At 63.2% G+C, this 54,050-nt stretch carries 61 protein-coding genes and 1 pseudogene; 24 read left to right on the plus strand and 38 right to left on the minus strand.

The features are described 5' to 3' along the window. The 14 genes and pseudogenes from AC0L2X_RS22535 to AC0L2X_RS22600 form a co-directional block, all read right to left on the minus strand. Nucleotides 1–527, minus strand: a 527-nt coding sequence (locus AC0L2X_RS22535) for an IS66 family transposase (protein WP_473600391.1), incomplete at its 3' end; no start/stop codon positions are given. 65 nt (nt 528–592) lie between these two features. Further along, nucleotides 593–940 (minus strand): IS66 family insertion sequence element accessory protein TnpB, encoded by a 348-nt coding sequence (gene tnpB / locus AC0L2X_RS22540; protein ID WP_127258640.1) that lies wholly within the window; start codon nt 938–940, stop codon nt 593–595. Beyond that, nucleotides 937–1,290 (minus strand): IS66-like element accessory protein TnpA, encoded by a 354-nt coding sequence (tnpA, locus tag AC0L2X_RS22545; RefSeq protein WP_473561979.1) that lies wholly within the window; start codon nt 1,288–1,290, stop codon nt 937–939. The genes tnpB and tnpA overlap by 4 nt, the downstream gene beginning before the upstream one ends. Before the next feature lie 403 nt (nt 1,291–1,693). Then, the gene (locus AC0L2X_RS22550) at nt 1,694–3,328 is read right to left on the minus strand and encodes an AAA family ATPase (protein ID WP_473560261.1); all 1,635 of its coding nucleotides are present in this window, start codon (nt 3,326–3,328) and stop codon (nt 1,694–1,696) included. Between the two features lie 593 nt (nt 3,329–3,921). Next, nucleotides 3,922–4,038: pseudogene (locus AC0L2X_RS22555) on the minus strand (BA14K family protein); the annotation flags it as partial. Between the two features lie 271 nt (nt 4,039–4,309). Then, complete coding sequence (locus tag AC0L2X_RS22560) at nt 4,310–4,459, minus strand: hypothetical protein (protein WP_023677295.1); 150 nt, start codon at nt 4,457–4,459, stop codon at nt 4,310–4,312. 3 nt (nt 4,460–4,462) lie between these two features. Continuing rightward, the gene (locus AC0L2X_RS22565; RefSeq protein WP_352489970.1) at nt 4,463–4,792 is read right to left on the minus strand and encodes a DUF2934 domain-containing protein; all 330 of its coding nucleotides are present in this window, start codon (nt 4,790–4,792) and stop codon (nt 4,463–4,465) included. A gap of 115 nt (nt 4,793–4,907) precedes the next feature. Then, a complete protein-coding gene (locus tag AC0L2X_RS22570) occupies nt 4,908–5,537 on the minus strand; it encodes a BA14K family protein (RefSeq protein WP_473560263.1) in 630 nt (209 codons plus the stop codon). A gap of 159 nt (nt 5,538–5,696) precedes the next feature. Further along, nucleotides 5,697–6,458 (minus strand): ABC transporter ATP-binding protein, encoded by a 762-nt coding sequence (locus tag AC0L2X_RS22575; protein WP_473560265.1) that lies wholly within the window; start codon nt 6,456–6,458, stop codon nt 5,697–5,699. A 32-nt stretch (nt 6,459–6,490) separates the two neighbouring features. After that, on the minus strand, nt 6,491–7,489 hold the full coding sequence (locus AC0L2X_RS22580; RefSeq protein WP_473560266.1) for an ABC transporter substrate-binding protein: 999 nt from the start codon (nt 7,487–7,489) through the stop codon (nt 6,491–6,493). Between the two features lie 59 nt (nt 7,490–7,548). Continuing rightward, the gene (locus AC0L2X_RS22585; protein WP_473560268.1) at nt 7,549–8,397 is read right to left on the minus strand and encodes an ABC transporter permease; all 849 of its coding nucleotides are present in this window, start codon (nt 8,395–8,397) and stop codon (nt 7,549–7,551) included. A 40-nt stretch (nt 8,398–8,437) separates the two neighbouring features. Next, the gene (locus tag AC0L2X_RS22590) at nt 8,438–9,820 is read right to left on the minus strand and encodes an LLM class flavin-dependent oxidoreductase (RefSeq protein WP_473560270.1); all 1,383 of its coding nucleotides are present in this window, start codon (nt 9,818–9,820) and stop codon (nt 8,438–8,440) included. A 52-nt stretch (nt 9,821–9,872) separates the two neighbouring features. Then, a complete protein-coding gene (gene msuE, locus AC0L2X_RS22595; RefSeq protein WP_473560271.1) occupies nt 9,873–10,430 on the minus strand; it encodes an FMN reductase in 558 nt (185 codons plus the stop codon). Between the two features lie 576 nt (nt 10,431–11,006). Continuing rightward, nucleotides 11,007–12,299 carry an Nramp family divalent metal transporter gene (locus AC0L2X_RS22600; RefSeq protein ID WP_473600392.1) on the minus strand — a complete coding sequence of 431 codons (1,293 nt, stop codon included), beginning with the start codon at nt 12,297–12,299 and terminating at the stop codon, nt 11,007–11,009. A gap of 236 nt (nt 12,300–12,535) precedes the next feature. Between AC0L2X_RS22600 and AC0L2X_RS22605 the strand changes: the two genes are divergently transcribed. Continuing rightward, complete coding sequence (locus AC0L2X_RS22605) at nt 12,536–12,841, plus strand: hypothetical protein (protein ID WP_023677305.1); 306 nt, start codon at nt 12,536–12,538, stop codon at nt 12,839–12,841. A gap of 233 nt (nt 12,842–13,074) precedes the next feature. Here AC0L2X_RS22605 and AC0L2X_RS22610 read toward each other — a convergent pair whose 3' ends face one another. After that, nucleotides 13,075–13,929, minus strand: coding sequence for an aldo/keto reductase (locus AC0L2X_RS22610; RefSeq protein WP_473560275.1), 855 nt, complete (start codon nt 13,927–13,929; stop codon nt 13,075–13,077). A 229-nt stretch (nt 13,930–14,158) separates the two neighbouring features. On the opposite strand from AC0L2X_RS22610, the gene AC0L2X_RS22615 reads away from it, so the two are divergent. From AC0L2X_RS22615 to AC0L2X_RS22630, 4 genes are all read left to right on the plus strand, one after another. Then, nucleotides 14,159–14,794, plus strand: a complete 636-nt coding sequence (locus AC0L2X_RS22615; RefSeq protein WP_473560277.1) for an ankyrin repeat domain-containing protein — start codon at nt 14,159–14,161, stop codon at nt 14,792–14,794. 144 nt (nt 14,795–14,938) lie between these two features. Beyond that, a complete protein-coding gene (locus tag AC0L2X_RS22620) occupies nt 14,939–15,328 on the plus strand; it encodes an ArsR/SmtB family transcription factor (RefSeq protein ID WP_473560279.1) in 390 nt (129 codons plus the stop codon). Beyond that, nucleotides 15,325–15,858 (plus strand): SRPBCC family protein, encoded by a 534-nt coding sequence (locus AC0L2X_RS22625; RefSeq protein WP_473560281.1) that lies wholly within the window; start codon nt 15,325–15,327, stop codon nt 15,856–15,858. The genes AC0L2X_RS22620 and AC0L2X_RS22625 overlap by 4 nt, the downstream gene beginning before the upstream one ends. 99 nt (nt 15,859–15,957) lie before the next feature. Next, nucleotides 15,958–16,533, plus strand: a complete 576-nt coding sequence (locus AC0L2X_RS22630; protein WP_473600393.1) for a dihydrofolate reductase family protein — start codon at nt 15,958–15,960, stop codon at nt 16,531–16,533. A gap of 110 nt (nt 16,534–16,643) precedes the next feature. Here AC0L2X_RS22630 and AC0L2X_RS22635 read toward each other — a convergent pair whose 3' ends face one another. The 6 genes from AC0L2X_RS22635 to AC0L2X_RS22660 all read right to left on the minus strand — a co-directional run bounded on the left by AC0L2X_RS22635 (nt 16,644) and on the right by AC0L2X_RS22660 (nt 22,402). Next, the gene (locus AC0L2X_RS22635) at nt 16,644–17,444 is read right to left on the minus strand and encodes a class I SAM-dependent methyltransferase (protein ID WP_473560285.1); all 801 of its coding nucleotides are present in this window, start codon (nt 17,442–17,444) and stop codon (nt 16,644–16,646) included. Nucleotides 17,445–17,595: 151 nt separating this feature from the next. After that, nucleotides 17,596–18,633, minus strand: coding sequence for a DUF930 domain-containing protein (locus AC0L2X_RS22640; RefSeq protein WP_473560287.1), 1,038 nt, complete (start codon nt 18,631–18,633; stop codon nt 17,596–17,598). Between the two features lie 58 nt (nt 18,634–18,691). Beyond that, complete coding sequence (locus AC0L2X_RS22645; protein ID WP_473560289.1) at nt 18,692–19,441, minus strand: glucose 1-dehydrogenase; 750 nt, start codon at nt 19,439–19,441, stop codon at nt 18,692–18,694. 47 nt (nt 19,442–19,488) lie between these two features. Then, nucleotides 19,489–20,493 carry a sugar-binding protein gene (locus tag AC0L2X_RS22650; RefSeq protein ID WP_352564173.1) on the minus strand — a complete coding sequence of 335 codons (1,005 nt, stop codon included), beginning with the start codon at nt 20,491–20,493 and terminating at the stop codon, nt 19,489–19,491. A 51-nt stretch (nt 20,494–20,544) separates the two neighbouring features. Further along, a complete protein-coding gene (locus AC0L2X_RS22655) occupies nt 20,545–21,606 on the minus strand; it encodes an ABC transporter permease (protein WP_023677317.1) in 1,062 nt (353 codons plus the stop codon). 55 nt (nt 21,607–21,661) lie between these two features. Further along, nucleotides 21,662–22,402, minus strand: coding sequence for an ATP-binding cassette domain-containing protein (locus AC0L2X_RS22660; protein WP_473560291.1), 741 nt, complete (start codon nt 22,400–22,402; stop codon nt 21,662–21,664). Between the two features lie 443 nt (nt 22,403–22,845). On the opposite strand from AC0L2X_RS22660, the gene AC0L2X_RS22665 reads away from it, so the two are divergent. Together AC0L2X_RS22665 and AC0L2X_RS22670 are read left to right on the plus strand one after the other, a co-directional pair. Next, the gene (locus AC0L2X_RS22665; RefSeq protein ID WP_352564177.1) at nt 22,846–24,279 is read left to right on the plus strand and encodes a coiled-coil domain-containing protein; all 1,434 of its coding nucleotides are present in this window, start codon (nt 22,846–22,848) and stop codon (nt 24,277–24,279) included. Nucleotides 24,280–24,410: 131 nt separating this feature from the next. Then, nucleotides 24,411–25,973 (plus strand): serine hydrolase, encoded by a 1,563-nt coding sequence (locus tag AC0L2X_RS22670; protein ID WP_473560293.1) that lies wholly within the window; start codon nt 24,411–24,413, stop codon nt 25,971–25,973. 30 nt (nt 25,974–26,003) lie between these two features. Here the strand turns inward: AC0L2X_RS22670 and AC0L2X_RS22675 are convergent, their stop codons facing one another. Then, the gene (locus AC0L2X_RS22675) at nt 26,004–26,939 is read right to left on the minus strand and encodes a hypothetical protein (protein WP_473560295.1); all 936 of its coding nucleotides are present in this window, start codon (nt 26,937–26,939) and stop codon (nt 26,004–26,006) included. Nucleotides 26,940–27,227: 288 nt separating this feature from the next. Here AC0L2X_RS22675 and AC0L2X_RS22680 point away from each other — a divergent pair, with 288 nt between their 5' ends. Continuing rightward, nucleotides 27,228–27,668 (plus strand): hypothetical protein, encoded by a 441-nt coding sequence (locus AC0L2X_RS22680; protein ID WP_473560297.1) that lies wholly within the window; start codon nt 27,228–27,230, stop codon nt 27,666–27,668. Between the two features lie 18 nt (nt 27,669–27,686). Here the strand turns inward: AC0L2X_RS22680 and AC0L2X_RS22685 are convergent, their stop codons facing one another. Further along, complete coding sequence (locus AC0L2X_RS22685) at nt 27,687–28,319, minus strand: TetR/AcrR family transcriptional regulator (RefSeq protein WP_473560298.1); 633 nt, start codon at nt 28,317–28,319, stop codon at nt 27,687–27,689. 704 nt (nt 28,320–29,023) lie between these two features. On the opposite strand from AC0L2X_RS22685, the gene AC0L2X_RS22690 reads away from it, so the two are divergent. Genes AC0L2X_RS22690 through AC0L2X_RS22700 form a run of 3 tightly spaced genes read left to right on the plus strand, consistent with a single transcriptional unit; the run spans nt 29,024 to nt 32,807 of the window. Continuing rightward, nucleotides 29,024–29,509, plus strand: a complete 486-nt coding sequence (locus tag AC0L2X_RS22690) for a (2Fe-2S)-binding protein (protein WP_473560300.1) — start codon at nt 29,024–29,026, stop codon at nt 29,507–29,509. Beyond that, the gene (locus AC0L2X_RS22695) at nt 29,506–30,489 is read left to right on the plus strand and encodes an FAD binding domain-containing protein (RefSeq protein WP_473560302.1); all 984 of its coding nucleotides are present in this window, start codon (nt 29,506–29,508) and stop codon (nt 30,487–30,489) included. Before AC0L2X_RS22690 ends, AC0L2X_RS22695 begins: the two co-directional genes overlap by 4 nt. Then, a complete protein-coding gene (locus AC0L2X_RS22700) occupies nt 30,486–32,807 on the plus strand; it encodes a xanthine dehydrogenase family protein molybdopterin-binding subunit (RefSeq protein WP_473560303.1) in 2,322 nt (773 codons plus the stop codon). The genes AC0L2X_RS22695 and AC0L2X_RS22700 overlap by 4 nt, the downstream gene beginning before the upstream one ends. A 237-nt stretch (nt 32,808–33,044) precedes the next feature. Here the strand turns inward: AC0L2X_RS22700 and AC0L2X_RS22705 are convergent, their stop codons facing one another. Next, nucleotides 33,045–34,055 (minus strand): zinc-dependent alcohol dehydrogenase family protein, encoded by a 1,011-nt coding sequence (locus tag AC0L2X_RS22705; RefSeq protein WP_473560304.1) that lies wholly within the window; start codon nt 34,053–34,055, stop codon nt 33,045–33,047. Nucleotides 34,056–34,166: 111 nt separating this feature from the next. On the opposite strand from AC0L2X_RS22705, the gene AC0L2X_RS22710 reads away from it, so the two are divergent. Continuing rightward, complete coding sequence (locus tag AC0L2X_RS22710) at nt 34,167–35,096, plus strand: LysR family transcriptional regulator (protein ID WP_473600394.1); 930 nt, start codon at nt 34,167–34,169, stop codon at nt 35,094–35,096. 172 nt (nt 35,097–35,268) lie between these two features. Here the strand turns inward: AC0L2X_RS22710 and AC0L2X_RS22715 are convergent, their stop codons facing one another. The 5 genes from AC0L2X_RS22715 to AC0L2X_RS22735 form a co-directional block, all read right to left on the minus strand. Then, a complete protein-coding gene (locus AC0L2X_RS22715) occupies nt 35,269–36,039 on the minus strand; it encodes a slipin family protein (protein WP_473560306.1) in 771 nt (256 codons plus the stop codon). Beyond that, complete coding sequence (locus AC0L2X_RS22720; RefSeq protein WP_473600395.1) at nt 36,036–37,430, minus strand: NfeD family protein; 1,395 nt, start codon at nt 37,428–37,430, stop codon at nt 36,036–36,038. The genes AC0L2X_RS22715 and AC0L2X_RS22720 overlap by 4 nt, the downstream gene beginning before the upstream one ends. Before the next feature lie 194 nt (nt 37,431–37,624). Then, the gene (locus AC0L2X_RS22725) at nt 37,625–38,179 is read right to left on the minus strand and encodes an RES family NAD+ phosphorylase (RefSeq protein WP_473560309.1); all 555 of its coding nucleotides are present in this window, start codon (nt 38,177–38,179) and stop codon (nt 37,625–37,627) included. Next, entirely contained in the window at nt 38,180–38,527 is a 348-nt protein-coding gene (locus AC0L2X_RS22730) for an antitoxin Xre/MbcA/ParS toxin-binding domain-containing protein (protein ID WP_254819704.1), read from the minus strand. It lies immediately after the preceding gene. A gap of 156 nt (nt 38,528–38,683) precedes the next feature. Then, entirely contained in the window at nt 38,684–38,821 is a 138-nt protein-coding gene (locus AC0L2X_RS22735) for a hypothetical protein (RefSeq protein WP_473560310.1), read from the minus strand. Nucleotides 38,822–38,899: 78 nt separating this feature from the next. Between AC0L2X_RS22735 and AC0L2X_RS22740 the strand changes: the two genes are divergently transcribed. Continuing rightward, nucleotides 38,900–39,397, plus strand: coding sequence for a hypothetical protein (locus AC0L2X_RS22740; RefSeq protein ID WP_473560311.1), 498 nt, complete (start codon nt 38,900–38,902; stop codon nt 39,395–39,397). Nucleotides 39,398–39,659: 262 nt separating this feature from the next. Next, nucleotides 39,660–40,379, plus strand: a complete 720-nt coding sequence (locus AC0L2X_RS22745) for a hypothetical protein (protein WP_473560312.1) — start codon at nt 39,660–39,662, stop codon at nt 40,377–40,379. A gap of 157 nt (nt 40,380–40,536) precedes the next feature. Here the strand turns inward: AC0L2X_RS22745 and AC0L2X_RS22750 are convergent, their stop codons facing one another. Continuing rightward, nucleotides 40,537–41,301, minus strand: a complete 765-nt coding sequence (locus tag AC0L2X_RS22750) for a pseudouridine synthase (protein ID WP_473560313.1) — start codon at nt 41,299–41,301, stop codon at nt 40,537–40,539. A 115-nt stretch (nt 41,302–41,416) separates the two neighbouring features. On the opposite strand from AC0L2X_RS22750, the gene AC0L2X_RS22755 reads away from it, so the two are divergent. Continuing rightward, nucleotides 41,417–42,007 carry a DUF922 domain-containing Zn-dependent protease gene (locus tag AC0L2X_RS22755; RefSeq protein WP_473560315.1) on the plus strand — a complete coding sequence of 197 codons (591 nt, stop codon included), beginning with the start codon at nt 41,417–41,419 and terminating at the stop codon, nt 42,005–42,007. 90 nt (nt 42,008–42,097) lie between these two features. Here the strand turns inward: AC0L2X_RS22755 and AC0L2X_RS22760 are convergent, their stop codons facing one another. Further along, on the minus strand, nt 42,098–42,841 hold the full coding sequence (locus tag AC0L2X_RS22760) for an SDR family oxidoreductase (protein ID WP_473560317.1): 744 nt from the start codon (nt 42,839–42,841) through the stop codon (nt 42,098–42,100). A gap of 344 nt (nt 42,842–43,185) precedes the next feature. Here AC0L2X_RS22760 and AC0L2X_RS22765 point away from each other — a divergent pair, with 344 nt between their 5' ends. The 7 genes from AC0L2X_RS22765 to AC0L2X_RS22795 all read left to right on the plus strand — a co-directional run bounded on the left by AC0L2X_RS22765 (nt 43,186) and on the right by AC0L2X_RS22795 (nt 48,669). Further along, entirely contained in the window at nt 43,186–43,812 is a 627-nt protein-coding gene (locus AC0L2X_RS22765; RefSeq protein WP_473560318.1) for an NAD(P)H-dependent oxidoreductase, read from the plus strand. Nucleotides 43,813–44,171: 359 nt separating this feature from the next. Next, on the plus strand, nt 44,172–44,504 hold the full coding sequence (locus AC0L2X_RS22770) for an ArsR/SmtB family transcription factor (protein WP_352640967.1): 333 nt from the start codon (nt 44,172–44,174) through the stop codon (nt 44,502–44,504). Nucleotides 44,505–44,520: 16 nt separating this feature from the next. Further along, nucleotides 44,521–45,207, plus strand: a complete 687-nt coding sequence (locus AC0L2X_RS22775) for an aquaporin (RefSeq protein WP_473560320.1) — start codon at nt 44,521–44,523, stop codon at nt 45,205–45,207. Next, the gene (arsC, locus tag AC0L2X_RS22780) at nt 45,204–45,620 is read left to right on the plus strand and encodes an arsenate reductase (glutaredoxin) (protein WP_473560321.1); all 417 of its coding nucleotides are present in this window, start codon (nt 45,204–45,206) and stop codon (nt 45,618–45,620) included. Before AC0L2X_RS22775 ends, arsC begins: the two co-directional genes overlap by 4 nt. Before the next feature lie 69 nt (nt 45,621–45,689). Continuing rightward, nucleotides 45,690–46,022, plus strand: coding sequence for an ArsR/SmtB family transcription factor (locus AC0L2X_RS22785; protein ID WP_352490030.1), 333 nt, complete (start codon nt 45,690–45,692; stop codon nt 46,020–46,022). Between the two features lie 44 nt (nt 46,023–46,066). Beyond that, on the plus strand, nt 46,067–47,449 hold the full coding sequence (locus tag AC0L2X_RS22790) for an FAD-dependent oxidoreductase (RefSeq protein ID WP_473560323.1): 1,383 nt from the start codon (nt 46,067–46,069) through the stop codon (nt 47,447–47,449). Further along, nucleotides 47,446–48,669 carry an MFS transporter gene (locus AC0L2X_RS22795; RefSeq protein WP_473600396.1) on the plus strand — a complete coding sequence of 408 codons (1,224 nt, stop codon included), beginning with the start codon at nt 47,446–47,448 and terminating at the stop codon, nt 48,667–48,669. Before AC0L2X_RS22790 ends, AC0L2X_RS22795 begins: the two co-directional genes overlap by 4 nt. 45 nt (nt 48,670–48,714) lie before the next feature. Here AC0L2X_RS22795 and AC0L2X_RS22800 read toward each other — a convergent pair whose 3' ends face one another. Both AC0L2X_RS22800 and AC0L2X_RS22805 read right to left on the minus strand, forming a co-directional pair. After that, nucleotides 48,715–48,939 (minus strand): hypothetical protein, encoded by a 225-nt coding sequence (locus AC0L2X_RS22800; protein ID WP_473560406.1) that lies wholly within the window; start codon nt 48,937–48,939, stop codon nt 48,715–48,717. Nucleotides 48,940–49,169: 230 nt separating this feature from the next. Next, the gene (locus AC0L2X_RS22805; RefSeq protein ID WP_473560324.1) at nt 49,170–49,535 is read right to left on the minus strand and encodes a VOC family protein; all 366 of its coding nucleotides are present in this window, start codon (nt 49,533–49,535) and stop codon (nt 49,170–49,172) included. A 144-nt stretch (nt 49,536–49,679) separates the two neighbouring features. Here AC0L2X_RS22805 and AC0L2X_RS22810 point away from each other — a divergent pair, with 144 nt between their 5' ends. Then, a complete protein-coding gene (locus AC0L2X_RS22810; protein WP_473560326.1) occupies nt 49,680–49,991 on the plus strand; it encodes a hypothetical protein in 312 nt (103 codons plus the stop codon). A gap of 43 nt (nt 49,992–50,034) precedes the next feature. After that, nucleotides 50,035–50,910 (plus strand): sigma-70 family RNA polymerase sigma factor, encoded by an 876-nt coding sequence (locus AC0L2X_RS22815; RefSeq protein WP_473560328.1) that lies wholly within the window; start codon nt 50,035–50,037, stop codon nt 50,908–50,910. Nucleotides 50,911–50,923: 13 nt separating this feature from the next. Here AC0L2X_RS22815 and dinB read toward each other — a convergent pair whose 3' ends face one another. From dinB to AC0L2X_RS22840, 5 genes are all read right to left on the minus strand, one after another. Continuing rightward, nucleotides 50,924–52,165, minus strand: a complete 1,242-nt coding sequence (dinB, locus tag AC0L2X_RS22820; protein ID WP_352490043.1) for a DNA polymerase IV — start codon at nt 52,163–52,165, stop codon at nt 50,924–50,926. 70 nt (nt 52,166–52,235) lie between these two features. Next, nucleotides 52,236–52,622 carry an NADAR family protein gene (locus AC0L2X_RS22825; RefSeq protein ID WP_473560329.1) on the minus strand — a complete coding sequence of 129 codons (387 nt, stop codon included), beginning with the start codon at nt 52,620–52,622 and terminating at the stop codon, nt 52,236–52,238. Continuing rightward, nucleotides 52,507–52,833, minus strand: a complete 327-nt coding sequence (locus tag AC0L2X_RS22830) for an NADAR domain-containing protein (protein ID WP_473560331.1) — start codon at nt 52,831–52,833, stop codon at nt 52,507–52,509. Before AC0L2X_RS22830 ends, AC0L2X_RS22825 begins: the two co-directional genes overlap by 116 nt. Before the next feature lie 118 nt (nt 52,834–52,951). Beyond that, a complete protein-coding gene (locus AC0L2X_RS22835; RefSeq protein ID WP_473560333.1) occupies nt 52,952–53,452 on the minus strand; it encodes a hypothetical protein in 501 nt (166 codons plus the stop codon). Nucleotides 53,453–53,575: 123 nt separating this feature from the next. Further along, a complete protein-coding gene (locus AC0L2X_RS22840; protein ID WP_352490049.1) occupies nt 53,576–54,034 on the minus strand; it encodes a GNAT family N-acetyltransferase in 459 nt (152 codons plus the stop codon). Nucleotides 54,035–54,050: the final 16 nt, after the last annotated feature.

The raw sequence follows: 54,050 nt of genomic DNA on the forward strand, positions 1-54,050 counted from the left end.
TCCCGCACGTGCTGGATCACCTTCCATTGCCGCGGCACCACCTCCAGCGTCTCGGTGATATCCTCACCCAGCTTGCGCAGCCGATGACCGCCGCAGCAATGGCAAGCGGCCGGCGCCGGCTCGACCACGCGTTCGCGCGGCAGGTGCTCGGGAAATGGCTGGCGCGCCGGTCGTTTGCGCATGTAAGGCGCCACCTCGGTGGTCCGGGCAGCGGCCTGTTCGGCGGCGATCTCATCTTCCGTCGCGGTGCTCTCGAGCTCCTCGAAGGTGAGTTCCATCTGGTCGTGCAGGCGGGCTGAGCGTTCAGAACTCTGACCATGCAGCGCCCGCTGCAGCTTGCGGATCGTCAGATGCTGATGTGCGATCAGCGCCGCATCATCCGATGCCTTGGCCCTGGCGACCGCCAGTTCGGCCTCGACCAGCGCAGCGCGGGCGGCCTCGTCTTCGGCTCTGGCCAACGCCGCGGTCAGCGCTGCTCTCAGCGCGCCGATATCGTCCGGAACAGCATCCTGGGCGGTGGCAACCATGCCCTGGAGTGAATCATAAAACGCGTCCGCTGACTCGCGGAAAATGGCGCAAACTCAAAGAAAACTCAGCCCGCGCGCTGCGGGCGGAACGTGTGAACCGGGTTGCGCCAATCGATCCCGTCGAGCATGTAGGCGAGCTGCGCCGGTGATATGGAAACCGTGCCGTCCGCCGGCGATGGCCAGAGAAACCGGCCCTTCTCGAGCCGTTTTGCATACAGCGACATGCCGAGCCCATCATGCCAGATAATCTTGATCAGATTGCCGCTGCGGCCGCGGAAGACATAAATATCGCCGGCATGCGGGTCCCGGCCCAGCGTCTCCTGAACCTGCAGAGCGAGGCCTTGCATCCCGCGACGCATATCGGTCCGGCCGACCGCCAACCAGATCCGCACCTGGCTCGGGACCGGGATCATGAAACGCCCAGCGCCTTCACCATCGCCGCCGCCAGTGTTGGCGGCGTGGTCAGCGGAATCCGCAGCCGTACCTTGCCGGCGACCTCCAGCTCGATCACCGCTGGGGATGCCGCCGGCACCGAAACGGCGACAGGCTCATCGGGAGCCACGACAACCTCGGCAAAGCCCGTCTCGCGGACTCTCACCGTGCGGCGCCACTTGTAGATCAGGCTGGTCGCGACATCGTACTGACGCGCCACCGCCGCCACCGTGGCCCCGGGCGCGAATGCCGCGGCCAGTATCCGGCACTGATCCGCTTCACTCCAACGGCGCCGCCGCTCCGGCCCGGTCAATAACGTCACATGGCTCATGCTGTGCTGCTAACTTCGCTCGTAAGGACGACCTTAAGAGCGCAGCCTCGCTACCGTGCCATCTTCTCGCAAGGCGGCCTTCGCCGGAGGCGTACGATGATTGTGCTGAATGGGCATTTGCAGGAACGGCTTGATGCGGTGGAGGGCCGGCGCCGGGCGACGCGGTAAGCGCTCAGAGATGACGGTAGCAGGACGCGTGTTCAATCGTGCCGTTCGAGGGTCGGCTTAGCGCCAAGAGCCTACCTCTCCGAGCAAATGCATATATCGCATTTTGGTTGAAGCGGATCGGCAGCTCTCAGGAGAGATTGGACAGCCGCCGCTCCTCGGCCGATCAAAAAGTGCGAGGGCATCGACCTTCACCCTATCTTGCCCGAGCCGATCCTCAAGAAGACTCGCCGACTAGTTACGTCATAGCAGCGGGAAGCCCACCGAAATGCTCGGCCAACATGCTCCTTATCACAACATCGTCTATAACCAGCTTGCGAACAGCCGCCTCATATTGGCTACGGCTTTTGAACTGCAGAGCACTCACGATCACAGTTAAGGCAGGCGTCTCTCGGATTGGATAGCGAGCGATAATCTTGTCAACGTCCTTAGAAATGATCCAGCCCTGCAAACGCGCCTTCTCTGCTTGGTAATGGGCCTGCGAATCCACAGCGATACTGACGTTCTGTCCTGCCTGAATTTTCTTCCAGTCGGGCATCTCAAGACTAATTTGGTCCTTGACGGCTTGCTCTGTCATGCGAGCAGCAAGCCGATCCGCGTTGGACGCTATCGCGGCAAGAAGATCGGTCCACGCCTTGACGATCATCTGACTAGGATCGCCTTCTATGACCGCGCACTGTCGCTTCGCGATCAACTCCACGATAGTCGGGTTGTAGTAGAGAGCTTCAACTGAATAGACGGCAAGTGCGAAGACGCCCTTTGCCTCAAGGGCTATTTTCTTATCTGAAGTGAGCTGGTCCTGATCGACTATTCCGTAAGCTTGAATCCACGCAATTGCACTGGTGTCACGAACACTGGTAACGGCGTGCTCAACGTCGCTGCAAGTCGCTCTTGGAAAGATCGACACACCGGGAAACAGGATTTCGTAAAGCGGTTTGTCTAAGCTGTCCGCGCTTCCTTCAATGAAGAGCATCTTGCGGCGTGAGCCAATGATAGCCTCTTTGGTCGGATCATCGATCCCAATGCCCGGCTCAAGAACATCCAAGTCCCAATTTCCAACGTCGTCATTGACGGTCTTGGAGTCGCGCACCAACACGGTTCTGGCGGTGCGGCAACTGACGGGCAAACTCAACTCATGAGTAGACACTACAAACGTACAATCCGGACGCTTTGCGAAGAGCTGTAGAAGCAATGGTGTGACGATTGATGCGTGCAAGTGCCTCTCGGGCTCGTCGACAAGGATCAGCGAGCCTTTCTTGGCCGTTAGTACCACGCCCGCGATCAGCAGCGCGGCCCGTTCGCCATCAGATAGGGCCGCGATGCTATAAGGCGGGCCCTCACGTTTTCTGGCGACGATCGTGCTATTCGGTTCGATCGTCATGGCGATTGGAATGCCCGATCCGACCAAAAGCTCGTTGATTGTCTCAAGTGGAGGTAACTCGTCCGCCAACTGAGCTGCTTCGGCGCTCTTACCAGATTTGACGGCCGCTCGGATGTTCCGAGAGAGGTTGTTATCCGCATCGATAAGGTCAGCGATAATCAAGCCGCTCCGTGAGGCCGGATCGTATTCGCGCCAGCGAGCTTGAGGCTGAGCATCCTGATTTTTCGTGTTAGTCTCGGTCTGGATCTTGCTTTGCGGTGAAAACGGCACCGAGTTGGTTTCCATCCAAGTCTGCCGATGTGCGGCGACGCGGACAGCTCTCGCAAAATTCTTCCGATAGAGCGAAAGCATTAAACCAGACTTACCGGCGCCATTGGGGCCGACGACGAAAAGCGGTGCAGCAGTTGAAACCGGGAGCTGCAATGAAGACCCGTTGGTCAGCGGCACCGCAGTTTCAAATGGCGGCTCGGCAGCTTCAGAGTTTGTGGCCATATCTTCCCCCAATAAGTGCCCCGAACCATTATCTCGCGCGGCGAGATCATGACCTTGCCAACTTATCAGCGTCGAGGGAAGTCACTCGCGGCGATCAAATAGCAACTATCCGATTTGAAGCGATTGTACTGCGATGATCCGCTTTCAGGATCAGGCACTGCTGCACCATACGACAATCATTCTGAGCGCAAGCTGGCATTCGTGACCCAATTGGAGAACGTTTCCTTGGGGGTCAAAACAGGCCGTTCACTGATATCCCATTTCTCTGCATGCCGTGGCTTGAATAAAGACAGTCCTTAACCGAGGCACTTCTTCTCGATCTCGTCCGGAAAAGCCAACGCCGGCTATTTCAGGGTCGAAAGTCCGACAGCCGTAGCCCTGAGCCGGCATTGGCAGGTTCAGCGTCGGCCGTCCTCCCCACAACCTCCGCATACCCCCACCGCGCCATCCTGCCCGCGTATCCGCCACGTCTCCCCCTCCCGCGCCTCGACATAGCACGGCCCCAGCGGCACCTTGCCGCTGTCGCCCCGCAGTCCAGCACGGGATTGTAGATGCCCAACAGGCGCTGGCGCGAGGCACTGACCAGCGCCTGCCTATTGGCACTGCCTGCGCGGGCCACCGGAATAGGGCTGGTAGCTGTTGTCTTCCGGCCGATAGGAGCGATAGCGGCTGAGGCAATATTGCACGTGGTCGGGCGGAAGCCAGGCGGCGCCGGCTTCCTGCGACGGAACGTAGCCATCCATTGGCAACCTGTCGCTCACCTCGACATAGCTGGCGCCATCGTCGGGAGGCTGTGCGGTGCGGTCGGCCGCGCTGCATCGAGATAGGGAGAGATGCAGGGGCGCTGCGCTCCGCTGTGGGACGTGTGGTGTCGTCCCTTGGCCTGTAGCAGCGATAGTGGCTTCGCGACGGCTTGTTGCGGGCTGGATTCAGATTCCGCCAGGCATGCCGCGCGACTGGCTGGCGGCCACCAACGCCGCCTCAATGCCTCTTGAAATACTGCACCTCACGTTCGTGCTTCTCGGCGGCCTCGCGGGTATCGAAGGTGCCGAGATTGCGGCGCTTGCCGGTCTTTTCGTCCTTCTTGCGCGAATAGAGGCGGTATTTTCCGTCTTTGAGTTTTCTGATCATCTGTCACTCCCCGAGCCGCTGCTTCCCCTTGAGGTTGCGCGCGGCTTGTTCGATAGCCGCCCGGTCGTTGCCCAGCCTGTCGATCAGTTCCTGCGCCTGTTCGCCCGATATGCCGGTGCGCACCGCCAGGGCCTCCACCGTCAAGATGTCTGAGCTCGCGACCTCGCGGGTTTCCGGCAGGGCATCGCCTGCCGTCAGCGGCAGGGCTGCCTCCCTGTCGATCTCGGCCTCGGCCCGGTGCCAGTGCCGCTCGGGATCGCCATGGATCCCGCCTTCACGTTCCCAGATCTGGTATGCGCGCTCACGAATCTTGTCTTCCCGGTCGTCGCCCATGCTATTTCCTCCTTTGGGTATCGGATGAACGCCGCGCCAACCCGAACGATCCAAGAAATCTGCGTGATCGTTGGTCGCATAAGGCGCCACGCACTGCGGCCGCCAGCCGGCCTGCCTACTCGCACTGCCGGCGCGGCCCGCCGGAATAGGGCTGATAGCTGTTGTCCTCCGGTCGGTACGACCGGTAGCGGCTGAAGCAATATTGCATGTGGTCGGATGAGAACTCGGCGGCGCCGGGTTCATCCGATGGCGGGTAGCCCTCCACTGGCGACGTATCGCTCGCCTCGACGTAGCTGCCGTCATCGGTGATGTCGAGATAGGGCGAGATGCAGGGGCGCTGTTGGCCGCTGTAGGAGGTGTAGCGGTTGTCGTCCGGCCGGTAGGAGCGGTAGCGGCTGGCGCACCATTCGACATGGGCGGCGGGCAGCGCCTGCTGCTCTTCCATCGCCGGTTTGATAGAGCCGGTGGTGTCGGGTGTCGAAGCTGCGGCGGTGTCGGCGGGTTTGGAGGTGCGATCAACTTCCGAGGCGCGAACGGGAACCGGGCGGGCCGGGAGGCGCTCGAGGCGCTGCGAGGCCGGGTTCACCGGGCGCGGGTCCTTGGCCCACAGTTCGGCGACGCTGGAGACCGGGGCGGCTGGCTGCACCGGCTTGGCAATCAATAGCCAGGTGGCGAATGCGAGACCGCTGGCGAACACCGCGAGCGTCAGGGCGAAGCCGCCAAAGATTGCGAACAAAGCTTTCATGCCGCGCTCCTTCGCCTCCCGATTAAGGAAATGCGGCGGCGGGGAATCCGGTTCCAGGAAAGAGCGCGGGGCAGGGGCTTTCAAAAAGGAAGGCCCCTCTCCGTCTCGGCTTCGCCGAGCCTCCCCGCTTTGCGGGGCGAGAAACCCAAGGCCTCTTCTTCAGTGCAGGCCGAATTCGCGCAGCAGTTCTTCGCGGTAGCGCACGAAGCGGCTTTCGCTGCGCTCGCGCGGGCGGGACAGGTCGATTTCGATCAGCCGCGCCGCGCCGCCTTTCTCCTTGGGCAGGATCAGCACCCTGTCGGCGAGGTAGATCGCTTCCTCGAGGTCGTGCGTCACCATCACCATGGTGACGTTCTCCTCGCTCCAGATGCGCGCCAGTTCCTCCTGCATGCCGATCTTGGTCATGGCGTCGAGCGCGCCCAGCGGCTCGTCGAGCAGCAGGATTTCGGGCTGCACGGTCAGCGCGCGGGCGATGCCGACGCGCTGCGCCATGCCGCCCGACAGCTGCCTTGGGAAAGCATCGCTGAATTCGGCGAGGCCGACGAGCGCGATATAGAAGCGCGCCCGTTCCTCGGCCTCAGCCTTCGGCACGCCGCGCACTTCGAGGCCGAAGGCGACATTGCCGAGCACGGTCAGCCAGGGCAGCAGGCGCGGCTCCTGGAAAATCACCGCGCGCTCGGCACCGACGCCGTGCACCGGCTTGCCGTCGATGGCGACACCGCCGCTGTCCGCGGCCTCCAGCCCGGCAAGAATGCGCAGCAGCGTGGTCTTGCCCGATCCGCTGGCGCCGACGATGACCAGGCATTCGCCCGAGCGGATGTCGAGGTTGAGAGTCCTCAGCACGGCAAGCGAACGCCCGCCGATGCTGAACGATTTGGACAGGTCGCGGATGCTGACCTCACCGCCGCTTGTTCTGCTCATCGCGCTCGTCTCCCAGCTGCCGGTTGGCCTTGTCAGTTGGTTTTGGTTTCGCCGGGCCGGTAGAGGATGTCTGTTGCCTTCAGCTTACCCTTTGGCAGGCGGCCGTCGCGCTCGAGCACGCTGACCCAGAAGTCGATGTCGCGGTCCGTCGCCTTGGCCCCCTGGCGGAGCCCAAAGCCGGTCCAGTAGCGCGCCAGCTCGCCGTTTTCGCCGCGCTTGTCGAGGATGTTTGCCAGCACCTTGCGCGCTTCGTCCGGGTTCTGCAGCGACCAGTCGGAGGCGCGCGCCGACTGCTCGACGAAAATGCGGGCGGCGTCCGGATGCGCGGCGATGAAGTCGCGCCTGAGCACGACGAAGCCGCCGGCCAGTTCGCCCAGCACGTCGGTGTCGTTGAACACGCCGCGCACGCCGCCATTGTCGACCAGCGCGCCGGCAAACGTCGCCTGCCAGTAGCCCAGCGCCGCGATGTCGACCTGGTGGGAGCGCAAGGTCTGTTCGAGCTGCGGTCCGGGCACGACGACAAGATTGGCGGCGTCCGGCGACAGGCCGACGCTGTGCAGCGCCTCGCGCACGGTGTAGTCGAGATGGGCGCCGAGCGTGTTGACGGCGATGGTCTTGCCGGCGATGTCGGCGATCGATTTGATCGGGCTGTCGTCGAGCACGTAGAAGACGCTTCGCACCTTGCTGTTGATGCCATTGCTCGGATAGACGGCGACGAAGTCGTTGCCGCCGGAGATCGAGTTGATCACGGCGGCGGTTGCAGCCGAGCCGATATCGACGCTGCCGGAGGCGAGCGCAAACAACGATTCCGGGCCGCCGCCGGAATAGCCGACATTCTCGATCTCGATACCGAGGCCTTTGAAATAGCCGAGCTCGCCGGCAAGTTCATGCGGAGAGATGCTGCCGCGGCTGGCGAGGGAGCGGAACTTCACTGGTGCGGCTTCGGCAAGGGCGAAGCGCGGCAGGCCGGCGGCGAGAAGGCCGGCGGCGAAGGGCGCGCCGGCAAGCAGGGAACGGCGGGTGATTTTCATGGTCCGGGTCTTTCCTGATTTTGAGTTCTGGCCTGGTTGAGATTGGCAAAGGCGGGAGGTCAGTCGACGGCATTGCTCCAGCGGCAGAGCCGCCGCTGCAGGCTGACCAGCGCCTGGTTGGCGATCAGGCCGAGGCCGGCGAGGATGACGATTGCCGCAAACATCAGCGGGATCTGGAAGTTGTACTGCGCGTTCATCACCTGAAAGCCGATGCCCTTGTTGGCGCCGATCATTTCGGAGGCGATCAACAGCAGCAGCGCCGTGGTGGCGCTGAGCCTCAGCCCAACGAAGATCGACGGCACGGCGCCGGGCAGCACGACACGGCGGAAGACGGTGAGCTGCCTGGCGCCATAGACGCGCGCCATCTCCAGCAGTTTCGGATCAACTTGCTTGACGCCGCCGATGGTGTTGAGCAGCAGCGGAAACAGCGTCGCCCAGAAGATGACGAACACCTTGGAGGCTTCGCCGAGCCCAAGCAGCAGGATGAACACCGGATAGAGCGCCAGCGCCGAGGTCTGGCGGAAGACCTGCAGGATCGGATCGAGAGCGGTTTCGACCGCCCGCACCTGGCCCATGAACAGGCCAAGCGGGATGGCGACCAGCACGGCGGCCGCGAAGGCGAGACCGGCGCGCTGCAGGCTGATGGCGATGTCGCCGAGCAAGGTGCCGCCGGCCAGCCCCTTCCAAAGTGCTGCGACAATCATGTCGATCGGCGGCAGCACGGCCGCGTTGACCCAGCCGGCGCTGCTCGACACTTGCCAGATTGCGAGGAAAGCGATGAGGACGCCGTACCGCGACAGAAAGCCAATTCCTGCCCGGCCGCCGAGGCGCAGGAAGTCCGAGCCGAGGCTTGTCGTGCTGTCACGCGTGCCGAGGCTGGCGGCCTGTTCGATGTGCTGCAAGGTCATCGTTGTGCCTCTCGCTTCGAGGGTAGTGGGCTTCTCGGAATTATTCGGCGGCCAACACGGCCGAGCGGGCGGTGGTCCATGGGTTTTCCGGCCGCCTGAGGCCGAGGTTCTCGCGCAGCGTCCTGCCCTCATAGGCGGTGCGGAACAGCCCGCGGCGCTGCAGCTCGGGGATAACCAACTCAACGAAGTCGTCGAGCCCGCCGGGTAGCCAGGGCGGCAGGATGTTGAAGCCGTCGGCGGCTTCGTTGCCGAACCATTCCTCCAGCTGGTCGGCGACCTGCGTGGCGCTGCCGATGACGGTGTAATGGCCGCGGGCCGTTGCCACCCATTGGTAGAGCTGTCGGATGGTGAAGTTGTGCTCGTCGGCGATCTGGCGGATCAGCGCCTGGCGGCTCTTCATGCCTTCGGTTTCCTTGCTCGGCGGCAAGGGACCGTCGAGCGGATAGCCCCTGATGTCGAGCGTCTGGCCGGCCAGCCCGTTGAGCAGGGCGACGCCATCCTCGGGCAAGATGAGATCGTTCAGCTGCTGGTATTTGGCGCGCGCTTCTTCTTCGGTGCGGCCGACGAAGGGTGCTACGCCCGGCATGATCAGCACCTGTTCGGGATCACGGCCGACGGCCGTCACGCGTGCCTTGATGTCGCGGTAGAATTCCTGCGCCGACGCGAGGTTCTGATGGGCGGTGAAGATGACTTCCGCCGAGTGGGCGGCGAGCTTGCGGCCGTCTTCCGATTGCCCCGCCTGCACCACCACCGGGTGTCCCTGCACGGGGCGCGGCACGTTGAGCGGCCCTTTGACGCTGAAATGCGGGCCCTTGTGCTCGATGTCGTGAAGCTTGTCCTTGTCGTAGAAGCGCCCCGATTTCTTGTCGCGGATGAAGGCATCGTCCTCCCAGCTGTCCCACAGCGCCTTGACCGTCTCGACATGCTCATGCGCGCGGGCATAGCGCTCGGCGTGGGCAGGCTGCGTCTCACGATTGAAATTGCGCGCGGTTTCGTCGCCGGCCGAGGTGACGACGTTCCAGCCGGCGCGGCCATTCGACAGATGATCGAGCGAGGCGAACTTGCGGGCGAGCGTGTAGGGCTCCTCATAGGTGGTCGAGGCGGTGGCGATGAAGCCGAGATGCGTGGTGAGCGGCGCCAGCGCGGCGAACAGCGTCACCGGCTCGAAGCCGGCGATCTTGGCGTTGCCGCCTTCGCGGGCGCCGAGGCCGACCGTCAGATTGTCGGCGAGGAAATAAGCGTCGAACAGGCCGCGCTCGGCGGTCAGGGCGAGCTGCTTGTAGAACTCGAAATTGGTGGCGCCGTCGGCCGGTGCATCGGGGTGACGCCAGGCGGCGATATGCTGTCCGCCGCCGGGCAGGAAGGCGCCCAGTTTGATTTGCCTGGATTGTTTGATTTGCCTGGATTTGGTGGATCTGGTCATCGCGGCGTGCTCCTGGATGGATCGGAAAGGGGATCTCGGGTCGGTGGTGCGTTCAGGCGGCGAGGCCGACGCGATGGGGCACTCCGGTTACCCGGCATGCCTCGGCGACCGCCTGCCGGGCGCGGGCGTGGATGGCTTCCGACACCAGCACGCCATTGGCAAAGTCCTTGTCGGAGGCGTAGATCGCGGTCGGCACGGTCAGCGCCTCGAAGAAGCCGAACAACGGCCGCAACTGGTGCTCGACGATCAGCGAATGGCGCTCGCCGCCGCCGGTCGCGGCCAGGATGACCGGCTTGCCCCTCAGCGATGACGGATCGAGCAGGTCGAAGAAGTGCTTGAAAAGCCCGGTATAGCTGCCTTTGAAAGTCGGCGAGCCGGCCACCAGGACGTCGGCGCCCAGCAGCCGTTCGACGATGTTGCGCGCCGCCGGGTCGAGGTCGCCGAGGCGCCTTGCCTGCGGCAGGGACGCGCCGAGATCCTCGATGTCGAAGACGGCCGAGGCCGCGCCGATGCTTTCGGCGGCCTGCCCGACAATGTGGCTGACGAACGCCTTGGTCTTCGATGGCCGGGTCAAATTGCCCGACAGCCCCACAACGAGCTTCTTCGACATTCCTGGCTCCCTCTCAAGCGCTCAATTTTTTAGGATCTAAGGTCTAGCGATCTATTTAAGTCTAGAGAATTTGTAGAATTAAAAGAGCGAGAAAATTTCAAAAACAGGGCGGTGAGGGGACTGAGTTTGCGGCACATCGCCCGCAATTGGTTCATTCAACGCGGCTAGTGCGCCGGCGCAGCGCATCGACCAGCGATGCAAAGGCCTGCCAGCACCTTGTTCCGCGGGCTGCAGTGAGTCAGGCCAATTTGATTCAAATCCGGCTGTGGATATTCGCTTTTGGGTAAATCGAGGCGGTCATCTTGCCGGCCGGCGGGCAACAGGGAGAAGCCTATGACAAGCGACTTTGCCGCCGCACACCTCCACCTCGAACGAGCCTGCCATTATTTGAGCGGCGAGGACGAGACGAGCCGCACGGCTCGTGCGGCTCTGGATCTCCTGATCGATGCAATTGTCGCGGCGCAATACAAGCGGCCCACGGGCGACGTTGTGGAATTTCCAAGACCGGCAAAGCCGGGACAATCCGCAAGCGGGAACGGGTAATCCAACCGGCGGCGTCCCTTTGCTTCCGCCTGATCACATGAACCAGGTTGCCACCAGGCCGATCGTCGCCGAGAAGATGGCGACGGTCGTTGCCCAACCGAGTATATTGGTGCTGCGGCTGTTCACCTGGTCGCCCATGATCCTGCGGCTGTTCGTCATCAGCATGATGAGCAGCAGCAAGGGCGGCGTCGAGAAGCCTTGAACGATGCCGGACCAGACCAGCGCCTTCATCGGATTGAAGCCGAGAAAGTTCAGGCCGGCGGCGATCGCCGTAAAAAAGCCGATGGCGAGATAAAATTTGGGCGCCTCCCGAGCCCGGGCGTGCAGGCTGTTTTTCCAGCCGATGGCTTGTGCCACGTCATAGGCAGCGCCGGTGGTCATGACAGGAACCGCGAGGAAACCGACGCCGATCACGCCTGCTGCGAACAGGACGCTTGCGGCCTGGCCGGCGAGCGGGCGCAGCGCCTCCGCGGCTTGCGCGGCCGTGTCGATATCGTGATGGCCCGCCTTGTAGAGCGTAGCACCCGTCGACAGGATGATGAAATACATGATGAGATTTGAAAACATCATGCCGATGAGGATGTCCCGGCGAGAGCGACGGAGTTCGCTGTCGGTGGCGCCCTTCCTTTGGCTGAGCGTTGTCCGCCCCTGGGCAATCTCCTCCTCGACCTCCTCATTGGACTGCCACGTGTAGAGATAGGCGGACAGTGTCGTGCCGATGATGGCGACCAGGATCGACAGGAACTCGCGGTTGAATTCGATCCTCGGAAGCAGCGTCCCGCGCAGCACGGCCGCGGCGTCCGGCTTGGCCAGAATGGCGGCACCGACATAGGCGAGCAGCGCCAGCGCCAGCCAGCGAAAGATGTTGCGTATCAAAGTATAGGAGCCAAAAACCTGGAGGGCGAAGATGAGGGCGGCGACGAACACCACGATCAGCGGGATGGGAAGCGGCACGAATATGTTGATCGCGGCCGCCATTCCACCAAGATCCGCCGCTGCCTCAATGGTGTTTCCCACGAGCACACCCAAGAGCACCGACCAGAGCAGCCACCGCGGGTAGAAGTCCTTGATGACATGGAACAGTCCGCGCCCCGACACCTGGCCGAGCTTCGACGACAGGTAGACGACCGCGTACATCATCGGCAACGTCACCGGAGCCGTCCAGAGCAGGTCGGGTCCGAAACGGGCGCCGGCACTGGCGTAGGTGCCTATCGCGGAACAATCGTCGTCGGCCGCCCCGGTTATCAATCCGAGGCCGAGCGCTCGGCCTATGCCGCCTTTGCCCTCCTTCGGTGGGGTGGAATGGTCACAACCGGCCTGCCTCATTGCGACCGGACCGGGTTGCGAACGAAAGACGCGGCCTGCCATGCAACAATGCCAAGGATCGGTCGCGGCGCTGGTCTCATTTTGCTTCCTTCAACAACGTGCCCAAACCCCGCGTGCCGTGACTTGTTCCGCGACGACAGGTCAGGGGTTTTGTCTCAGGCAAAAAAGTTCGGGTTGACCGCTTCCGAACGCGAAGCGACTATCGGTGCGAGGCGAAGATCGCAGGAGGAAGTGCAATGGACGAGCCCGGTCAGTGGCGCCACATGTCGAGCGCGCCAAGGGACGGCAGCAGAATCCTTGTCACGGTTCGGCCGTCCGAACAGGGTCCGGCCGAGGTTGACATGGCTTACTGGGCCCGCGCCGATCAGTTCGGCAGCGAAGGCTGGCGCGCTTCCGATTCTTCTCCAGGACGCATCGTCGAGTATGCCGAACCGGAACTGAAGTGCTGGATGCCGCTGCCGTCGGCCAATCTCAGCAAGGGATCGATGCCGAGCCCCTGGGAAGGGGAAGATGTGCCCTTGGTGGATGGCTCGGGGATATGAGGCTGGGCGGGAAGGGTGGTTTTGATCGCTGGCGGGACAGCACCCCCCTCTGGCCTGCCGGCCATCTCCCCCTCAAGGCGGGAGAGATTGGCCCTCGTCGCGGCCTTCGCTAATCTCCGACGCTGCAAGAAGGGCGGGGCTGTTGAAGCTGCCGATCTCCCCCCTTGAGGGGGAGATGTCCGCAGGACAGAGGGGGTGTGAAGGAACGCCAACGTCCCGGTTGGCCCTCCTCGTCAGAACAGGAATGCGGCCGTAGCGGGGTTCGGGCCGGTGCGGCCGTCGGTCGAGTCCATGCCTCGGATGAGCTCAAGGTCTTTCGCTTCCAGTTCGAAGTCGAAGACATCGAAATTGGCGGCGATGCGGTCCTGGTGGATCGACTTTGGAATGACGATCAGTCCTTCCTGAAGGTGCCACCTGACGATCGTCTGCGCCACCGACTTGCCGTGTTTCCTGGCGATGCTTTCAAGCGTCGGATCGCTCAACAGTCGGCCGCTGCCCAGCGGGCTCCAGCTCTCGATGCGGATGTTGAGCTTGTCATGGAATTCGCGTTTGTCACGCTGCTGGAAGCGGGGGTGGAGCTCGATCTGGTTGACGGTCGGCGTGACGCCGGTCTCGCCGATGATCCGTTCGAGATGGTCCTGGTTGAAGTTCGAAACGCCGATCGACTTGATCCGGCCTGATTGCCTGAGTTCGATCAGCGTCTTCCAGGCCTCGACATATCTGTCCCGGCTGGGCACCGGCCAATGGATCAGGAAGAGGTCGATCTGTTCGATGCCGAGCTTGCTCATCGTCTCGTCGAAGGCGCGCAAGGCGGCGTCGCGCTGATGCGCGCCGTTGCGCAGTTTCGAGGTGATGAACAACTCGCTTCTCGGCACGCCGGCCGAGCGGATTGCCTGCCCGACACCTTCCTCGTTCTGATAGCCTTCGGCGGTGTCGATCAGTCTGTAGCCGGCCTCGATTCCCCAGCGCACCACCTTGGCGGTGATGGCTGGATCGACCTGCCACACGCCGAGGCCGATTTGCGGAATGGCGGAGCCGTCGTTCAATCTGATTTGTTCAGGTCTATTCAGGGTAATCTGTTCAGGCATGTTCAGGTCCTTCTGCATCGTTCCGCCCGGCGCACGCTCTATCTAGTCTGGATGGCCGCGAAAGCCAGTCGATATCAGGAGAATGTGAGGAGACGGACGTGAAGCGCTGATCCTCCGCTTCGGGCCGACAGCTCTCTGTGACCCACGGACTCCAGGGAACTCTATACAGGACGACCCCGCTGTCGCAGATTCTGTGGTATTCTGTGGACTATCCGAGGAGGCGACTGCGTTGACCAACAGCTTGGAAGCCGAAGGGGCAAGAGACTGGTCGCCCCTGCTGATCGCGGCAGAAAAAGGCGATGCGGAGGCGGTTCGATCGGAATTGGCGGCTGGCGCCGAGATCAATCAGTCGGCCGACGGCGGCTGGTCTGCACTTCACCTTTCAGCCCTCAATGACCGCACAGCGGTGGTGGAGGCGCTGATCGAAGACCCGGAAATCGACGTGAATTCCAGAAACAAGTGGAAGAGCACGCCCTTGAGCCTTGCGTCGGCCAAGGGACATTACGCGTGTATCTCAGTCCTCGTGAGACACCCCCGAATAGAGATCAACGCGCGAGCCGACTACTACGGCAGAACGGCTCTTATCGAGGCGGCGAAGAACGGGCATCTCGAAGCCGTCAGGTTGCTCGTGGAGAATGGCGCGGAAGTAAATCTGACCGACAAGACGGGGAGAAACAACGCGCTCATCGAGGCTATCAAGGGGCGGCACTACGAGATCGCGGAATACCTGCTGGATTCTGGGAAAGTGAGCTTTATCAACAAAGAGATGAGGCTAAACGCCCTGATCTGGGCTGGCAGCTGCCACAACCCTCAGCTTATCGAAAAGCTGGAAACCGCGATCCACAGTTTCTTCGACGGCAAATAAGGGCGTCGCCCTTACTGTCGCGGGCGCGTCCGTATCTCCCGTCAGGTCGACGCGCTCGATGGCGCAAACGGCCCCGCAGCGCTTCATATAAATTATTCAACCAAACGGTTGACTATCTCAAAGCCTGCATCTATATTCAACTATATGGTTGAATTACAAACACCTCAGATGGATGCGGTTTTTCACGCCCTTGGCGACGCCACCCGGCGGCACATGCTTCGCGATCTCGCCGATGGCGAGAAAACGGTAAGCCAGCTGGCGGAACCCTTCGCGATGTCGCTTGCGGCCGCCTCCAAGCACATCAAGACGCTGGAGAACGCAGGGCTTATTCGTCGAGAGGTGCGGGGCCGCACGCATCTGTGCCGACTAGCTCCCGGACCGCTGGCCAGCGCCCATCAGTGGCTCAGCTTCTACGAGCGCTTCTGGACGGGGCGTCTCGATGTTCTCGAACGCCTACTTCGCGAGGAAGACGCACGCAAAGCCCAGGAAGAGCCCAGGAAATCGCCCAACTCAGAAGAAGGAGACGAGCAATGAACCAGATGACAAGCATCGAAGCCTATGGCGAGCTGAGCGAGCCCGCCACGTTCACCATCCAGCGCCTTTTGCCCGGACCCATCGAGCGCGTCTGGGCCTATCTCACCGAGAGTGACCTGCGCCGGCAATGGATGGCAGCGGGCCAGATGGAAATGAAGGCGGGCAGCTCGTTCGAATTGGTCTGGCGTAACGACGAGCTGACCGACCCGCCTGGCCAGCGCCCCGCGGGCTTTCCCGAAGAGCATCGGATGGAGGGCCGGATCACCGAACTCGATCCACCGCGCAAGCTTTCCATCACCTGGGGAAACACCGGCGGCGTCTCCTTCCTACTGGAGCCGAAGGGTAGCGATGTGCTGCTCACCGTCGTCCATCGGCGCCTGCCGGAACGTCCAATCCAGCTCAACATCACCGCCGGCTGGCACATGCACCTCGACCTGCTGGCCGCCCGCCTGGCGGGCAAGACGCCGACCTCGTTCTGGGACGGCTGGAGCCGCCTGCGGGAAGAATACGACCGCCGCCTGCCGGCCTGATGACTTGCGGCGGCCATCCCTGAGGTCGCCGCCAACAACACGAAGCAACGATGAGCCGATGAAACGTGCTTGCATCCCGCAAGCCTGATGGAGGAAGTCATGCGTAAATTGATCGCTGGAATGAAAATTTCCGTCGACGGCAAGATGGAGGGGCCCGAGGGTTATGCCGATTGGGTCGACGCATGGTCGGACGAATACGGTCTGACGCCGCAAATCGACGCCTGCCTGCTTGGCAGCGTCATGTACGCCGGCTACGAGCGCTACTGGAGCGCCATCCAGAACGAGCCCGACAAGCCGCTGCCGATGACCGGCAAATTGCCGAAGCCGGCCGAGCTCGAATGGGCCCGCTTCGCCGCGCAGACCCCACATTATGTGCTGTCGAACACAATGACTTCGGCGGCTTGGCCAAAGACGCGTTTCGTGCGGAATTTCGAGGATATCGCTGCACTGAAACAGCAGCCCGGCAAGGACATCTACCTTATGGGCGGTGCCCAAATTATCGCGAGTCTTATCGATACCGGGCTGGTGGACGAGCTCAGGCTGATCGTCTATCCGCTGCTCGCCGGCGAAGGAAAGCCGCTGTTTGGGACGGCGAAAAATCATCGTGGGCTCGAACTGCGCAAGGTCGAACAGCTGTCGGACGGCCGCGTCGGGCTGGTCTACGGGATCGGCTAAAGCGACGCGCCTTAGGTTCTTCTTTATGCACGTCGTTATCGCAAAACCGCCGCACATCCTCGGGTCAAGCCCGAGGGCATGCCTTTGCGCGACATCCATTAGCGCTAACGTCAGGCAACGATACCGCGGCAGGCCCAGGCGACATTGCCAAAGGACCTCGGGCCGTCGGGCCGTCCGGCCTCATAGGCGTCGCGCATGGCGGCGTCGGTGCGCGCCCGCTCTTCCGGGTTAAGTGTGACCACATACTTGCCGAGTGGCCCTTCGCCGGCGGCAATCGGCGCCCAGTAATCGTCGAAGTTTTGATAGTCCATGCGGATCATCAGCTCGGTCTCCGTAACGTCGCGGAGACCCTGCTCGACAAAGGTCCGTTTCATTTCACCCGGCTGCATCATCGGCTGCGTGCAATAGCGGGCGCGCAGCTGGCGCCCGCCTTCACTGAGCACCGCCACAGTGTCGATCATCATGCGCATCCCCGGCATGCCGCCGAGATGGTCCCATACCGTCGCCGCGACCACGCCGCCCGGCCGCACGACGCGGCGCATCTCAGCGACTGCCTTGCCGGCTTGGGGCACGAAATGGAGCACGAGCAGCGCCAGGGCACGGTCGAACGCGCCGTCCTCGAAGGGCAGGGCGCAGGCATCCGCCTGACGGATTTTTATCCGCGGATCGGAGTTGCGCCGGATTGCCTCCTCGACAAAAACGGCCGAAAAGTCGATCGCAGCGACCTCACGGAGGTCAGCGGCCTTGACGAGCGCGAAGGTCAGGCTGCCGGTACCGCAGCCGACGTCGAGGATCTTTTCGCCGTCCTTGAGGCCCGCGAAGCCGATGAACAGCGGCGCGAGCCTTTGGCTCCAGCGGCCCATGAGCTGCTCATAGCCGGCAGCATGGTGAACGTTGAAACTTGAAGTCATCGAAGGCTCCTCCCAAGGCCGTATGCTAGACTTCGGCGGCCGCTGACGAAAGCCACTTTTGGCGCGTGTTGGTTCGGTCACCCGGGGCGCGCGAAGACATCGCCGGCCGGATTTGACAGCGCCGGCCAGCCAGTCTCCGTGCCTCGACCACCTATTCGGCGGGCAACCCGCGGCGTTTCAATTCGCTGCGCGGCACCGGATTTCCGACACGGAAGGCGAAGGAAATGACTTTCGTCGCGTCCGGATCGACCTCGCAACGAAAGCTCAGGTCGTACCACTGCCCGTTTGCAGGGAACGGCGCACTGGCGACGTTCATGACCGTGCCGGCCTTCAGCCGATACTCAAGCAAGCTGTCTGGGAAATAGGGGGGCGACGCGTGCACCAATTGCTGCGCGAGTTCCGTGTTGCAGAGCTGACCGATCCGCACGGCGCGCGGCACATTTTTCATGGCGGTTGTCGCTACCGGATCACCAGTTGCTGTTTGCGAGAACAATCTTTTCGCTTTTTCAAGCTTCAACGGTTTTTGCACTTTGGCGACGTCCGCAGACTTGGGCTTCGGCGGCTGTGATGCGCCAGGCGGCGGAGCCTGGTCTTTTCCCTCGACCGCTGGCACGGCAGCTGGCTGCGCAAGATCTTGTTTATTGGGATCTTGCGGCGCCGGCGGTTGTTCCGAACCATCCTCCGCACTGTTGCCGTCCAGAGACTTGCGAGGACCGTCGTCCTTCTCACCGAATTGGAAGACAGGTCTCTGCGCGGCGACCTCACGGCTCGCCGGGGTCTCGACCTTTGCTTCCGGCGGCTTTTCGGGCTTGGCCGGTTTCGCCGGAGGCGGAGGTTTGGCTTTCTCCGATGGTTTGGGCGGCGGCACCAGATCCACCCCGATGGCCTGCTCCTTCTGCGGTTGCGGGGGCGACACCGGCAGTGCGGACAAAAGAAGCGCGGCGGCGAGCAAATGCACGACCGCGGAGGCAGGCAAGGCACACCTGAATACCCGGCGCTGATCCCGTATCTCGTCCCTCATCGTGACCGGTGTGTGGAATGAAATATTGGCGGCATCAAGCATCGATGCCGCCAGACGTCGAAATAACCCGTTGCGAAATCGAAAGTCGGCGGCTGCAATACGGCGCGTCATCCAATCGTCTGGCGTCGGCGTCCGCGCAGGGGACCGGGCCAGCAGCAGATGCAGCAAGTCGTCATTTCAGGCGGCTAGCAGGCAGGCCCTGCCGTCACTGTGTCGCCGGTTGAAATCACAGGGAAACCGATAGCCCGCCGTCAACCGCCAGCACGTGCCCGTTGACGTACGCGGCAGCGTCGGAGGCGAGAAACACCACGGCTCCGCCGAGCTCCTCAGGCTGGGCCCAGCGGCCCGCGGGGGTTCGTGCCTCGACCCATTTGGTGAATGCCTCGTCGCGCATAAGTGCGGTGTTGAGCTCGGTGGCGAAATAGCCGGGGGCGATGGCGTTGACGGTGATGCCGTAGCGGCCCAGCTCAGCGGCAGTGGAGCGTGTAAGCCCGTGCAGGCCCGCCTTTGCCGCCACATAGGCGTGAATGGTGGGACGGCCAAGGATCGCTGCGACCGATCCGGTGTTTATTATGCGCCCGAACTTGTTTGGCAGCATCAGGCGCACCGCGTCGCGCATCATGCGGAAGCAAGCCGACAGATTGACGGCAACCACATGGTTGAAATCGTCGTCCTGCCATTCGACCAGCGGTTTACGATGCTGGATGCCGGCGTTGTTGACCAGAATATCGAGGCGGCCGTGGCGTTCGACGATTCCTTCGAGCGACGCCCTTGAGATCGCTGCGTCGGTGACATCGAACGGCAAGGCTTCTGCACCGATCCTTTCGGCCGCCGCGGAAAGGGCGGCCATGTCGCGGGCATTGACGATCACCGTCGCGCCGTTTTCCGCAAGTGCCTTGGCCATGGCAAAACCGAGACCACGCGAGGCACCCGTGACCAATGCGACACGGCCTTTGAGCGAGAACAATTCCGGCATTGAGATCCCCTATGAAAAGGGCGGGAGTTTCCTCCCGCCCAAAAGCACTATTTGGCGACGCAGGTGTCGGCTGTCTCCGGAGTGCAGACATCGAGGCCCGTGTAGGTCGGGTCGGCCGGCGGAGCCTTACCCTCCTTCATATCCTTCAGCGCCATCATCGTCTTGTAGCCCATCTCGAATGGCCGCTGGCCGACCTGGCCAAGGGAGAAACCTTCCTTCATCTGGTCGATCTGTACCGGAAGCGTATCGGCAACGACAAGGGCCAGGGCCTTCGAGGCGATCTTGTCCTTGTACGGTGCGACGGCGGCGCGGTTGGCATCAGGGATGAACTGCGGGAAGCCGCCGGTTGGGACGAACGCGTCGAGGTTCGGATTTTTCGCCATGATATCCTCGAACTGTTGCACCGAAAGCGGGAAATCATCGTTGGTGTAGAGTGGACAGCCTTCGATTTCGGTCCAGCCGTTCTGGCCCGTCAGCCGGTCCCCGGGCGAGGCTGCCGATTTGGTGCCCGAAAGCGTATCGCGAATGCCTTGCATGCGCTCGTTGTGGTTGGCCGCCGCGGCGCCGCCGGACTGGATGCAGATCGTGCCGCCTTTTGGCTTGATCTGCATGACAAGCTTGGCAAGGTTCACGCCGATTTCGTAATTATGCGTGCCGATATAGGCAACGCGCAGATCCTTGTTTTCGGGCAGGAGATCGGAGTCCCAGGTGAGGACCGGGATGCCGGCATCCTTGGCGGCCTGCAGCGCAACCGCCATCGCGGCGGCGTTCGACGGCGACACGGCGATGCCGTCCACCTTCTTGGCCACCAGATCCTGGACGATCTGCACCTGCTCGTCGCCGCCGCCATGTTCGCCGGGGCCGATATACATGCACTCCACTGCGCCTTTGGATTCGGCTTCGGCCTTCTTGCAGCCGTCGCGTGCCTGGTCGAAGAAAGGATTGTTCATGTTCTTCGGCACGAGGGCAAAAGTGTATTTCGCCTGGGCGCCGGAAACGGCGAGCACCATTGCGCCAAGCGCGACGGCGGCCGTCAGCAGATGTTTTTTCATGTGACGTTCTCCTCCTTGGTGTGATCCCGCAAGCCTCCCGCCGGCGGGTTTCTAGCGGCGTTTTTTGGGCATCAAGACTGCCAGCGACGCGGCGAGAATCGATTTGCCGCCGGTTTGCATGCCCAAGAGAACCGCAAGAACGATGAAGGCGCCGACGAAGGCACCCTGCCAGTTTGAATCGATGCCGGCCATCAGCAGCGCATTTCTGATCACCTCGAGGAAGGCCGAACCGATGATTGCACCGAACGCCGTGCCGGCGCCGCCCATGAGGCTGGCGCCGCCAATGACCGTCGCGGCGATCACGCGCAGCTCATAGCCCTGGCCCATGGCATTGATGGCCGAGCCGTTATAGCCGAGGAGCAGGAGCGAGGCGAGAGCGGCGGTGAAAGCCGAGAAGACATAGGCCTGGAATTTGATCCAGTTGACCGGAACGCCGGTGAGCCGTGCCGCCTCTTCATTGCCGCCGATGGCGAAGAGATGCCGGGCCCAGGCTGTGAAGTTGAATACGAAGCCGACAATCAGGGCCAGGATCACCATGGTCCAGAATTGCGACGACAGTTCTGGTATCCAATGCGGTGCCCAGTCGTTCGGACCGTGCCGCGGCCATTTCCACTGACCGATCGCCTTCACGATCGGAGCATCGGGCCCGAACTGGTAGAGCATCTGGTTGGCCGAGAATACGACCGCCAGCGAGCGCGCGACGGACAGCATGCCGAGGGTGACCACAAAGGACGGCATCCCGACATACGCGACAAAGAATCCGTTGACCGCGCCACAGGCCAGACCGGAGAAAAGGCCCATGGCGAAGGCGACGTACCAGGGATAATGCCAGGTGAGGAACAGGCCGGCGACGATGACCACGAGACCCATGACGGAGCCGACCGACAGATCGATACCGCCGGTGATGATGACGATCGTCATGCCGAGCGCCATGATGCCGAAAGGTGCGAAGTTGCGCGTCACATTGGCGACGTTTTCAGACGTGCCGAAGCTCGGCTCCATCGCAGTCATCAACATGACGAGCGCGATGAGCGCGATCGTCACCCAGAAGGGCTGACTTGAAATCACGCGTTGGAGAACTGTTTTTTCCTTGGTCGGGACGAAATCCGACATGGCCGGCCGGCCATGTTCTTCGACTGAGCCCTGAACACCAACTGACTCCTGAACACTATTCGCCACGGATGGCCCCCGTTATCAGTCCAGTGATTTCCTCGGGCGATGTTCTGTCGGCTGGCTTGTCGGCAACTTTCGAGCCCCGCCTGAGGACGATAATACGATCTGCCACGGCGAACACGTCAGGCATTCGGTGACTGATCAGCATGACGCCGACTCCTTGTGCTTTGAGGCGTCGGATCAGTTCGAGTACTTCCGCCACCTGGCGCACGGAGATAGCGGCCGTTGGTTCGTCCATCAGCACCAGCTTGGCATTTGAAAGTCGGGTCCGCGCGATGGCGACCGCCTGGCGCTGCCCACCCGACATCTTCCTGACGAGGTCGCGCGGCCGGGTTTCCGATTTGAGTTCCTTGAACAGCGCTGCCGAGCGATCGATCATCGCCTGCTTGTCAAGAATCCTGATCGGCCAGAAGCCCTTCTTGATCTCGCGCCCCAGAAAGACGTTCTGCGCGGCCGTCAGATTATCGGCGAGCGCCAGGTCCTGATAAACAACTTCGATTCCTTTGGCGCGGGCCTGCACGGGCTGGTGGAAGTGGCACACCTCGCCCTCGACTACAATTTCGCCGTCGCTCGGCGGGAAATTCCCGGCCACGGTCTTGACTATCGTCGACTTGCCGGCGCCGTTGTCCCCCATCAGACCAACGACTTCGCCTCGCTCCACCTGGAAGCTAACGTCGGTCAGGGCCTGGATAGCCCCGAAATTCTTGGAGACGTGGCGAACCTCAAGCACCGGCATCGCGGTCCTCCCGGGACAACATTTATCGGTCTTGTCCCTGGTCAATGCACAGCAGCTAATCAGCGAAACGTATTCAACACAATCATTTATTAGGTCAGGCCTCCCGGCCGTAACGCGCCTCGTCCGAGTGTGACTTGTGGCTGCTGCAGAGCACCGAGGCGCTCGGCCGATCCTTACAACAGTCACCAGGCGATCCTCAGGCTTGCGCCGCTTCATATCCGTTTCGGGTGAAATGAGTGGGCCTTTTGCGAGCGGTGCCAACGCCTCGGGTATGCAGCGCGGCAGAACACGTCATTCAAACACACGAGGACAGTGGCCAAGCCTGTCCCTAGCGTGCGTCGGCCAGAGCGCATGTCAGGAGATGAACCCGCATCCGGGGGAGGCGAGGGTCAAGTGTTGAAAGTCCGCTCCTCAACGGCGCTGCACGAGAGGGATATTCGGTCATGAATTTCAAAGGTTTGATCAAGCGTGCCGAGACTGTGGAGAAAGCGTTCAAGGAGCTCGAAACCGATTTGGCGGATGCATTCAGCGAATGTCTCAATGTGGATGATCAGTCGCCGCTGGACGACGTCACTGTGCCAGAGGAGACTGTGTCGGATGAGAATCTCGCGGCAATGGATGACAGCTCGCAACTAGAGGCCAATGCGGATGCCTTCGAGACTGCGCGGCGGCTGACCCCCCATACGCAAACCCGGCTGGCTGCCTTGAGTGCGGTCGATGGGCTCTTTCACGACGCGCAGGAGTATCTGGGGGAGATCAACGCGAAACTGTCGGAGATCGCGACCTCGCATCATCTGACAGGCGAATTCCTAAAACTCCTCCACGGCGACATTCTTCGCGCCAACGAATTGGAGCTGGCAAATACCGGCCTGACCGCGCAGCAAAGAGTGCTGTCCGAACAGCTCCACGATGCGACCAGAAAGCAGCGCGAGCGCGACAGCGCTATCGAGGCGCTGCAGCAGCACGAGGCGAGCCTGGTCGAGGACAAGGAGGCACTTCGCGGCGCGCTGGCGGCGGCAAGGCTGGAACTCGTCGTGGCAGGCAATGCGAGCGCAAAACGCGAAGCCGAGTTCGGCGAGCTTGTCAAAACGCTCTCGGCCAGAGCCGTCGAGGCCAACAGGCGCTCGCGCGAGAACGAGATGCTGCGGGAGAAGCATGTCAGCCTGTCGATCGACCTCGACAAGGCGCTGAAACGGGAGGCCGAGGCCCGGCACAGGCTGGATGAACTCTCGACTGTCCATGCCAATGATGCCGCGCAGGTTTCGGAACTGCTGGCTGCGCTTGGCAAGAGCGAGAAAGAGGAGATGCGGCTGCAGAAATCGCTCGATATGGCGCAGGCAAAGCTATCGGAAATAACGGAAGCGGCCCGCCTCAGGGACGGTGACAGGGAAGCCGAGCTTGCACGCAGTGTTGCGGAGATGACCGGCTTGCGTTCCGAAATCGAGGATCTTCGATCGCGACTGGAGGCCGCCTCCAACCAGAACAGCGACGCCGCCAGCGAGATCGCCAGGCTCAAGGCCCAAGCGAGCGACGCGGTGGCGGAAAAGCAAATTGTCGAGCAAAAACTGTCTGCTCTCACGAAGGAGAGCGAAAACGACAAGATGAACCTTTCCGCGATCAGCGCGAATTTTTCGCAGCTTTCCCTGCAGCAGGCCTCCGAACAGATACAGTTCGACGTCCAGAGGCAGGAATGCGAGGATCTGCGCGCCGAAGTCGCGTCGCTTCAAGCCCGGGTCAAGGAACTGTTGCCCTACGAGCGGCTCCACAAGGTTACCAACGCCAGACCGCGTGAAGACGGCGTGGTCGAGATCACCGCCGCGGTGGCGGAGAAGGCCCGCGCCAGCAGACGGCGCCTCCGCCTGCGTGCTGCATCGTAGCTCAGCGCGGCTGTCTGAATTTCGACTGGTGCGAAGCGGACATCCGTCAATGGATGGCGGTCGAGCGTGAGACTGGCCTTCCCTGCGTCGGCCTGCGATAGTGCACGCCGGTGAGGCGGAGGGGGCTGAGCATGCGGCTATTCACAAACCGGAATCACCTCCGGTGGAGGATGTTGGCCTTCATCGCCATCATGGTGCTTTTGCCGAAAGCGGCGTCGGCCGATACCATCCCACCCGACAGGATCGCCGCAGCTCTGTCGAAGCTCGAATTGCTTGCCGAAGGCGCCGTCGCGAACGGTGCCGTACCGGGTCTGGCCATCGGCGTCGTGCATGGCGACGAGGTGATCTTCCTCAAGGGGTTCGGGCATCGCGAGGCCGGCAAGCCGGAGGCAGTCGACGCCGACACGGTGTTCCAGATCGCCTCGCTCTCCAAGCCGGTCTCCGCAACCGTCGTGGCGGCGCTGGTCAGCGACGGGATCGCTTCGTGGGATTCCAAGATCGCCGACCTCGATCCGGCCTTCAGGCTCGCCGAGCCCTATCCGACCAGCGAACTCACGGTCCGCGACCTGTTTGCGCACCGCAGCGGGCTTCCCGGCACGGCAGGCGACGACCTCGAGGACATTGGCTATGACCGCGCGGAGATCCTGCGTCGCCTGCGGTTCGTGTCGCCGTCATCGAGCTTTCGTGCGGGCTATTCCTACAGTAATTTCGGACTGACCGAGGGTGCCGTCGCGGCCGCGAAGCCGACAGGCAAATCATGGGAAGAGGTGGCCGAAGAGAAGCTCTACCGTCCGCTTGGAATGGCCTCGACCAGCTCACGTCATTCGGACTTCATCAAGCACGCCAACCGCGCCGAACTCCACGCCAAGATCGATGGCGCGTGGACAGCGAAGGTCCAGCGCTATCCGGATGCACAGGCGCCAGCAGGCGGCGTCAGCTCCACCGCACGCGACCTCTCGCAATGGATGCGCCTTGTGCTCGGCAACGGGGTCTACGCCGGCAAGAAACTCATTGCCGCCGATGCGCTGGACCAGACCCATATTCCCTTGATGGTTCGCGGCAAGAACCCCGTCTCCGGAGGCGAGGCCTTCTACGGGCTCGGCTGGAACGTCGAATTCGGCCGGCACGGGCCGATCTGGGGTCATGCGGGCGCCTTCAGCGCCGGCGCACGCAGCCTAGTGATGCTCTTCCCCGAGCAGAAGCTTGGCATCGTCGTCATCGCCAACGCCTTTCCGACAGGCGTGCCGGAGGGACTGTCCGACAGCTTCGCCGATCTCGTCTTCGACGGAACGCTGGGCAAGGATAAGGTAAAGGCATGGAATGATATCTATGCCGGCATGTTCGGCCCGGTGATTGCGGCGGCCAAGGCCACCTATGCCGCGCCACCTTCTCCGGCAAGTCCGGCGGTGCCGGCCAGTGCCTACGCAGGCCGTTATTTCAACGACTTCATCGGCGATGCTATTGTGTCAGGCGAAGGAGACGCCCTTGTCCTCAAGGTCGGGCCCGCCGGTGCGCGGTCCTATCCACTGAAGCATTTCGACCGCGACCTCTTCCTGACCTTCCCCGATGCCGAGATGCCAGACAGGCCCTCGGCCATCAGCTTTGCCGTCGGCCCCGACGGCAAGGCGTCGGCCGTGACTGTCGAGTTTCTCGACGACAATCATCTCGGTACGCTGCAACGCGTGGGGGATTAGCCGCCGCGGGGCGGGCGAGCCTTTGCCGGTTCAGACTGCCGGGCCGAACTGGAGCAATTTGAAGCAATCGCTACTGCCCGACGTCGCCTGCGTCAGGAAGGGTTTCGACCGGTCCATCCATTCCTGGTGCGATCTGGCATCGGCTTCGATCTCGTTGGCCGGTGCAAGCTTGACGAAGCCGCGCCCCTTGCTGAAAAGCCAGCACGCGCGGCCGAGAAACCGCCTGCTGCGCTGGCGCAGGAGGTCGGCATCATAAAAGACGTCGAGCACCTCCTGCCTGATCTTCCGCTCCTTTTCGGGATTGGCGATCGCAACCTCGATCGGCTCGCCGCCGATCGCATCCTGCAGGTCCTTGTAATCCAGGGCGATCTGGGTGGTGGCATATTTGATATCGCTCTCGTCCCGGACGATGTTGAACCATAGCGTTGGGTTGAGCTCGTTGACGACGAACGATGCTTCGAAATCGCGCGACAGATTGAGAATATCGAACCCCTGAACATCGACGTCGCGCTCGACCAGAAGGATCTGCGAAACCTGCTTGGCGAGCGCCGTTCCGTGGGCGCTGACGGCGGCATTGTTGCCGCCGAGTTCCGGGCTGACATAGGCGCCGCCATCATCCAGCAGCGCATCGAATTCGCCGAGGGCCTCCACGACAGCGCTGGCGCGGGCAACACGCGCCGCCAGTTTGGCGAGAACCTGCTGGAGCTCCGTTTCGCGTTTGCGCTGGTCCTGATAGTTCTGCTGGAAAAAGAAGATGAACAGGGACACGCCAATCCCGATCAGGATCACGCCCAGCTGCGAAAAGATATTGCGATAATATTCCAGCAGCTTTTCACGATGGCGTACGTCGTCACGCACACTGTGCGCCACGCGAAGATTGACGATCAGCGAAACGATCAGGAGCCCGGCACCGACCAGGATCAGGCCGCCGATCAGCAGGTAGCCGTGGCGTGAGTTGAAGTCCATTCCTTTGCCGCGCTCCCCGAAACCCCAGACGGGCGCAGACTAATACCATTCCGCTTCAACACCTACGTTTTCATAGGGCGCCGGCGACGGATCCCCGCCATTCGGCCAATGTTCTTACAGCCAGGACTATGCTCACCATCCGCCTCGTTTCGTAGCGGTCTTCTCGCAGCCGGATTCAGGCCGCGTGCTTGGAACCAATGACGGGCGAGACTGTTCAGCTATGACTTTGATCCGACGCTGGCGTGCCCGGCCTGGTTGGGCATGCGGCGATCTTGAGGAGTTCTCATCATGAAGATTTCGTCCAGATTTCGTTCAGTCGCGGTTGCCGTCATCACTGCGGCGGCAGTTAGCTTTGCCAGCGTCGCGCATGCCGACAGCGGTACGATCCGCTTCGCCGTCTACAAGGCGGCCTTCTTCATCGGCGGCTCCGGAGGCGAGGGCACACTGACCTTCCATGGTCGCCGATATCCCATCTCGGTCGGCGGCATCTCGGGCGGCCTCGCCTTCGGCGCCTCCAAGACCTATTTCAAAGGTACCGTGCGCCACATACGCCACGCCCGGGATGTGACGGGGGTGTACGGTGCAGCGGGCGGTGGCGGCGCGCTCGGCAAAGGGGCCCAGGTGATCGTCATGACCAATGACAAGGGTGCCCAACTCGAACTCACGGGCAGGCAGGTAGGCCTGCAAGTCAATGCCGATCTCAGCGGTATGAGCATCTCGCTGAAATAACGACAGTCCCTACATTCGTCATTCCCTGGATGGGCCGGATTTGGCCGCTCCAAACCGCAGCCCATCCATCAAGAGCGACACCAATCGGCGCGAGCGGTCGCGCCAGTCCTTGGTGTCCGGGGCCGAATAGATGCCGCCCAGCGCATGCAGCACGTCGGAGGCATCGACGTCGCCGCGGATCGAGCCGTCGGCGACCGCGGCATCGATCAGCCGCCGCAAGGCGAGTGTCACCCTGCCCGAAACGTCGGAGAACAGGGTTGAGTTGGTCGTGAGCAGGATGCGCAGGCTTGTCGACAACCCGCGCTTGGTGGCGATGTAGTCGACGAAGCGCTGCATCCATTGTTCGAGCGCCATGTCGGGCGCATGATCGTGGGCGAGCTCGTCGGCCGCCTGGCACAGTCCTTCCACTTCGCGCCGGTAGACCACCTCGACCAGATGCTCGCGGGTTGGGAAATGGCGGTAGAGCGTGCCGATGCCGACGCCGGCCTGGCGCGCAATCTCCTCCAGCGAGGCATCGACGCCATTCTCGGCAAAGGCTTTTGCCGCGACCTCGACCAGCGCGTCGCGGTTGCGCTGCGCATCGGCGCGCAGCGGTTTTGCACCGGCGGCTTCGGCCTTGTCTCGAGGTATCACGGGCGGCTCCGCGGCCAATTTCTTCTCCAGTGTCGATCCGAAGCATAACTGGATAGGCAGGCCCCGTTTCAACAACGCGGACGCTTCCACCTTCGCTACGTCTCCGACAAATATAATCGCAAGTAAATATAATCACAGGATCGATTCTGGGCCGGTGTTCCGGCAGGCGAGGCATCGTGCCCGCCTCCGGTGCACGGCCGGTGGATGACGACGGAGGAAATTTCCTCGCGGCCGGCACTCCTCATCTGTTCGGCCGATGCCGTGGGGCAAAAATGAGCCGACATTGAGCACGATCCCCTCAGGATCATTGGACTGTCCTGCCCCTACAGACAGTTCAGAGAGCACCACCGGCTTGGGCCGGTGGTGCTTTTTTGTCTCCAGGCATGACGGCTGGCTGCCCTGCCAATTTTCTCCAATTTCGATCAATTTCGATCCTGGGCTTGAACAGGGCGGGGCAGGCCCTTAGGTAATAAGCGGAGGCGCCTCCGATTGTGAAGCGCCTTTCTCATGTAATCACGGGATCGGGGTATGTCACGTCTTTCGACCTCACAAGCCGCGGCCTTCCCCGAGGTCGCACCAAGTCAGGCGCCCCCCCTCTGCCCTGCCGGGCATTTCCCCCAAGGGGAAGATAGCCTTCACCTAGCCATAAGCTGACCTTGCCGCTCGCCGGCCGGGCACCAGATCATCCCCTTCCGCGTCAAGCAACTGGAGCCAGACGCCCCATGACAAGCAAAACCCGAACTCCAATCCAACTTCAAATCAACGGACATCGACATGAACTGGAGGTCGAACCGCGCGTTACCCTGCTCGACGCCTTGCGCGACCATCTCGGCCTGACCGGCACCAAGAAGGGCTGCGATCAGGGCCAATGCGGCGCCTGCACGGTGCATATCGACGGCCAGCGCGTGCTGGCCTGCCTGACGCTTGCCACTCAGGCTGAAGGCAGGGACATCACCACCATCGAAGGGCTTGCCGGGAAGGATGGCACGCTGCATGCGGTGCAGGCCGCCTTCCTCGAACAGGATGCCTTCCAGTGCGGCTATTGCACGCCGGGCCAGATCATGTCGGCGGTCGCCTGCATTCGCGAGGGCCATGCCGGCTCCGACGAGGAGATCCGCGAATACATGGCCGGCAATCTCTGCCGCTGCGGCGCCTATCCGCACATCGTCGCCGCCGTGCGCCAGGCGGCGGTGGAGGCCGCATCATGAGAGACTTTTCGTATCTCCGCGCCGGCTCCGTCGACGCAGCGCGTGAGGCAGCAGCGCTGCCCGGCGCCATGCTTTTGGCCGGTGGCACGACGCTTGTCGATCTCGCCAAATGCGGCGTTGCCGAGCCTGAGACCGTGGTCGACATCACCCATCTCAGGGGACTGGACACGATTGCCGTCGATGACCGGGGCGCGACGATCGGCGCGCTGGCAAGGATGAGCCGCGTCGCCGACCATGCCGATATCAAGAGCCGGTTCCCCGCCGTCTCGGAGGCGCTGTGGCAGGCGGCATCGGCGCAGTTGCGCAACATGGCGACGATTGGCGGCAATCTGATGCAGCGTACGCGCTGCCCCTATTTCCGCGATCCCTCGAATTTCCCCGCCTGCAACAAGCGCTCGCCCGGCAGCGGCTGCTCGGCGATCGGCGGCGTCACCCGCGGCCATGCCGTGCTGGGCACCAGCGAGGCCTGCATCGCCACCTATCCCGGCGACCTGGCTGTTGCACTCGTCGCCTTCGACGCGATCGTCCATCTCGGCGACCGCCAGGTCGCCGTCGATGACTTTTTCCTGCTGCCGGGCAGCACGCCCGACAAGGAACATGCGATCGAACCCGGCGAGATGATCACGGCAATCGGCATTCCCGCTTCGGCCGCCGCCCGCCGCTCGACCTATCTCAAGGTCCGCGACCGCCAGTCCTATGAATTCGCTGCGGCAAGTGCTGCGGTCGGCATCGAATTCGAGGCCGACGGAAGGACAATTCGCGATCTGCGTGTCGCGCTTGGTGGCGTCGCCACCAAGCCATGGCGCGCCCATGCCGTCGAAGAGGCGCTGAAAGGCAAAGTGGTCGAGCCGGAGGTCGTCAGGCAAGCCAGCCTGCTTGCCGTCGAGGGCGCCGTCGACCATGGCGCCAACCACTACAAGATCGAACTGGCGCCGCGCGTCGTCGCCCGCGCCATCCTCAAAATGGGAGAAACGGCATGACCGTTCACGAGTTGAGAACAAGACCCGGCGATGCCAAACGCGGCGACGCTTCGGACGGTGCCGTCCTCGCCGATCAGGTCGGCGGCCGGCTGTCGCGCGTCGACGGCCCGGCCAAGATCACCGGTGCCGCCAAATACGCCGTCGAGCAGCAGCTCGAGGGGCTTGCCCATGCGGTGCTGGTCGAGAGCACCATTGCCGCCGGCCGGGTGCGTTCGATCGACACCGCGGCGGCCGAAGCCGCGCCCGGCGTGCTTCTGGTGCTGACGCCCGACAATATCCTGCCGCTGAGAACCGCGACGGACTGGCTGGGCACGCCGCCGCCGGACGTCGCCTATTGCCCGCTGGCGCGCGACATCACCTTCAGCGGCCAGCATGTTGCGGCGGTCATCGCCGAGAGTTTCGAGCAGGCGGTCGCAGCCGCGGCGCTGGTCAAGATCGCCTATGACGAGGCGCCTGCGATCGTCGACCTCAGCGATCCAAAGGCCGGCGACGGCATCCCGGTCGATGCGATGACCAAGGAATGGGGCGAGGCGGAGCCAGCGTTCGCCTCGGCTCCGGTCAGGATCTGCAACGCCTACAACACGCCGCGCGAATACCAGGCGCCGATGGAGCCGCATGGCCTGATCGCAATGTGGCAGGGCGACCAGCTGACGGTCTGGGAGCCGAGCCAATGGCTCGACGGCATGGCACGGACCTACGCCGAATGGTTCGGCGTGCCGTTCGAGAATGTGCGCCTTGTCTCGCCCTATATTGGCGGCGGCTTCGGCTCCAAGGCGTTTGCCTACGGCTACGGCGCGGTGGCGGCGGTCGCCGCGAAAATGCTGGGACGGCCGGTGAAGCTGGCGGTCACCAGGCCGCAGACCTTCACCGCCTATGGCGGACGGGCGGCGACGCGCCAGACCGTGGCGCTCGGCGCCAATGCAGAGGGCCAGATCCAGTCGATCGTGCATCGCGGCGTCAACGAGACCTCGGTCGATGGCATGTGGGTCGAGCCGCTCGGCTCGGTCACCTCGGTCATGTACGCGACGCCGAATTTCTCGTCGCGGCAGAACGTCGTGCGGGTCAACACGGTGGTGCCGGGGGCGTTGCGCGCGCCGGGCGAGAACCCGAGCGCCTTCGGCATCGAAAGCGCCATCGACGAACTCGCCTATGAGGTCGGTATCGACCCGCTGGAAATCCGTCTCAGGAACTATGCCGAGCAGGATCCGCATGCGAAGAAGCCGTGGTCGACACGGCAGCTGCGCGAGGCCTTCGCGGCGGGCGCCGAAGCCTTCGGCTGGGCGAAGCGCAGTCCCGAACCGCGTTCGATGCGCGACGGCAGCCAGCTGATCGGCTGGGGCGTCGCCGCCGGCACCTATCCGGTGCGGCGCGCCTATGGCGAGGCGGTCGTGCGCATCCTCGCCGACGGCTCGGTCGAGGTCGAAAGCTCGTCGATCGACATGGGGCAGGGCACCTACACGATCCTGGCGCAGACGGCCGCCGAGGTGGTGGGCGTGCCGGCGGAAAACGTCGTCGTCAGGCTCGGCGATTCCCGCTATGCCCGTGCCGGCGTCACCGGCGGTTCGCGGTTGGCCGGGGTGATGACCGGCGCCGTCCACAAAGCGGCGAGTGCCGCGCTCGACCAGTTGATCGGGCTCGCCATCGGCGACCCGGCTTCGCCGTTCCATACGCTGCAGGCCAACACGCTCGTCGTCGCCAATGGCCGCATCGCCTCACCGCGCGGCAACGGCCCTGAAGTTTCGATCGCCGAACTGCTCAGCAGCGTCGGGCGCGAGCATATCGAGGCGAAGGGCGACACCATGCCGGCCAATTCGACGGTCGAGGACCGCTACAAGAACTACACCACCATAGCCATGGCGCTGCCGCACACCGAGGGCGACTATTCCCGCCACAGCTGGTGCGCGCATTTCATCGAAGTGCGCGTCGACGAGGACTTTGGCACGGTTCGTGTGTCGCGCGTGGTTTCGGCGCTGGATTCGGGCCGGCTCTACAACCCCAAGCTCGCCGAAAGCCAGTGGAAGGGCGGCATCATCATGGGCATCGGCCAGGCGCTGCTGGAGGAAGGCATCGTCGACCGCCGGTATGGGCGCATCGTCAACAACAACCTCGCCGACTATCTCATCGCCACCAATGCCGACATTCCCGACATCGAGGTGATCTCGGTCGGTATTCCCGATCCGCATTCCTCGGTGCTCGGCGGCAAGGGGGTCGGCGAGTTGGGTATCGTCGGCGTAGCGCCGGCGATCGCCAACGCGGTGTTCCACGCCACTGGGAAAAGGGTGCGGGATCTGCCGATCACGCTGGAGAAGCTGATTTAGGGCGAGACGCGGTGAGGCTGCCGATCTCCCCCCTCGTGGGGGAGATGCCCGGCAGGGCAGAGGGGGGCGTGAAGGATCGCCAGCGTTCAGTTCAACTTTGATGAGCTGAGAACCTTAGGTGGTGCGCGAACTGCTATTGTCCGATAGGCTGGAGGGACAGCGCCCCCCTCTGTCCTGCCGGACATCTCCCCCACGAGGGGGGAGATCGGCAGCTTCAACGCTCTGCCTTTTCCAGGCTCACCACGACAGGCTGAACGCCAGCTTGCCGAAATGCCGGCCGCCTGCCGCCATATGGGCGTAGGCCTCGGTCGCCTGGTGCTGGCTGTAGATTGTATCGATGACCGGATCGATACGGGCGGCGCCGATGGCGCGAGCCGCGTCGTGCAGGTCGGATACCGAACCGGTGTTGTTGCCCACCACCTTGAGCGCCTTGATGATGATCGGCAGCAGGTTCGTGGTGGCCTCGGCGCCGGTGACGAAGCCGATTGTGAACACCGTGCCGCCCGGCGCGGTGGCATTGATGGAGCGGGCGAAGGTGGCCGAGCCGCCGGTTTCGACGATCAGATCGGCGCCGAGGCCGTCGGTCAGCTCGAGCACCTTAGCGTCCCAGTCCGGTGTCTCACGATAATTGATAAGATGATCCGCACCCAAGGCCTTGGCGCGGGCCAGCTTTTCGTCCGACGACGAGGTGATGATGACCGTGGCGCCGGCGGCCTTGGCCAGCTGCAAGGTCAAGATCGAGACACCGCCGGTACCGAGCAGGACGACGACCGACCCCGGCCCGGCATCGGCAGCGCGAAGCGCATTCCATGCGGTGGTGCCGGCGATCGGCAGCGTCGCTGCCGCTTCGAAGGACAAATGCGCCGGCATCGGCACGACGGCATTGGCCGGCAGCGCGACATATTCGGCGAGTGAGCCGGGCAGTGTCAGGCCGCGCATCTCTCTGGTCTCATAAGGCCGCGGACGGCCGCCGACCCAGCGCGGCTTTGCATGGGCGATGACGCGGTCGTTGATGGCGAGCCTTGACACGCCCTCGCCGATGCCGACGATCTCGCCGGCGCCGTCGACGACGGGAATGAGCGGAAAGCTCGGACCTGGATAGTTGCCGCTCGCGATCGCGACATCGACAAAATTGAGGCTTGCGGCGCGCAGGCGAATCAGCACTTCGCCGCGCTGCGGTTCAGGCGTGGGAACGGTGGCCGCGCGAAACGCGTCCAGTCTCGGGGCAGTCAGTTCGATGGCTTTCATGTCTCACTCCGGTTGATCGGCCGATTGACGGGCCAAGGTGGGATTGAGTGAAACTAGCTGCTGCGCTATTGGTATATAATCCTCGGGTTTTACATTTGAGCTCTGCGCCTGGTGCAGCAATCGTACGAACCGGCAGCATTGGCCGAAATGGCCGCCTTCGCGGCAATCGCCGAAGCACGCTCCTTCACCAAGGCGGCGGCTCGCATCGGTCGCGACGCGACGATCCTGTCGCGGCGCCTTGCCTCGCTGGAAGAGCGGTTGGGCGTGCGCCTGCTGCACCGGACGACGCGAAGCGTGTCGCTGACCGAGGCGGGCTTGGAGTTCCTCGTCCGGGTCCGCGCCATCCTGGCCGCCGTCGACGAGGCCGAAGCTGCGGCGTCGGCGCATGCCGGCGGCGGGCCGCGCGGCGTGCTGCGGCTGGCGCTGCCCGGCTCGTTCGGGCGCATGTGGATCGGCCCGCTGCTGCCCCAGTTTCTCGCCGAATTTCCCGACGTCCGTATCGAGGCCGAGTTCTCCAACCGTTTCGTCGATCTCGTCGCCGAGAATTTCGATGTCGCCGTGCGTCTTGGCGCGCTGGAGGATTCGCGGCTGGTGGCGCGCAAGGTCGCGACACGGCGGCAGCTGCTGTGCGCCGCACCGTCCTACCTCGCCCGCCGGGGCACGCCGACTGAACCTGAAGCACTTCTGGAACACAGCTGTCTCGGCTTTTCGGGTTTCCAAACCTTTCCGGCCTGGGAGATGACCGACAGCACGGGACGCCGCGTCAGTATCGAGGTCTCCGGGCCGCTGGTCACCGACGATGCCGAAGTGCTGGTCGAAGCGGCCGTGCAAGGCGTCGGGCTGATGATGAGTACGGATTGGCTGGTCGGACGCGAGCTCGCCGACGGCCGGCTGGTGCCAGTGCTGGAGGACTGGACGCTTGCCGACGAAGGCGCCGTCTATGTCGTCATGCCTTCAGCCAAAGGGCAAGCCGCAAAGACACGTGCCTTCGCCGACTGGATCGGCAAACGCTTTGCACCGGTCCCGCCGTGGCGGAGGTGAGGGTGCTGATCTCCCCCCTTGAGGGGGAGATGTCGCCGAAGGCGACAGAGGGGGTCGCGGCGCGTGGAGCGTCAGCGCCGTCTCTCGTAGAGGAAGGCGTCGGCGATCTATGTGAGACGACCCCTCTGGCCGCTTCGCGGCCATCTCCCCCTCGAGGGGGGAGATTACGCGCTCAGCCGCCTCCGCCTCCACCACCCCGCTTGATGAAATGACCGAGCAGATCCATCGGCAGCGGGAACACGACCGTCGACGAGCGTTCGCCGGCGATGTCATGCAGGGCCTCGAAATAGCGCAGCTGCATGGCTTGCGGCTCCTCGGCCAGCATCTTGCCGGCCTCGACGAGTTTTGCCGCCGCCTGCTGTTCGCCGTCGGCGTTGATCACCTTGGCGCGCCGCAGCCGTTCAGCCTCTGCCTGCTTGGCGATGGCACGGATCATGTTCTCGTTGAGGTCGACATGCTTGATCTCGACATTGGAGACCTTGATGCCCCAGGCATCGGTGCGCTGGTCGAGAATCTCCTGGACATCGCTGTTGAGCTTGTCTCGCTCGGCCAGCATTTCATCGAGCTCATGCTTGCCGAGCACCGAGCGCAGCGTGGTCTGTGCCAGCTGGTTCGTGGCGGTCATGAAGTCTTCGACCTGGATCACCGCCCGCTCGGCGTCGACGATACGAAAATACAGCACCGCGTTGACCTTCACCGAGACGTTGTCGCGCGAGATCACGTCCTGCGGCGGCACGTCCTGGACCACCACTCGCAGGTCGACCTTCACCATCTGCTGCACGAAGGGGATGAGGATGATAAGGCCGGGGCCCTTGACCCCGGTGAAGCGGCCGAGCGTGAAGACCACGCCGCGCTGATATTCCCGCAGGATGCGAATGGCCGCGGACAGGAACATGACCACGACGAGCGCTGCTGCCAGATAGGCCACATAACCGATGATCATTGCCTTGCTCCATCGCTTCTCACATTGCGGCGCCGTATCGTCAGCACCAGACCCCTGACATCGGCCACCTCGACGCTGTCGCCCACAGCAAGCGGTTCGTCGGCTTTTGCCCGCCAGCGCTCGCCCCGGGCGAGCACGTGGCCCTCGCTGCCCTGCCAGTCGAGGACCTCCGCCGGCAGCCCCTGCATGGCCTGTGCGCCAACACGCGGAACGTTCTTGCGGGCCGCCCACAGATAGCTGCCGGTCAACAGCGCCAGGCCGAGCGTCAGGACGGCGGCGGTGCCGATAACGGCCCACGACATCTCGAAGCCGGGCCCCTCGATCCTGAGCAGCATGGCTGCGCCCAGCAGAAACGCAGCCACGCCTCCCAGCCCAAGAACCACAGTCGGGTTCAAGGCTTCGACGACCAGGAAGATGATGCCAAGCAGCATCAAGGCAAGGCCGGCATAGCTGATCGGCAGGAGATTGAGCGCATAGAGCCCGAGCAGAAGGCAAATCGTGCCGATCACGCCAGGCGCGACCGCGCCCGGGCTCGTGAATTCGAAGACGAGGCCATAGACGCCGACCAGCATCAGGATGACGGCGATGTTCGGGTCCGTGATGACGGCGAGAAGCCGGATGAGCCAGCCTGGCTCGAGCGTTTCGACCGGCAGCTCTTTCGTCGCCAATGCCTCTTTTTTGCCGGCGATCTCGACGGTCCGGCCATCGGCCAGTAGAAGCAGTTCGGTGGTGTCGCGGGCAACGAAGTCGATGACATGCTCCTGCAGCGCCGCGCCGGCCGACAGGCTGGCCGCCTCGCGCACGGCCTTTTCTCCCCATTCGGCATTGCGCCCGCGCAATTCAGCCAGGCTGCGGATCAGGGCAACGGCGTCGTTCGTCGCCTTGGCGATCATCGCATCGCCCGCGGCTGCGTTCTTCTTGTCCTTGTCCGCCTCGGGGCCATCGTTCTTGCCGCCGTCGGGAAACGATGGCAGCGGGCCGCCCATCTCGATCGGCGTTGCCGCGCCCAGATTGGTGCCGGGCGCCATCGCCGCTAGATGGGTGGCGTACAGGATATAGGTTCCGGCGCTCGCCGCGTGCCCGCCGGCGGGCGCGACATAGCCGATGACGGGAACCGGCGAGGCGAGAATGCCGGCGATCATCTCGCGCATGCTGGTGACCAGCCCGCCGGGCGTGTCCATCTGCAGGATGAGAGCCTGGGCGTTTCGATCCGCGGCCACCGCCAGCGCTTCCTCGAGCTGCCTGGCACTCGCCGGACCGATGGCGCCGTCTATCTCGACGCGCAATACAATTTTCTCCCGGCCGTTCGCCTCTCCGGTTGCGGAAGAGGGACAAACGGCCGCAACAGCCACGAAAGCCGCGGCAAGCAGGACCGCACGCGCGAGTTTCACGCTCAAAGCTCCACATCTAGGAATATGGGCTGGATTTTGCCGAAATCCATGACGCTTCGCGGTGGGTGACGCAGCGCACGGTGCTGCTGGGCGTAGGCCTGTTCAGCGGCGGCTACGGCACCGAGAAGTTCCGCCAATCAGGCACGTTCCGCGGATGAGGTCGGCGGCCATACCTGACGGCGGCGGACCCGCCGCTAAGTCCAGTCGATTTCCCCGTGATCGGTTCTTGTCGTTATCGCCCCAGCCGGCAGCCGATCACAAAACGCGACGACGTTCAGGCAGTCATAGCGCGCGCTGGGCACGATCAGACCGTCATAATCGAGGAAATATGCGGCCTCGCCGATGTCTTGCGACCTCGGATATTCGGCGTGCTTTTCCTGATGCGAAAGCTGCCCGTAGCGCGAGGTGTCGAGGCCAAGGGTCTGCAAGGCGGCCAGGTCGAGCAGTCTGAGCGTCCGGTCCAAAGCAAGATCGATCTCGAAGAGATTGTATCTGACACGCGAAGGGACCACTGGCTGCCCCCGCGTCAGGTGGTATCTCATCTCGCTCAGGGCACCTTCGCGCTCTTGCGAGGTGTAGAGCACATCGAATGTTCCGTCGTCCCAACGGCCACCGGAGTTCGAGCACTGGATCGGGCTGCGGCCCTGGCGCACCACACGCCAAACCGTTCCGGCGTATTCGACAGGAACTATCGCCTCGATAGTGTCGATGAGCCGGCTATCGCGTCGTTTCCGCCCGGCGATCGCCAACTAGAGAAAGACCTCGTTCTCAAGTCGATCGATGACTTTGAGCACGTCGAGAGCACGGTCGTCGTGAATGAGATCTATCGCCCTTTCACCGTTCAATTGCGGGTGTCGAGCGTAAAGCCAGGTGCGGATATCGCTTGGCTCGTAGAATTCCTGAAGTCGGCCGACGATATAGTGCAGGTCCGATAGAATGAGCTCGCTGCGCGGCTGGGGCTTGATGTCGCCGGCCTTCCACCTCGAAACGGTGGCCTTGGACACGTCGGTGATGTTTGCAATATCGGTTCCCTTGAGACCGCCAAACGTGCCCAATTCGTCCAGGAATCTGGGAACCGCCCGCAATGCCGTAGCCATGTTTTCTCTCCGGCTTCCAAGCCAGTTTCGCCCATGCGTATCAGCCTGACACTTTGACTGCATCGGCGCATTTCAGTTTCACAAATGGAAAATATGAAACAGAGATGCTAATGTCAATTGCCGCTTCGGTTCGAGGGGCATCCAGTGCCTAGTTGCTCAGGCCTGAAGCAGCGTCAGCTCGTCGGCAGTCAGATGGCGTGCCTTGCGCTTGGCAAAATTGCCGAGCTGCAAGGAGCCGATGGCGATCCGGACCAGGCGCAGCACCTCGACATCACTGGTAATGCCACGGGACAATTTGTTCTGTATGGTCCTTGATGCCACGTGGCTGACGATGGTTCGATGGCTTGGGAGGGGAAGATCATGCGAAGCGGATTGGCGAAATTCATCGTGGCGGGTTGCGTCGCCGCTCAGACCGCGCTGCAACCGGCGCAGCCGGCATCTGCCGCGCCGTGCGGCTGGACCGCGAAACTGGAGGAAGACGAGGGCGGCAAAGTTCTGATGGCGTCGGTCTGCGGCGGATCGAATGGCGGCGCCCAGCTGACGCTGGCCTGTTTCGGCAAGCCGACGCTGAGCTATGATCTGGGCGACACCGGTCCGCAACTGGAGCCCGGCAGCGCTTCGTTCACGTTCAAGGCCGGGGGCAAGACGGTGACCAAGACGCTTCAACTCGAAGAGATGTACAACAACTTCACCGTGGAATTGGGCAGCGCCGACCCGATGCTGGCCCTGCTGCGTTCTAAGGGCGAGGTCACGGTCGTCTCGGGCAAATATGGAGAGAACAGCTTTCCGCTTGTTGGCTCATCCGCCGCCATCGGCAAGGTGCTGGCCCAGTGCGGCAAAGCCAAGGCTCCTTCCGACAATGAAGATTGATGAACCCCTCACATTTCGATTTGTATTACGCGAGACGTTGGTCGCGAATATAGAGCGTGATCCTGCGGACCTCGATCCCTGGACAGGGCTTGTCGAATTGGAGGCCGAGGAAAGCAGCCTGGAAACCGCGATTCGAGGACGCTCGAAAACGTCTGCTCGAAGCGAAGGAGCGAGGCGCTCCGATCGACAATGTCGACCATCGCCTGGCATTTATTTGGACAACGCCATCGCCCTCTGAAGGTAGTCAAGTAAAGGAACGGCCATGAAATGTTTGGTGTGGTCGATTTTTGCCATCCTATTTTCCACATGGGCGCACGCCCATGTTCCGCCGACAGGCCCGGCTTACGCGAAGGAATTTTTCGCCAAGTTCGATGAACTTCTGCGGCAGCGCCAGATTGAAGGTAAATTGCCAAGTCTTGAAGATCCAACGGACCGGGATCTACTGCGCAAGATTTGGGACGGCGAGGCTCTGATAGGTTCGCCGCCATACGATGCGAGCGATCTGGAAACACTGTCTTTCGTAATGGACAGAAGTGGATCGCTGCTCATACTTTATGGCCAAGCTAGTCCGCTGCTTCTGCAGGATGAAGCTACGCAGTCATTCGTGCTTGTGATCCGGGCTGCAGCTGCTTCCCAGCCAGCTTTCAATGATTTCCTAGCGCACCAAGCTAACGCTGCCGAAATGTTGCGCGCCAACGGAGCCAAAGCTCGAGGAGGCGTGGAGAAAATGTTTCGTGGCGCCTCCATTTTTCTGGCTGATCCGGTCCTGAAGGAAAGGAACAAGATAGTTCTTATTGAATCGCTAAGAGCAGGTGGTCCCTATCTAGCGGAGAGCGTCTCTCCAGGCCATCGCCAGGCCCTGATCGATTTGTTTGTTCCGTCAGTTGGCCAGCTTGCCGTGCCTGCCCAAGAATCGCTCAAAATCTTCATCCAGAAAATCAAAGCCGCCGGCTGCAATCTGTTGTGTGCTGACGGAATGTAATACCGACAGAGATTGATATCGGTTCGAACCGAGTGTGAGCGATCTTGTCCGGGAACGTCCGCCAGGAGTCGAACGCAACCCCTGTCCGTCCGGCATTGCTTGCTTGCATCACTTGGGCTTGACTGGCTGGCTGACTATCGAGTCGCCGCCTGGTCGCTCAGGCCTGAAGCAGCGCCCGCTCTTCGGCGGTCAGATGGCGGGCCTTGCCTTTGGCAAGCTCGCCGAGCTGCAATGGGCCGATCGCGATCCGCACCAGGCGCAGCACCTCGATATCGTGGGCGCCGAGCAGCCGGCGAATATGGCGGTTGCGGCCCTCGTCGAGCACGATTTCCAGCCAGGCGGTGCTGGTGCCGCCGCGCAGCAGCCCGATTGAGCGGGCCGTCAGCAAGTCGCCATCGACTGTCGCGCCGGCGCGCAGCCGCGCCAGCATGGCCTCGTCGGGCAGGGCGCCGATCTGCACATGATAGGTCTTGGCGACATGCGAGGCGGGATCGAGCAGGCGCTGCGCGAAACGCGTGTCGTTGGTCATCAACAGCAGGCCTTCGCTGGCCTTGTCGAGGCGGCCGACCGGCGAGACGAAGGGCAGGTCGAGGCCTGCCAGGCAAGCATAGACGGTGCCGCGGTCCTGCGGGTCGTCGCGAGTGGTGACCAGCCCGCGCGGCTTGTTGAGCATCAGATAGACCTTGCGCTCGGCGGCGACGCGGCGGCCGTCGACCTCGATACGGTCGCACCCTGGATCGACGCGCATCGAGCCGTTGCGGACGATCTTGCCGGCGACCCGCACCCGGCCCTCGGCAACCAGAAGCTCGGCCTGCTTGCGCGAGCACAGGCCAAGCTTCGACAGCGCGCGGCAGAGGCTGACGCCGGGAGCCTGGGTCCCGGGGGTAGGGCGCTGCCGGGCAATGTTCGGTCGCGGCGACATGGCGTTGCCTGTGGATTCTTGTATACGAGCATCCCACTATAGCCGGCCGCCGGCTATGTCCACGGAAGGGAACTGCATGTCTTTTGCATCGTGCGCAGCGGCTGCGAGGACTTGCATGAAAACAGCCGTTCGCCTTTGCCTGCTGCTTGCCTTCCTGCCGACATCACCGGCGCATGCCGGCTGGCAGGCGGTCGAGAAGGTCGAGACCTATGCCATCTCAGGGCAATCCGGGCCGGAGCTCTACGCCTCGATCGGTGGGCGCGGGCCGCTGCTCGGCGAGCGCCGCGTCATCGCGCATACCAATTTCAAGCTGACCTGGGTGAGGGACTACCAGCCGCAAGGCGATGCCTGCGTGCTGGTGTCGGCGCGGCCGAAGCTGATCATCACCTACACCTTGCCGAAGCCGGCCGCGCGGCTGCCGGGCGCAATCCAGAAGAACTGGGAGGTTTTCGCAGCCGGCCTCGCCGCCCACGAGAAGGTGCACGGCGCCAGCATCGTCGACATGGTGCACAAGATCGAGGCGGCCACTATCGGCCTGACCGTCGCCGATGATCGCGCCTGCAGCAAGATCAGGACCGAAGTGACGAAACGGCTCGCCGGAATTTCGCAGGCACAACGGCAGGCCAGCCGGGAGTTCGACCGGGTCGAATTCGGCCCGGGCGGCAAGTTGCGGCAGCTTGTGTTTACGCTGATGACCGGGGGATAGTCGAAGCGGGGCAAGGTTGGCGGGACAGCACCCCCTCTGTCCGGCAGGACAGAGGGGGCGGCGCAGCGCATCGACGTCTGCAGGCTGACCTCACGCCTGCTCGGTCGGATAGAGGGTCAGGATGTTGACGTTGACCCGTGGCGGCTGCGTCACTGCATAAAGGATGGCGGCGGCGATGTCCTCGCTTTCCAGCTGCTCCATGTCGCCCAGCCTTTCCTCGACCGCCTGGCGCACATCGGCGCGCATATTCTGGGTGAACTCGGTCTTGACGGCGCCAGGCTCGATGCAGGTGACGCGGATGCCGTCCTTGCCGATCTCGCGGCGCAGCGATTCCGCCATCGCGCTCACCGCGTGCTTAGTGCCGGAATAGACCACCGAAGGGTGGATATAACGGCCGGTGCCGGACGAGACGACGACGATGTGGCCGGCGCCTTGCCGCTGCATCGACGGCAGCGCCGCATGGATCGGATAAAGCAGGCCGAGAATGTTGACGTCGACCATCCGGCGGTATTCTTCCGGCGTCGTGTTGCGGAACGGCGCGGCGACGCCGACGCCGGCAACCGCAAGCAGCATGTCGAGCCGGCCGTACTCCTGCTGGACCCGTTCGACCATCGCCGTGGCTTGCGTTTCGTCGGTGACGTCGACGGCAATCGGCAGTGCCGCGCTGCCGGTCTCACGGATCCGCCTCGCCAGATCGTCCAGGCGCTCAGCGCGCCGCGCGGCAATCGCCAGCGTGGCGCCCTCGGCCGCCAGCGCCAAGGCAGTGGCCTCGCCGATGCCTGAGGAGGCGCCCGTCACCAAGGCGATCTTGCCGCTCAGTTTTCCTGTCCGCATCTTTTTCTCTCCTGACGCTTTGAACGCGCCGTGAAGCTAGGGCGCAGGCTTTCGGGCAACAATGCTGATCGAAAACCGAATCCACTCTTGGGGTTCGTGGGCTCAATACGCGGCAGTGCCCGCTCCCCGCAGAGTACCGCAAGGCATGCGGGACAGTGCCCTCCGGCAAGCCCATGTGTGCGCAATTTCCTTTGAGCTAACGAGCGGGCCTTGACGTGACTGGAGCTGTTGCGTCTTGATATGGGGGCTGCGGGGTTTCGCATGAAAACAGCTGATCGACTATGTCTGCGGGTGGCTTGTTTGCATGCGACGCGCTTGCGTGCACTCTCGCGACCGAGCGCAAGATGAAGGTCCTCGTCGTCTATTGCCATCCCTGCACCGACAGCTTCAATGGTGCCGTGCGCGATACGGTGCTGGAGACGCTTGCCGAAAGCGGCCATCAGGTCCACCTGCTCGACCTCTATGCGACCGGCTTCGATCCAGTCATGCGCACGCAGGAATGGCGCGGTTACCACGACAAGGCGGCGAACCTGCAATCGGTGCACGAACATGCGCAGGAGCTGCTCTGGGCGGAGGCGGTCGTCTTCATCTATCCGACCTGGTGGTATGGCCTGCCGGCGATGCTGAAAGGCTGGCTGGAGCGTGTGCTGGTGCCGGGCTTCGCTTTCGAGATGCCGACCGCTCGACGCGGTCCGCGGCCCAAATTGCGGCACATACGCCGGGTGATGGCAATGACCACATGCGGCGCCACGCCGCTGATGTCGTGGATCATGGGACAGCCCGGCCGGCGGACCCTGCTGCGCGGCTTCCGCTCCGTCTGCCATCCGCTGTGCCGGACCAACTTCCTGGCGCTCTACCGGATGGATAGCGTCTCGGCGGCCGGACGCCAGGCGCATCTGAGGCGGGTCAGGAAAGCCGTGGCAAGCCTGGGCCAGGCTGATGCCGTGGCTTCCGATGCGGTGCCTGGCTGATTTGGCTCGAGCGGCCGCCGGAACCGGCAATCGCTTTGGACAGGCGATAGCTTCGCCGAAGTCGGCGCCGCCCCTCATCGCCCTGCCGGGCACTTCTCCCCGTGAACGGCAGCGCTATCGCATATGGCGGCCCCCTCATCCGGCCGCTGCGCGGCCACCTTCTCCCCGCCGGGGAGAAGAGCCTGGCATCAACGCAGGCGACCTCCTCTCCCCTCGGGGAGAGGTCGGATTGCCTCGAATTGCCCTTCGCAATTCGGTTGGCAATCCGGGTGAGGGGGCACTTGCCGACGTTCGATTGCCCTGCGGTGAACGGGCAGAGGCGCGTTGACTCTATTCCCCATTTCTGGAAATCTGGAAGTATGGATAAGACACTCGCCCTTTCGGCGCTTGCCGCGCTCGGCCAGGAAACCCGGCTCGACGTTTTTCGCCTGCTGGTGCGGGCTGGAGCCGACGGCGTGCCGGCGGGCGAGATCGCCTCGCGGCTCGCCGCGTTCCCGAATACGATGTCGGCTCATCTCAAGATCCTGTCACATGCCGGCCTAGTGCGGACCGAACGCGAGGGCCGCAGCGTGCGCTATTTCGCCGATATGACCGGCTTTCGCGATCTGCTGGCCTACCTCATGGAGGACTGCTGCAACGGCGCGCCGGAACTTTGCCAGCCTGTCATCCAGGCGGTGACCTGCAACTGCTAAGGGGAGGAGGTTCGTCTTGGTCAATCTTTCCCGCCGTCTTGTTGCCGAGGCCCTCGGCACGGCTCTGCTGGTCGCCACCGTTGTCGGTTCCGGCATCATGGCTGACAGCCTGAGCAACGATGTCGCCGTCTCCCTGCTCGGCAACACCTTGCCGACCGGGGCGATCCTGGTCGTGCTCATCACCATATTCGGGCCGATCTCCGGAGCGCACTTCAACCCGGCGGTGACGCTGGTATTTGCGCTTCGACGTGAGATCGAAACGAAGGCAGCGCTGGCTTACGTCGCCGCCCAGATTGCTGGCGGCATCGCCGGAACATTCCTGGCGCATGCAATGTTCGAACTGCCGATCCTGCAAGTGTCGGCGACGGTGCGGACCGGAAGCGGGCAATGGATTGCGGAGCTGGTTGCCGCCTTCGGGCTGGTCTTCACCATCCTCGCCGGCCTGCGCTCCCGTCCGGATTCGATCCCCTGGCTGGTCGGGCTTTATGTCACCGCCGCCTACTGGTTCACCGCATCGACATCCTTCGCCAATCCGGCCGTCGCCATCGCCCGAGCGTTCTCCAACACTTTTGCCGGCATCCGCCCCGCCGATCTGCCGGGCTTCATCGCCGCCGAACTTTTGGGCGCGTTGCTCGCCATGGGCTTGGCAGGGTGGCTGCTCGCCGAACCGAAACCAGCCGGACAGATGAAAGCTGCGCAATGACCATCACCATCTACCACAACCCCGATTGCGGCACCTCCCGCAACACGCTGGCCATGATCAGGCAGTCCGGCGAGGAGCCTGAGGTGATCGAATATCTGAAAAACCCGCCGTCGCGCGAAAAGCTCGTCGAACTGATCGCAGCGATGGGCATGACGCCGCGCCAATTGCTGCGCGAAAAGGGCACTGCCGAACTTGGCCTGGCCGACCCGAAGTGGAGCGACGACCAGATCCTCGATTTCATGCTGGCGCATCCGATCCTGATCAACCGGCCGATCGTGGTGACGCCGCTCGGCACCATGCTTGCCCGACCCTCCGAAGCCGTGCTCGACATCCTGCCCAATCCGGATATCGGCCCCTTCACCAAAGAGGACGGCGAGGTTGTCATCGACGCCAGCGGCAAGCGCGTCGTCTAGATATCGTCCTATTTCGATCTTTGTCGAAATTCTCTTGACGTGCAGCGATTCTGGAAATAGCTTATTTCCATGAAACTCGAAAAAGCAGCCTCGCAACTCGAAGCCCTCGGCAGCCCGACGCGGTTGCAGCTCTATCGGACGCTGGTGCGGGCGGGCGATGAGGGGCTGCCGGTCGGGCGCATCCAGGACAGATTGGGCATCGCTGCCTCGACGCTGTCGCATCACCTCAAGCGGCTGGTCGACACCGGCCTGGTGACACAGGAGCGCCAGGCGACCACGCTGATCTGCCGGGCCAACTATCCCGCCATGAACGGGCTCATCGGATACCTCGCAGACGAATGCTGCGCCGACGCCACCTGTGCGCCGGCATCGGCGGAAGCGGCCGCCAAAACGGCGGCGTGATTTTTTTGGCACTATAATTCGAAATTACCGGAAGGATGGAAAACATGGAGGTGATCGAAAAACTCCCCGTTGCGGTGATCGGCGCCGGGCCGGTCGGCCTGGCGGCAGCGGTCCACCTCATCGCGCAAGGCATTCCTGTCAAAGTCTACGAAGCCGGCAATGCGGTTGCATCCAATCTCAGGGATTGGGGCCATGTCCGTGTGTTCACGCCCTGGCGCTATTGCGTCGATCAGGCGGCCAGAAACCTGCTCGAGGCGCATGGCTGGCGGATGCCTGAGCCCGAGGCATTCCCAACTGCGGACGACCTCGTCGCGGATTATCTCGAGCCGCTTGCAAGGCTTCCGCAATTGTCGCCGTCGATCGAAACCGGCGCTCGGGTCGTCGGCATCTCGCGCTGGGGCGCCGACAAGGTGCTGAGCAAGGGACGCGAAAACCGGCCGTTCATGCTGGCGGTCGAGACTGCCGATGGTACAAGACGCGACAGCGCCCGTGCCGTCATCGATGCTTCGGGAACCTGGCAAATGCCGAACCCGCTCGGCGCCGGCGGAATTCCTGCAGAAGGCGAAGCCGAGTTTGCCGACCGCATCGCCTACGGCCTACCCGATATTCTCGGCCGCGATCGCAGCCTTTATGCCGGGAAGACGACGCTGGTCGCCGGCTCCGGCCATTCGGCAGCCAATGCGGTGCTGGATCTCGCCAGCCTGGCAAACCTAGAACCCGGCACTGACTTCATCTGGACAACGCGCGGCACCGACCTGGTGCGCATTTATGGCGGCGGCGATGCCGACCAATTGCCGGCACGCGGCGAACTCGGCGCCGACGTGCGCGAACTCGCCGAGAGCGGCGGCGTCAGGCTGGTGACGGGCTTTGCGGCTGTCTCGATCCGCGATGCCGACGGCCGGATGGTCGTCGAAGGCCAAACCAGGGACGGCTTGCAGGCGCTTGGCCCGGTCGACCGCATCATCGCGGCGACCGGACAGCGCCCGGATCTGTCGCTGACCCGCGAGCTCCGGCTCGAGCTCGATCCGTGGTTGGAAAGCGTCAAGGCACTGGGGCCGTTGATCGATCCCAACGAGCATTCCTGCGGCGACGTGCCGCCGCACGGCCATCGCGAGCTCAGCCATCCCGAGCACGGGTTCTATACGGTCGGTATCAAGAGCTATGGCCGCGCACCGACCTTCCTGCTGCTGACCGGATATGAGCAGGTCCGCTCGGTCGCGGCGGCGATCGCCGGCGACATGGTTGCGGCCGACAATGTCCAACTCGTGCTGCCCGAGACCGGCGTCTGCACCGTGCCGCGGATCGGCGTGGCCGACAAGGGGTGCTGCGGCGGTCCGGCGCCGGTAGCGGTTGATGCCTGCTGTGTCGGCGACGCCGAGGCGAAGGCGGTCGGCAAAGGCGGCTGTGGCTGCAGCGTCGCGGCATGAGCCTTTCGCCGCCTTCGCCGGCCATCTTGCGCAGCCGCGGCGCGATCATCACCGCGCTTGGCCTGACGCAGATCATGGCGTGGGGATCCTCCTACTATCTTCCCGCGGTCATCGCGCCGGCGGTCTCCTCCGATACCGGCTGGCCGCTGGCATGGGTTGTCGGCGGCCTGTCTCTCGGCTTGCTCGTGGCGGGACTGATCTCTCCGCGCGTCGGGTCTTCGATCGAGCGGCATGGCGGCCGCAACGTCCTGGCCTTCAGCGCCGGATGCATCGGGGTCGGCCAGGTCGGGCTGGCCGTCGCCCCCAACCTTGCGGCGTATATCGCTGCCTGGCTGGTCATCGGCCTGGGCATGGGGGCGGGGCTCTACGATGCCGCGTTTGCAACGCTTGGCCGCCACTACGGCCATGGCGCGCGCTCCGCCATCACCGCGCTGACGCTGTTCGGCGGATTGGCCAGCACGATCTGCTGGCCGATCTCGGCCTTGCTGCTACAGGAGGTCGGCTGGCGCGGCACCTGCCTGGTCTACGCGGCTGTTCAGTTGGTGATTGCGCTTCCGCTCTATCTGGTGATCCTGCCCCGCGAGGCACCGAAACCGGCAATCAAACCGGGATTGAACCAGGTGACGCCGATCCTCGAAAACAATATCGATCCGTCGATCGTGATCGTGTTAGCCGCGACACTTACGCTTGCGGCGGTGATCTCCTCGACGCTGTCGGTGCATCTGCTCACAATCCTGCAAGGCAGCGGCATGGCGCTTGCCGCAGCCGTCGGGCTCGGCGCGCTGGTCGGCCCGTCCCAGGTGGCGGCGCGTGCGATCGAGATGACCATCGCACGCTACCACCATCCGATCCTGACCAAGTTCGCCTCGGTTACCTTCGTCGCGATCGGCGTTTCGGCGCTCTGGGCCGGTATGCCGATCATCCCGCTGGCGCTCGGCTTCTATGGCGCGGGCATCGGCCTGGAATCCATCGCGCGGGGGACGTTGCCGCTCGCGCTGTTCGGCTCGAACGGCTACGCGAAGCTGATGGGCCGCCTCGCCATGCCGAGCCTGATTGCCCAGGCGGCGGCACCCTCGGCCGGCGCATTGCTGCTGGAGCGCTTCGGCGCGCACGGGACGTTGGCCGCGCTTTCCGGCCTTGCGCTGGCCAACGTCATCCTCGCATGCGGCTTGGGCTGGAAGATCCTTCGCCGCCAGCAATCGCAGGTTCAAACCCGATAGGATTTGGCCGGCCTTCGGCCAGCCCGCGTTCAGTTCGATCTGTCTTCAATTGGAGTTTGGGAGATCTTCCAAGGGATCGACAAGGAAGGACGCGGCAATCAGATCGTCCGCGTCGAGGCGCAGTGAGCCTTCGGCGCCGCCCATGATGGCGGCAACCTTTTGAAACGTCTTGATCTCGTGCTCGGTAATCTGGGCTGTTTGCATTCTGGATTTGAGGTCAGCAACGCGCAGCCCCAAACTGTGGGATATTCCGATCTTTCGGTTCGACATGGTAAGATGCTCCTCCCCGGCCCATGTTTGTTTGCCACCCGCCCTTATTCGCATTTCCTCCGCCTGCCTAAATATCAGGCATCGCGAATACAGCGCCCGAACGCCCGATGCAATGGAAGGTTCCGGCGCGCAGCGGTAACGAAATAATAATTCGAAGGAAGCACGGCCGATGGTCCGGCCGGAGGTAGGACTTAGGTACGACGCCCCGCCGGACAGAGGGCTCCGGTGGCTTATCGGCTGGCGAGGACCATGCGGTTGCCTTCGCTGTCGCGGAACTCCGCCACCGTGCGCCCCGGCTGCCACGTCGCCTCATGCGGTTCGGTGACGATCTCGACGCCGCCCGCCTTCAGCGCCGCGATCATTGCTGCGACATTTTCGTCGACCAGCACCAATACGGGCTCCGCGCCGGGGGTTTCGTCGGCGCGCCTGATGAAATGCAGGTTCGTCACGGCATGCGGAAACGCCAGCTCGATCCAGCGCCAGCCGTCATCGCCCATCTTCTGGTCGGCCATGACCTGACAGGCGAGATGCCTGGTGTAGAACGCCTTGGCGCGGTCCTGGTCGAACACCGGTAGCTCGGCAAACTGGATATGCATGATCGTCGCTCCTGCTTGATGGCTGCCGCGCAGCCGCCCACGCGCGAAAGACGATGCGGGCAACCGAAAAGATTCTTCGGCAAGGAGAATCTTTTCAGCGCAGCCGGTCGTCCTTCGTTCATACCAACCAATCAGGAGACGACAATGGACTACGCGCTCATTCGATACGGTGTGAACCAAGCCGACCTGGCAGATAATCGCGCGCTGGTCGAAAAAGTGTTTGAAGCGCTGGGCGAGGCTGCACCGCCGACGGTGCGCTATCTCGTGCTCGAGCTGGACGACGGCTCGTTCGTCCACATCGTCGGCCAGGACGGCGATTCGTCGGCGCTGACCGGGCTTGCCGCCTTCAAGGCGTTTGCGGAAAACCACGCCGAACGCCGTTCGACCCCGGCAATGCGATCGCCTGTCAAAGTCATCGGCAATTACCGTATGCTGGCGGATCAGGAAGCCGGGTAGCGCCTGCATGCCGCTCGCGCAGAAACGGGATGCTACGCCGAAAATGAACAGGGCGACTTTGGAGGCGATGCTCGTCGGGTTGCGGCCAAGGCTGCATCGCTACTGCGCGCGCATGGCCGGCTCGGTGATCGACGGCGAGGATATCGTCCAGGAGGTGCTGATCAAGGCGCTGCAGGCGATCGACGGCGGCGCCATGGTCGAACGGCCGGAGCAATGGCTGTTTCGCATCGCCCACAATGCCGCGCAGGATCACCTGCGGCGGCGCAATCGGGAAAGGTCGCGCATGACCGAGGCCGACATGAGCGTGATCGAGGATCCCTCCGGCAGCGCCGACAGCCGGCTCGCCGCCCAGACCGGCCTGCGCTCCTTCATGCAGCTTTCGGTGCCGCAGCGCAGCGCCGTGATCCTGGTCGACGTGCTCGGCCTCAGCCTGCATGAGACCTGCGAAGTGACCGGCGCGACGCTCGCCGCCACCAAGGCCGCGCTGCATCGCGGGCGGGCGCAGCTCAAGCTGCTGGCGCTGCAGCCCGAGCAGGCGCTCGCCCCGAGACTCGATGCCGACGACGAGCGCCGGCTGCGGCACTATGTCGACCTGTTCAACGCGCGCGACTTCGACGCGGTCAGGGCACTGATCGCCGAGGACGTCCGGCTCGATGTCGTCAACCGCGTCCGCCTGCGCGGCAAGGCCCAGGCGTCGACCTATTTCGGCAATTACGACCGTTTCAGCGACTGGACATTGTCGCTCGGCTTCGTCGACGGCAGGCCGGCGATCCTCATCCGCGACCCGCAAGCGGCCGACGGCGCCGTGCGCGGCTTCATGCTGGTCGAATGGGCGGGCGATGAGGTCATCCAGATCCGCGACTTCCGCTACGCGCCGTGGTGCCTGGTCGACGCGGAGATTGAAACGGTCGAAGGGTGAAAGCCCGGCCCCTTCACAATTCCTTTTCGGCCAGTTCGCGAAAGGCGTCGGGAACCGACCGCTGTAGTCCGAGCGCGACCGAGGCATAGCCGACCGCCTCCCAGCCGAAGCGGTCGCGGATCTTGTCGATGGCGCGATCAGCGGTCCAGCGCGCCGCGCCCTTCCGGGTACCGGGGCGGCGGCGGTCGTCGTCGAGCCCGAGCGGCAGTTCCAGTTGCAGGCCGGCATGCTGCTCCAGATGCGATACGGCGATCGCCAGCAGCGAGATGGTCTTTTCGTGCGGATGGTCGATGAGCACCTTGCGCACCAGCGCCTCGGCGATCTCGGCCAGCATGGCGGTTGCCGATATCGGCTGGTCGAGCGTGATCGAGCGCGTCACCGAGCGCAAATCGGCAAAGCGGACGCGAACCGTGACGGTGCGGCCGGGCCGGGATTTTGCCCGCAGCCTCGTGGCGACCCTGTCGGCCAGATGCAGCAAAGCGGGTACGAAGACGTCCTCGTCGGCCGGTTTTCGGCCAAGCGCCGATTGCGCGCCGGCCGATCGCGCGCGGCGCTGCGTCTCGAGCTTGCGCGGATCGCGGTTCCACGCCAGCGCGTTGAGTTTTTCTCCGGCCGCCGGCCCGAGCAGGCGCTCCAGCGCGCCACTGTTGGTCTTGGCCAGCTCGCCGATGGTGTTGACGCCGATGCCGGCCAGCCGCTCCCTGGTGACCGGGCCGACACCCCACATCAGCTCGACCGGCAGGTGATGCAGGAACTCCAGCTCGTGGCGCGGATCGACCACCACCAGCCCGTCGGGCTTTGCGACCTGTGAGGCAATCTTGGCCAGATGCTTGGTGCGGGCTACGCCGACCGAGATCGGCAAGCCGAGCTCGGCCCGCACGCGGCGGCGGATCTTGCCGGCGATCTCGGCCGGCGAGCCGAACAAATGGGTGCAGCCGGCGACGTCGGCAAAGGCCTCGTCGATCGAAATCCGCTCGACCACCGGCGTGAAATCGCCGAGCACCTTGATCGCCGCATCGCCCAGCCGCTGATAGTCCTTGAAATGGCCGCCGACGAAAATGAGTTGCGGGCAGAGTTCCCGCGCCCGCCGACCCGGCATGCCGCCGCGCACGCCGAACGCCTTGGCTTCATACGATGCGGCAAGCACCACGCCGCCGCCGACGGCAATCGGCTTGCCGCGCAAGGCCGGGTCGAGCAATTGTTCGACCGAGGCATAGAAGGCATCCAGATCCGCGTGGAGGATGTTGGCTTCCATCCGGCCCGTTCGCCCGCGGCGGCTCGAACGCCGCATTGTCTCGAGTTGTGATAGGAACATAAAGAGAACATTAGCCGCGGATTGTCAAGCAGCGGAAGCTGCCGCAGAGACGGGCGGTCGGCAAAGTTCGGCCGCGCAGCCGATCGCGGGCCTGCATCAGCGCGAATCCCAACAGGTTCTCGCCGCGCCACAGCAGCGGGTTCACCGCCCTCTCGTCATCCGCCGCAAGACCGATACCCCACACCCGGTCGACAGGGCTCGCCTCGACCAGCACCTGGTCATGCGTCGACAGCAGATATTCGCGCAACGCCGTGTTCTGACGGAACTTCTGAAAGCTTCCCTCAGTCACGATGCGATATTTGTTGGCATCCCATTTGGCCCCATCGAAGCCGCTCACCTGCCGGCCAAGCTGCTTTGCCTGCTTGGGGCTCGTCGCCCTGGGTTGCCGTCTGAGCATCACCGAACAGGCGTGCCTTCTCGGCCATCATCCAATGTTCGGCAGTCGAATAGCTCAGGCCATCGACGGTAAAGGGCGCATGCCACCACTGGCTGAAGCACGACGTGGTCATGCGGCCGTCCTTGGACGGCTGATGGCCCCAGAAGAACAGGAATTTCTGCCGGGTCTTTGCGCGAAAGGTTTTTTCAAGCCAGGTTCGGTCGTAAATCATGGGCGGATGGAGCAGGGCGAAAGGCCGGCTTGTCAATGCTCGGCTGTGAACTCTTGCTCGCTGAGCCTGCGCATCACGCAGCCTATGTGTTTCGGTGCCGGGCCTAACGCCTGCAATGCTATACTGCGGTTCGGCAATCTGCATCGACGATGGATATTGTCTCCGCCCCACCCGGCCATGTGAAAACGTACTCGATACGTTTGATCCGGCGGCTGGCGAGCCATTTGCCCAGCGTCTTGCACTGCTCCGTATAAGCGCCCGATTCCCGAAGGCCTTTGAAGAAGATTTCGTCCAGCGGTTGCGTCGAGGACAGGTGGTAAGTGAGAAAGCGGTGAGAGAACGATACATTCTCCATCGTTACGCTGTCCGTTGTCTGCGGCAGCCCTGCATTCATCCGAACCAGATCAGCCCCCGTAAGGGCCGGCGCCGGAAGCCGGCCGAAATTAACGGACAGCGAGAGGACGATAATGAACAAAAAGGCTACAATGCCTATCTTGAACCACCATTGCAGGACCGCACCGACGATCGCGGCAAACAGGATCTGCACACCAATCCACGGAAGCCAATCGAGCGGATTCCAGTAAAGTTCTCCCCAAATCTCGTGCAGCACGTCAAGCATTTACACCCGCCAGTGGTACGCTAAGGACTGTCAGCCTCCCAGTCCGCCGGATTCTCGTACAAGTTTCGGGAAATCGCGGCAACGTATCGAAAACGGACAGCCCGCAAAAGGCGGAAAACCGACCTACAACCCCATCTTGTAGCCGAGATGACTGGCGGTGAAACTGAGGCGTTCGTAGAAAGCGTGCGCCTCCAGTCGACCTTTGTCCGTGGTGAGTTGGACGAAGCTGCAATTGCGCGAACGGCACACTTCAATCGCCCATTCGATCATCAGCTTGCCGACGCCGCGAGAGCGCCATTGCCGGGCGACGCGAACGCCTTCGATCTGGCCGCGCCATGCGCCTTTCCTCGAAATGCCTGGAAGGAAGCTAAGCTGCAGCGTTCCGACCACTTGCCCGGCCTCGACGGCCACGGCCAGCAACTGGTTGGGATCGGCATCGATTGCGCTGAAGGCATCGAGATAGGATGGCGCAAGCGGCGTGGACGGGTCTTCCCGGTCTGCGCCGAGCACATCGTCGGCAAGCATTGCAACGATCGCCGGCAGGTCGGGCGCCTGGGCACGACGGAATTCGATCTCGCTCATCGCGCGGAGACATACG

It is taken from the genome of Mesorhizobium sp. WSM4828 (genome assembly GCF_055811175.1).

Coding starts and splice junctions, on each gene's coding strand:
- AC0L2X_RS22680 (WP_473560297.1), top strand. CDS start 27,228: ATGAAGATTTCGTCCAGATTTCGTTCAGTCGCGGTTGCCGTCATCACT.
- AC0L2X_RS22610 (WP_473560275.1), bottom strand. CDS start 13,929: ATGCCTGAACAGATTACCCTGAATAGACCTGAACAAATCAGATTGAAC.
- AC0L2X_RS22665 (WP_352564177.1), top strand. CDS start 22,846: ATGAATTTCAAAGGTTTGATCAAGCGTGCCGAGACTGTGGAGAAAGCG.
- AC0L2X_RS22810 (WP_473560326.1), top strand. CDS start 49,680: ATGGACTACGCGCTCATTCGATACGGTGTGAACCAAGCCGACCTGGCA.
- AC0L2X_RS22565 (WP_352489970.1), bottom strand. CDS start 4,792: ATGGGCGACGACCGGGAAGACAAGATTCGTGAGCGCGCATACCAGATC.
- AC0L2X_RS22585 (WP_473560268.1), bottom strand. CDS start 8,397: ATGACCTTGCAGCACATCGAACAGGCCGCCAGCCTCGGCACGCGTGAC.
- AC0L2X_RS22770 (WP_352640967.1), top strand. CDS start 44,172: ATGGATAAGACACTCGCCCTTTCGGCGCTTGCCGCGCTCGGCCAGGAA.
- AC0L2X_RS22575 (WP_473560265.1), bottom strand. CDS start 6,458: ATGAGCAGAACAAGCGGCGGTGAGGTCAGCATCCGCGACCTGTCCAAA.
- msuE (WP_473560271.1), bottom strand. CDS start 10,430: ATGTCGAAGAAGCTCGTTGTGGGGCTGTCGGGCAATTTGACCCGGCCA.
- AC0L2X_RS22760 (WP_473560317.1), bottom strand. CDS start 42,841: ATGCGGACAGGAAAACTGAGCGGCAAGATCGCCTTGGTGACGGGCGCC.
- AC0L2X_RS22625 (WP_473560281.1), top strand. CDS start 15,325: ATGAACCAGATGACAAGCATCGAAGCCTATGGCGAGCTGAGCGAGCCC.
- AC0L2X_RS22805 (WP_473560324.1), bottom strand. CDS start 49,535: ATGCATATCCAGTTTGCCGAGCTACCGGTGTTCGACCAGGACCGCGCC.
- AC0L2X_RS22695 (WP_473560302.1), top strand. CDS start 29,506: ATGAGAGACTTTTCGTATCTCCGCGCCGGCTCCGTCGACGCAGCGCGT.
- AC0L2X_RS22635 (WP_473560285.1), bottom strand. CDS start 17,444: ATGACTTCAAGTTTCAACGTTCACCATGCTGCCGGCTATGAGCAGCTC.
- AC0L2X_RS22815 (WP_473560328.1), top strand. CDS start 50,035: ATGAACAGGGCGACTTTGGAGGCGATGCTCGTCGGGTTGCGGCCAAGG.
- dinB (WP_352490043.1), bottom strand. CDS start 52,165: ATGGAAGCCAACATCCTCCACGCGGATCTGGATGCCTTCTATGCCTCG.
- arsC (WP_473560321.1), top strand. CDS start 45,204: ATGACCATCACCATCTACCACAACCCCGATTGCGGCACCTCCCGCAAC.
- AC0L2X_RS22650 (WP_352564173.1), bottom strand. CDS start 20,493: ATGAAAAAACATCTGCTGACGGCCGCCGTCGCGCTTGGCGCAATGGTG.
- AC0L2X_RS22655 (WP_023677317.1), bottom strand. CDS start 21,606: ATGTCGGATTTCGTCCCGACCAAGGAAAAAACAGTTCTCCAACGCGTG.
- AC0L2X_RS22840 (WP_352490049.1), bottom strand. CDS start 54,034: ATGAGCGAGATCGAATTCCGTCGTGCCCAGGCGCCCGACCTGCCGGCG.
- AC0L2X_RS22830 (WP_473560331.1), bottom strand. CDS start 52,833: ATGATTTACGACCGAACCTGGCTTGAAAAAACCTTTCGCGCAAAGACC.
- AC0L2X_RS22560 (WP_023677295.1), bottom strand. CDS start 4,459: ATGATCAGAAAACTCAAAGACGGAAAATACCGCCTCTATTCGCGCAAG.
- AC0L2X_RS22800 (WP_473560406.1), bottom strand. CDS start 48,939: ATGTCGAACCGAAAGATCGGAATATCCCACAGTTTGGGGCTGCGCGTT.
- AC0L2X_RS22600 (WP_473600392.1), bottom strand. CDS start 12,299: ATGAGGCAGGCCGGTTGTGACCATTCCACCCCACCGAAGGAGGGCAAA.
- AC0L2X_RS22630 (WP_473600393.1), top strand. CDS start 15,958: ATGCGTAAATTGATCGCTGGAATGAAAATTTCCGTCGACGGCAAGATG.
- AC0L2X_RS22745 (WP_473560312.1), top strand. CDS start 39,660: ATGAAATGTTTGGTGTGGTCGATTTTTGCCATCCTATTTTCCACATGG.
- AC0L2X_RS22660 (WP_473560291.1), bottom strand. CDS start 22,402: ATGCCGGTGCTTGAGGTTCGCCACGTCTCCAAGAATTTCGGGGCTATC.
- AC0L2X_RS22645 (WP_473560289.1), bottom strand. CDS start 19,441: ATGCCGGAATTGTTCTCGCTCAAAGGCCGTGTCGCATTGGTCACGGGT.
- AC0L2X_RS22675 (WP_473560295.1), bottom strand. CDS start 26,939: ATGGACTTCAACTCACGCCACGGCTACCTGCTGATCGGCGGCCTGATC.
- AC0L2X_RS22690 (WP_473560300.1), top strand. CDS start 29,024: ATGACAAGCAAAACCCGAACTCCAATCCAACTTCAAATCAACGGACAT.
- AC0L2X_RS22590 (WP_473560270.1), bottom strand. CDS start 9,820: ATGACCAGATCCACCAAATCCAGGCAAATCAAACAATCCAGGCAAATC.
- tnpB (WP_127258640.1), bottom strand. CDS start 940: ATGATCCCGGTCCCGAGCCAGGTGCGGATCTGGTTGGCGGTCGGCCGG.
- AC0L2X_RS22765 (WP_473560318.1), top strand. CDS start 43,186: ATGAAGGTCCTCGTCGTCTATTGCCATCCCTGCACCGACAGCTTCAAT.
- AC0L2X_RS22755 (WP_473560315.1), top strand. CDS start 41,417: ATGAAAACAGCCGTTCGCCTTTGCCTGCTGCTTGCCTTCCTGCCGACA.
- AC0L2X_RS22785 (WP_352490030.1), top strand. CDS start 45,690: ATGAAACTCGAAAAAGCAGCCTCGCAACTCGAAGCCCTCGGCAGCCCG.
- AC0L2X_RS22620 (WP_473560279.1), top strand. CDS start 14,939: ATGGTTGAATTACAAACACCTCAGATGGATGCGGTTTTTCACGCCCTT.
- AC0L2X_RS22605 (WP_023677305.1), top strand. CDS start 12,536: ATGGACGAGCCCGGTCAGTGGCGCCACATGTCGAGCGCGCCAAGGGAC.
- AC0L2X_RS22705 (WP_473560304.1), bottom strand. CDS start 34,055: ATGAAAGCCATCGAACTGACTGCCCCGAGACTGGACGCGTTTCGCGCG.
- AC0L2X_RS22580 (WP_473560266.1), bottom strand. CDS start 7,489: ATGAAAATCACCCGCCGTTCCCTGCTTGCCGGCGCGCCCTTCGCCGCC.
- AC0L2X_RS22835 (WP_473560333.1), bottom strand. CDS start 53,452: ATGCTTGACGTGCTGCACGAGATTTGGGGAGAACTTTACTGGAATCCG.
- tnpA (WP_473561979.1), bottom strand. CDS start 1,290: ATGAGCCATGTGACGTTATTGACCGGGCCGGAGCGGCGGCGCCGTTGG.
- AC0L2X_RS22715 (WP_473560306.1), bottom strand. CDS start 36,039: ATGATCATCGGTTATGTGGCCTATCTGGCAGCAGCGCTCGTCGTGGTC.
- AC0L2X_RS22700 (WP_473560303.1), top strand. CDS start 30,486: ATGACCGTTCACGAGTTGAGAACAAGACCCGGCGATGCCAAACGCGGC.
- AC0L2X_RS22730 (WP_254819704.1), bottom strand. CDS start 38,527: ATGGCTACGGCATTGCGGGCGGTTCCCAGATTCCTGGACGAATTGGGC.
- AC0L2X_RS22790 (WP_473560323.1), top strand. CDS start 46,067: ATGGAGGTGATCGAAAAACTCCCCGTTGCGGTGATCGGCGCCGGGCCG.
- AC0L2X_RS22670 (WP_473560293.1), top strand. CDS start 24,411: ATGCGGCTATTCACAAACCGGAATCACCTCCGGTGGAGGATGTTGGCC.
- AC0L2X_RS22550 (WP_473560261.1), bottom strand. CDS start 3,328: ATGGCCACAAACTCTGAAGCTGCCGAGCCGCCATTTGAAACTGCGGTG.
- AC0L2X_RS22750 (WP_473560313.1), bottom strand. CDS start 41,301: ATGTCGCCGCGACCGAACATTGCCCGGCAGCGCCCTACCCCCGGGACC.
- AC0L2X_RS22825 (WP_473560329.1), bottom strand. CDS start 52,622: ATGCTCAGACGGCAACCCAGGGCGACGAGCCCCAAGCAGGCAAAGCAG.
- AC0L2X_RS22570 (WP_473560263.1), bottom strand. CDS start 5,537: ATGAAAGCTTTGTTCGCAATCTTTGGCGGCTTCGCCCTGACGCTCGCG.
- AC0L2X_RS22795 (WP_473600396.1), top strand. CDS start 47,446: ATGAGCCTTTCGCCGCCTTCGCCGGCCATCTTGCGCAGCCGCGGCGCG.